Source organism: Streptosporangiales bacterium (genome assembly GCA_009379825.1).
Taxonomy (GTDB): Bacteria; Actinomycetota; Actinomycetes; order Streptosporangiales; family WHST01; genus WHST01.
Window position 1 is genome coordinate 1 of record WHTA01000025.1, and the last position, 54072, is coordinate 54072.

Consider the following 54072-nt stretch of genomic DNA (forward strand, 5'->3'; position numbering starts at 1 on the left):
CCGAGCCCGCGGCTCCGCCCGCCCGAACCGGCCCGCGACCCGCTCATGCAAGGTATCCAGCTCATCTATCACCAGATCGGTAACCACCCGACCATGATCAACTACCTGTCAAGCAAGTGCCGTTGCAGTACTAGCCGACGCCGGCGACAGCGCCGGCGGCAACCTTGCGGCAGCCGTCACCCTACTCGCGCGCGAACACAGCCGACCGGCCCTGGTGGCGTAGCTGCTCGTATACCCGAACACCGACTTTCGCGGCGAGACCGACTCAGTGCACGAGAACGACGACCCCGCGTTCTTCAACCCGCAGTCGGTGGCGTGGTACTGGGGTCACTACCTCACCGACCCCCAGCACGGCTACGACCCCCTCGCGTCACTGATCTTCGCCGAACACCTCGACGGCCTACCACCAGCACTAATCATCACCGCTGAGTACGACCCGCTCCGTGACGAGGGCGAACAGTACGCAGACCGGTTGCGCAACGCGGGCGTCGACGCACGAACCTCCCGCTACGAAGGCATGGTGCACGGATTCTTCACCATGTCCGGCCTACTCGATACCAGCGCCGGGCGATCTCCGAAGCATCGGCGCACCTGCGCGACCACCTCACGTGACAGTGGCACCATGCCGGGCCCGGCGCAACCAGAAGACGTCGACGTCGAGAACGACTCAGCAGGCCGCATGGACGACGCCGCTGGCTACCGGATCGCCACCGACGGGCGGGGGAGGTCGAGGGTGTCGGTCTGGGTCATGGCGTCGGCGACGATCTGGTCGTCGTTGGTGGTCCAGCGGCGCAGGATTCCCTGGTGGGGTTGCCGGCCCCGTCCGACCAGGTCGGCGACGGTCACTCCTTCGGGCGTGATCAGGCTCTGGGGTAGCAGCCCGAGCACCTTGGCGACCTCGCGGGTCGGTCGCGAGCTGATGATCTGGCCGTCGAGCAGCACGGCGCCGGCCTGCGGCCGCAGCAGGCGTGCCATGCCGCGCAGCAGGGTCGACTTGCCGCAGGCGTTGGCGCCGACGATCGCGGTGATCTTCCCGTCCGCGATGTCGGTGGTGAGGCCCTCGACGACGGTGGGTCCGCCCCGTGTGCCGTACGACAAGGTGATGTCGTTGACCTCCAGGCGGGACATCAGGTTCTCCTCGCGGAGCTGAGTGTGGCCAACAGCCATAGCAGGATGGGGGCGCCGAATGCGCCGGTGACGACGCCGACGGGGAAGTTGACGTCCTCGATCAGGTAGGCGCCGAGGTGGTCGGCGACGAGGACGATGACAGACCCGACGAGTCCGGCAGCGAGCAGCGTGGTGCGTCCGGCGTTGAGGGCGCGGGCGATCGGCCCGGACAGGAACGCGACGAAGGCGATCGGCCCGGCGGCGGCGACGGCCACGGCGACCAAGAGCGCGCCGACCGCCATCAGCAGGTCGGTGTGTCGTTCCGGGATGCCGAGCCCGGCGGCGGTGTCCGGGCCGAGTTCGGTGCTGCGCAGCGACCCGGCGAGCAGCGCCGTGAGCACCAGCAGCACGACCAGAGTGAGGGCGAGGATGCGGATGGTGGGCCAGTCGGCTTCGTTGAGGCTTCCGGTGAGCCAGCGCAAGGCGGCCTGGGCGTCGTAGATGTCGGCGCGGGTGAACAGGTACTGGATGGTCGACTGCAGGGCGGCGGCGATGGCGATGCCCATGACGACGAGCCGCATGCCGCGGGCGCTGCCGCCGATCAGGCGGATCAGCCCGGCGACCAGCAGCGCGCCAGCGACTGCGATGACGGAGAGTTCGGCGCCTTGCGTGTCGAGGACGAGGATCCCGAAGACACCTGCGGCGCTGGCTCCGTAGCTGACGCCGATGATGTCGGGGCTAGCCAGTGGGTTGCGCAGCGTTGCCTGGAAGATGGCGCCGCCGACGCCGAACGCGAATCCGACGAACGTTCCGAGCACCGCTCGGGGCAGCTTGCTCTCCATCAGGATGAAGGTCGCGCCGGGGATCTGCTCGCCGCCGATGATGCGGATCGCGTCCGGGATCGTGATCGTGTAGTCGCCCAGCAGAGTACGGGCCAGGAACGCACCGACCACCGCGACCACGAGCCCACACACGACCAGGCAGTAGCGGCGGGCCGGGCGGCGGCGAGCCGCCCGCACCACGTCCGCGGAGTCGAGCACGACGTCGTGGGTCATCACATCCGCCTGCCGCGCAGCAGCAGGAGCACCAGAACCGGGCAACAGAGGACGCCGGTCATGACGCCGACCTGGATCTCGGTGGGCGGCCAGATCACCCGACCGACCACGTCCGCGGCCAAGGTGAGCACAGCACCGAAACCGAAGCACAACGGCAGCAAGGTGGCATGCCGGGCCGGTATGATCCGCCGCACCATGTGCGGCACCGCGAGCCCGACGAACGCGATCGGCCCAGCCAGCGCAGTAGCCGTCGCCGCGAGCAGCACCGCACCCGCCGCGATCACCGTGCGGTCCAGCCACACCTTGCGACCGAGACCGGCGGCCAGATCCTCCCCCAGCGCATAGGCGTCGAGTGCTCGCACCGACAGCAGCGCGAGCACGATCCCGGCGATGAAGAACGGCATGCAGATCGCCACGGCGTCGTAGCCACGGCCGCCGATGGTGCCGACCTGCCAGACCCGGAACGTCTCGAAGGTCCGACGGTCCTGCAGCAACATGGCCCGTGATGGTCGCGCCGTGCTCATCGAGAGCTGGTCGAGCATGGCGGTCCAGCCAGGTCAGTGCTCTGCAGACGGTCTCATCGACGTCGATGAGCGGGTACGAGGTCAGCTAGCAGACGGTTCGCCGATCCTCGCAACGGGATCGCTGACCTGCTCGATGTTGCCTCCTCGACCAGCGCATCGACGACGTCGACCGCGCTATGACCGACCTACGCCACCTCCGTCACGTATGATTGAACGGTCAACGACAGGCGCCTGCGTGGACAAGGAGTCGACGATGACCGTTCCGGCAACTGGAGCAGACCTGACCGGCGACTACGACCTGGACGTGGCACATACTCGGCTGGGCTTCGTCGCTCGGCATGCGATGGTGACGAAGGTGCGCGGCTCGTTCCGCGAGTTCGAGGGCCACCTGCACATCGACACCGCCGATCCCACGAAGTCCACCGGCACGTTGCGGATCGTTACTGCCAGCATCGACACCGGCGTCGAGCAGCGGGACGAACACCTGCGCAGCAACGATTTCTTCGACATGCCCAGCTATCCCGAGATCACGTTCGTCAGCACCGGGATCGAACACGTCGAGGCGGACACGTACCAGGTGACGGGCGACCTGACGATCAAGGACACCACCAAAGCGGTGGTCTTCGACGTCGAGTTCACCGGATCCGCCGTGGACCCGATGGGTAACCATCGGCTCGGCTTCGAGGCGACCGCGACCGTGAACCGCAAGGATTGGGGCATCACCTGGAACGCGCCGCTGGAGGCAGGCGGGGTGTTGGTGAGCGACAAGATCACCCTCGACATCGACATCTCGGCGATCCAACGCCTGCCGGCCGGTTGACGCTTCCTATTTCACCGATCGGACATCCCGCGCGACGGTCGATCTCGAGTTGCTCGTCGGGATGACGTCGCCCGCGGAGCGTCAGCAACGCGACCTTTGCCGCGGGCGCGGCGCTCGTGGTCGCTGCCCTGCGGCTACGCAAGTGTCCGCGGAGATCGTTAGTGGGTAGCCAGCCGATGCGCTTCGTTACAGGTCAGCGAGCCTCAGCAGTCAGGGTCTAACGATCTCCTTGGTAGCTCGTGGCTTGGGGGCCGCGTGGGTGGTTCAGGCCGGTCTCGTAGGCGAAGATCACTGCTTGGACGCGGTCGCGGAGGTCGAGCTTCATCAGGATCCGCTTGACATGGGTTCTGATCGTCGACTCTTCGACGAGGAGCGCGGCGGCGATCTCTTTGTTCGACAAGCCTCGGGCGATGAGCTGGAGGACCTCTCGCTCTCGCGGGGTCAACTCGTCGAGTCCGGTCTGGTCGGTGAGCTCGGGTGTGGGTTGCTGGGCCATGCGGTCGATCACGCGTCGGGTGACCGACGGGGACAGCAGCGAGTCGCCTGCGGCGATGATGTGGACCGCGGCGATCAGCTCCTCGGGTCGGGTGCGTTTGAGCAGGAACCCGGAGGCGCCGGCCCGTAGGGCGCCGAAGACGTAGTCGTCTTGTTCGAAGGTGGTGAGGATCAGGACTCTGGTGGCTGGGGCGGTCTGCGACAGCTCGCGGGTGGCAGCGATCCCGTCGAGGTCGGGCATGCGCACGTCCATCAGTACGACATCGGGCGCGAGCCGGCGGGTTCGTTCGACGGCCTCTCGCCCGGTCGAGGCCTCGCCGACGATGTCGATGGTGGGGTCGTTGGAGAGCAACTCGGCGAGTCCGGCACGCATCAGGTCGTCGTCGACGACGATCAGGACCCGCGTCACGAGCGGAGACTTCCGTCCGGAATCCGGGCGTGAATGCGGAACGCTCCGTCGATGCGCTCGGCGTTCAGGGTGCCGTTGAGCAGCGTGGCGCGTTCACGCATGCCGATCAGCCCCTGCCCGCCGCCGGCGCGCGGCGCATTACCGGCGCGCACCGGGTTGGTGATGGTGAGCCCGACCGCTGCGTCGTCGAACGCGAGCTGGATTCGAGCGGGACCCACTCCGTGGCGGGCCGCGTTGGTGAGCGCCTCTTGGAGGATCCGGTAGGCGGCCTGGTCGGCGGTGGCGCTCAGCGGTCGCGGTGTGCCTGAGACGTCGAGGTTGACCTTGAGGCCCGCGGACGCGTGGCGTGCTATCAGGGTGTCCAGTGAGGCGAGGCCGGCCGGAGCCTCGACGGCGTCGGTCGCCGTGCCCTGGCGGAGGGTGCCGACGATCTGGTCGATTTCCTCGGCCGTTTGCCGGGCCAGGTCCTCGACCGCCTCCAGCGTGACGAGCGAGCGATCGGGGTTCTGGTGGTGGCGCAGCCGGGCTGCGCCGGCGCGGACGGCGATCACGTTGATCGCGTGGCCGGCGGAGTCGTGTAGATCGCGGGCGATCCGGGCGCGTTCCTCGGCGATGGCGAGCAGCCGCTCGCGCTCGGCGTCCCGCTCGTTGCGCTCGGCTCGTTTCCTGAGGTCTGCGATCCGCTCGCGGCGCAGGCGGGTGCGCTCGCCCGCGAACCAGGCGACGGCCCAGGCCAGACCGGTGTGGGACAGCTCGTACATCGGGAACGCCGCGCGTGCGACGGCAGCGGCGCCCAGATAGACCACGAACAGGCCGACGACAGTGACGGTGGTCCGCCGCGCCCACGGAACGTCCGGCGCGCGGCTCGCAGCAAGCAGGTAGAGGGCGACCGCGGGCCCGGGTAGCAGGTCGGCCGGGTAGCCAAGGCCCGCCAGCAGCACTCCGGCCGCCGCGGTCACCGCCAGCACGCCGAGCGGGAAACGCCGCCCGACGGTGAGCGGCACCGCTGTGCACACCACCAGCACGACGCCAGTCAGGTCGAACTGGTCCAGATCGGGGCGGGTGGGGTCGACGCCGCCGTGTCGAAGCAGGGCAAGCGAGCCGGCGAGCACGACGACCGCGATCGCGACGTCGATGAGTGTTCCCGAATTGGGCCGGGTCGCGAAGAGTCGTTGTGCGGTGTGGCCGTCGATGACCTCACCCCCAGAGCGTATCTCCGGGCAGGCCACGGGGAGTCCCCCAGGCGGATGATCCGTATCCACGGGATGGGGACACGCAAGGTCCCCCCGCAGGGCGTTTCACCTTGATCGGTGCCGCCGTAGCTTTGGCGGCGCAGGTTCATCGAAAGGGAGATCGGATGCTGATCGCAGGGGCCAGGGTGGCGACCGACCGCTCCAGCCGGTACCTCGTCCAACTCTGCCGGCACATCGACCAGGTGGCGCGAACGAATCCCCAGATGCGGGCACACGCCCGATGGTCCGATGACCACGGCCTGCTCGACTTCGGCTGGGCTCGATGCTCGTTGCGCGCTGACCAGGATGCCCTGGTCCTGCGCGCTGAGGCTGACGACGAGGAAGGCCCTGCGCGAGCTGGAACGGCGTATCGCTGAACGTGTCGAGCAGATCGGGAGACGGGACGGGTTGACGGTGACCTGGACGCCGCTTCAAGGGGCCACGGGGCATACACCGCGACAACCGCACAACGCGCCACCACCACCGGGAGCCATGCATGAATGACCGGTACGACCGCGAGTCGTCACCCGGTATTCCACGCTGGGTGAAGATCGCCGGCATCGTAGCCCTCCTGGTGGCCGTACTTGTCATCGTCGCGATGCTGATTTTCGGCGGTGATCATGGTCCGCGCCGCCACAGCGGCGAGCCGTCTTTCCCGATTCCGTCTGTGGAGGTATGACACCGTGGAGCACGCGATCCAGGTCAGCGACGTCGTCAAGGCCTACCGGGTCGCCGATGGCGACGTGGTCGCGGTCGACCATCTCAGCCTCGCCGTCGCGGCCGGGGAGTTCGTCGCGATCGTCGGCCGGTCCGGCAGCGGCAAGACGACATTGCTGAACATGCTGGCCGGGATCGACCGGCCCACCTCAGGGAAAGTGCTCGCGGCCGGCGCGGACCTCGGGTCGTTGTCGGAGTCCGGGCTGGCCGCCTGGCGGGGTGACAACGTGGGGCTGGTGTTTCAGTTCTTCCAGCTGCTGCCCACGCTGACCGTGGCAGAGAACGTGATGCTGCCGATGGACTTCACCAAGAAGATCCCGTCCGGCGAGCGCCGCGAACGAGCCGAGCGGTTGCTGGACCGCGTCGGTATCGGGGACCAGGCCGGCAAGCTGCCCGCCACCTTGTCCGGGGGGCAGCAACAACGGGCGGCGATCGCCCGCGCGCTGGCGAATGATCCGCCGCTGTTACTGGCGGACGAGCCGACCGGCAACCTCGACTCGCATACGGCCGAGGCGGTGCTGGAGCTGTTCGCCGACCTGAACGCGGACGGGCGGACCATCGTGGTCGTCACCCACGAACGTGATGTCCGTGCGGTCGCCGGTCGGCAGGTGACCCTGATGGACGGCAAGGTCGTCGAGGACGACGGCGTTGCGGCGGGGGTGCGCTCGTGATGAGCCTGCTCGCTGTCAAGCTGTGTCGGTACCTGCGGGCGACCTGGTCGCGGCTGCTGCTGATGGTGATCGCGATCGCGGTCAGCCTGACCGTGTTCGGCGCGGTGCTGCTGGCCTGGAGCGCCATCGACCGGGAGACCGAGCGGGCGTACCTGACCACCGAGCCGGCGTCGGCGACTATCCGGTTCGGCCGGGGTGTCGACGCCGAGGAGATGGCGGAGATCGCGGCCGACGCGGGCAGCCGGCCGGGCGTCCTCCGCGCCGCCGGGCGCACCCAGTTCAGCAGCGAGGTCCAGGTCAACGGCCAGCAGCGGAACATCCCCATGCAGGTGTTCGTCGCTGCGCCGGGCGACTAACTGAGTATGGCGAAGTTCTTCCCGCGGCAACGCGCCTGGCCGCCGGCGGCCGGGGAAGTCTTCATCCGCGCCGACTCGCGCGCGCTCCTGGACGTGGCGGTCGGTGACACTGTGACCGTCGAGTCGCCGGATGGAGAACCGGTCCGGCTGCGGGTGACCGACACCGTCTACGACCCCAGCCTCGCGCCCGCAGGCCAGCAGCAGACCGCACAGGCCTACCTGTCGAGTGCGTCGTTGGCCGCGCTGGGAGAGCCGGATGTGCTGGACCAGTTGAAGATCCAGGTCGCCGACCCGGGGCAGACGTCGCCGAGCCGAGACCGGGACGCCATCGTCGCGGTCGCCAGCGATGTCGGCGAGTGGCTGCAGCGCGAGTACGGCCTGGCGATCCGCGAGATCCAGGTGCCCGAGCCGTACGCGCACCCCCACCAGGGGCAGGCCGACGCCCTACTCAGCGCGCTACTCATCGGGGCGGCGGCGGCCTTGCTGCTGTCCACGATCCTGGTCGCCACCATGCTCAACAATGTGTTCACCCAGCAGATCCCGCAGATCGGCATCATGAAGGCGATCGGCGCCGGTTCCGGCCGCATCGGGGGCCTGTACCTGGCGATGACGCTGGTGGTGGCCGCGGCGGCGACCCTGCTGGCGCTGCCGCTAGCCGTCCTGATCGGCCGCGCCTTCGCCCCCGGCGTCTTCGGATTCCTGGGCATTGAAGCCGCTAGCGTCGCGGCAGCCTGGTGGACCTACCTGATCGTGCTGGCCGATGGCCTCGTGCTGCCGGTGGCGATGGCGCTGGTCCCGCTGGTCAGGACCAGCCGCACCACGGTGCGGGCGGCGATCGACCACCATGGCGGTACCTCGAAGCCGAGCGCGGCCGCCGGTGTGCTGACCCGGCTGAGCCGGATCCGCCGCCTGGACCGCGGCCTGCTCATGGCGCTGCGCAACACCGTCCGGCGGCCCGCCCGCTTCCTGCTCTCGGTGAGCCTGCTGGCCGGAGCCGGCATGATGTTCGTCGCGGGCATGTCCGCCCGCGACGGCACCGCGGCGGTCGCCGAGGAAGCCAGCCAGGCGCTGCGATGGGACGTCGTGGTGCAACTCGGCACCGCGACCTCGACGGAGGCGCTCGCCCCGCTCATCGAACGGGTGCCCGGCGTCGACCGGGTCGAGGGTTGGACCATGGCGTCGGCCGGAGTCTCCGGGCCGGGGCGGCTGCCGCTGTCCCGTACCTATCCCGACCAGGGCCACGGCGGCGTCTTCGTGACCGCCATCCCCGCTGACACCACCATGCAAGCGCCCCCACGCTACGCGATGGCCGCTGGCTGAAACCCGGCGAGACCACGGCGATCGTGCTCAGCCAGGTGACCCTGAAGAACACCGATTTCGACGTCCAGGCCGGCGACAGGGTCGAGCTGTTCCTCGACGGGGAGTCCACCACCTGGCGGGTCGTGGGCATTACCGAAGAACGGGGCGAGGCCGGCGGGGCCTATGTGACCACCAAGGGCCTCGCCAAAGCCCTGGTCCAGCCGCAGTGGTCGAACACGCTGCGCATCGCCACCGACCGCCACGACGAGCCGACTCGCGAAGCCGTCGCCACAGCGGTCAACAAGACCCTCACCGACGCCGGTGTCGAGGTGAAGTCGGCGGAATCGGTCGGCAAGCAGGAAGCCGCCACCGGGGGGCACCTTGATCCCATCCTGGTGATCCTGCTAGCGACCGCCCTGCCCCTGGGGGTCATCGGCCTCATCGGCCTGGCCTCCACGATGGGCGCCAACATCCTGGACCGCACCAGAGAGTTCGGTGTCATGCACGCCATCGGGGCCCGCCCCAAAGCCGTGCGCCGCATCGCCGTCGCCGAAGGCGTGTTCATCGCCGTCGCCAGTTGCCTGCTGGCGATCATCCCCGCACTCGCAGCGACCGCGGCCGTCGGCGCCCTACTCGGCGACCTCTTCTTCGCCGCGCCGCTGCCGTTCCGGATCTCCTGGCTCGCCATCGGCATCTGGACCGCGCTGGTCGTCCTTGGCGCCATCCTCGCCACCGACGCGGCGGCGACCCGCGCCTCCCGCCTCACCGTCCGCGAAGCCCTCGCGTACCTCTAGGAGATACACCCCCATGAAACGACGCAGGATGCTGACCCTGGCAGCCACGCTGGCAATCGTCACCACCGCGTGCACCGACGGCAACGGCCCGACTGCCCGCTACCCCGCAGCCCCCGACGATGAGGCGAACCGCGAGCCCACCCTCACGGTCTACTCACGCGAACGGGACGTCGCCGAGCCGCTATTCGACCAGTTCGAACGGCAGACCGGGATCAAGGTCCGGACCCGGTGGGGAGACCCGGTCGACCTCGCCGAGCAGATCATCGAAGACGGCACCGACTCGCCCGCCGACGTCTTCTACGCACCGATGTCCGACGCCCTCGGGGCGCTGAGCGCCGCCGGACGACTGGCCAAGCTCTCCGACCAGCAGCTCAGCCGCGTACCCCAGGCATACCGGTCACCCGACGGCACCTGGGTCGGGACCACCAGCCGAGCACACGTCGTGTTCTACAACACCGACAAGCTCAGCGAGGACGACCTGCCCGACTCGATCCTCGGATTCGCCGACCCCGCCTGGCGTGGCCGCATCGCCTGGGACCCCACCAGCCGCTCACTGCAAGACGCCGTCACCGGACTACACCAGATCAACGGTGAAGACACGGCCCGCACGTGGCTCGACGGCATCCAAGCCAACGAACCCGCCGCGTTCCGCGGCGCCCGCCCGGTCGTCGACGCCGTCGCGGCAGGCGAGATCGCCGACGTCGGCTTCGGCAGCCACTACTACCTCTACGACATGCAAGCCGACGGCGACGCGACCAACGTCGCCGCCAAATTCTACCCCGGCAACCCCGCCGGGCTACTCAACGTCGCCGGCATCGGCATCCTCAACGACACCGACAACAAGCCCGCCGCCAGCGCCCTCGTCGACTTCATGCTCTCCAAGACAGCCCAACGCGTCTACACCTACGAGATCCCCCTCGTCAAGGGAACAACGCCGCCCAAAGGCATCCCGACGGCCGACGAGTTGACCATTCCCGGACTCGACCAACGGATGCTCGAGGAACTGGGCGACGCCCGCCGGCTGCTCACCGACGCCGGAGTCCTCGAATGACACCCCCACTCGCCTCATCGCGCCCGCACCGGTCGCTGCTCACTTCCGGCGGGGCCCATGGCCAGGCTCAACGGCGACGAGCCACGCCCGGATGCCATTCGGGTCGGTGGTGACGTCGATCGTCGACGGTTCGATCGAGTCGACCACCCGGTGCCAGCGGTGCGATCGCGGACATCGAAGACATGGAAGAGCCCGCAGTCCAGGACGGTGTCGAACGTCACGGGCGCCACGACACCGAGCTCGCCGCGTTCCTCCACCGAGACGAGCACCTCACCTCGGCGCGGCAGCGGCTCAAGGAGCTGATCCGCCCTGCTGGTCGAGTGCGCCCGGACTGGCGACGTACGAGACGACATCCCGCCCGACGAGCTCGCGAGCTATTGCCTCCATGCCCTCGCTGCGGCGTCTGACGTGCGATCCAAGGCGGCGGTGCACCGGCTCGTCGCGGTCACGCTTGCGGGGTTGCGCTCGACGCGCTCCTCGGACACCCACGCCGTGACGTGAAGGCGGGAGCAGGTGACGTGAACCTCCGACCCGCCGTTTACGTACTAACGCGTATAGGAGTGGTGAGTCGAGGGGGCGGTGGTTGCGGGTGCCGACGAACGGCGATGCCGCGGGTGATCGCTACGTCCACTTCGATGCCGCGTACGTTCTCGGTACCCTCTCCGGCGCGGATCGCCGCGACTACGAGCGGCACCTCGCAACCTGCAGGCGATGTCGCGACGCCGTGCGTGAGCTCGCCGGCCTACCGGGATTGCTGGCGAAGACTCCCCTCGAAGGCGTGCCGCCGAACGCACCCCATCCGCCAGAGCCACTGTTGCCACGCCTCCTCGACCGGGTCAACCTGGACCGCCGTCGACGTCGTCGAGTCACTGCGGCTGCCTGGGTGACCGCGGCTGTCGCCGCGTGCCTCGCGGTCGTCATGGCGGTGACCATGCGTCCGGACACGAGCCGCCCGGCCGCGGCGCCAACAGTGACCATGAGCGCATCGCGTGGTGCGCCCATCGAGGGCACGGTGCGTCTGGAGAACGTGCCGTGGGGCACTCGCATCACCGTGTGGTGCAGCTATGCAGCAGGTCCCGATTCGATCTCGTACGCAATCGTCGCCGTCGACCGTGACGGTAAGGCGTCGCAGGTAGGGACCTGGCGAGCGCGACCGGGACGTACCTACGAGATCGTCGGGGCAACGGCGCTGGAGCGTTCCGAGGTGGCTGCGGTCGAGGTGCGAACGAGCAACGGCGTCACCGTCCTTACCTGGACACGGTAGGTGCAGGTCCGAAGACACCGTGAAACGGCTCGACTACCGGCCGCACACGTCTGCGCAATTTCTAAGCTCCTTCGGAGGTTGACGTGACCTTGCCGTGACCCTCGTCTAGGGTGGTGGACGCCCTATGAGACGCCCCGAACGCCCTCTTCGCCTGTTCGCCGCCGCCGTGGCGGTGGTCGCGAGCCTGCTTGCGAGCAGCTCCGCCTTCGCTGCGCCGTCAGCGAACGGGCGTGTGGTGTCCGATGCCAATACCGGGACGGCGGTAGCCAAGGGTGCCCGGGCCGGGGACAAGGGTCAGGACCCGGACGAGCTTCGGGAACGACTTGCTGAGGTCGTCGATGCCTACAAGAAGAGCGAGGACCGGCTCGGTCTACTGCAGAAGCGCACCACGAAGGTGACCAAGGAGGTCGCCGCGACGAAGAGCCGGCTGTCGCGGGTGCGGGCGCGACTCGCTGAAATAGCACGGATGACATATATCAACGGTGGTGTCGACAACACTGTGCTCGCGCTGCTCCAGGAGGGCGGGCCGGTCGAGGTAGCCCAGCGGATGACGACCATGGCAGTCCTCAGCAGCGCCGACGATGTCACACTGAAGGACGCCGCACGCGAGCGGCGGCAGCTGCGTCGCCAACTTGCCGACCTGAACACTGTCAAGAAGCGGGCGGTGACGGAGAAGGCACGACTGAAAGCCAAGCGCGCGAAGCTGAACGCCGCCTTGCGGGAGGCGGCCAGGCGCGCCGAAGAGCAGGCGACTCGGTCCCGCGTCAGCGGACAATTTGCCTGTCCGGTGGGCAGCCCGTACACGATGATGAACACGTTCGGCGCTCCCCGCGGTGGTGGCCGCAGCCACGAGGGTACCGACATCGCGGCGCCCAAGAGCACCCCGATCTATGCGGTGGAGGGCGGCACCATCGACCGGGCCTACTCCAACACCCTTGGTGGTATCGCGCTCATCCTTGCCGGCGACAGCGGCGACTCGTACTACTACGCGCACCAGGAGGTCAACACCGTTCGCACCGGTCAGCGGGTCGAGGCGGGGCAACTGGTCGCGCGGGTCGGTATGACCGGTGACGCCCAGGGGACGATCTACCACCTGCACTTCGAACGATGGCCGAACGGTGGGACCGCGGTCGACCCCTGGCCGTTCCTCTACCCGTTGTGCGGCGAGAAGGGCTAAGGGGCCGAGCACGACGCTCGGTCACTCATCGGGCGCGAACGTGTAGGTAGGAAGTCTCACCTCGGCGTCGGCGGCGCCGTAGACCAAGACGATCTGCCGACGAGGCTTCAGCTCGATCGCCGCCGGGTTCCCCTTGACCTGCTTGCCGTTGACGTAGGCGCGGAGCGTCTTGTCACCGCTCACCTCGAGCCCGCCGATGCCGCCGTCGTCGAGTCGGACCTCCCAGGTGCGGAACAGCTGACCGAGGATGTATCGCTTGCCCACTGTCGGTGCCTCGATGTGGATGAGCCCACCGGCGTCGTGGGTATGCAGCTCCGACATCGCGGTTGAGCTGACGCCGATGTTCCCCGGCACCTGCAATGGTTCGCCATCGACGAGGATGTCCAGGTGGGCATGGAAGTGCTTGGCCAGGCCCTCCATCTCCGAGACGTCCAGCCCGGCGGCACGTGCGGCGGAGAGCGGGTCCGGGGGAAGCGGCCACGGTGGCTGGCCGGTGCCGACGCTGGCCATCGGGGTGGGCAACCCGTCGGCGACGGCGGCCTCGTCGTCGCGGAAAACAGTCGCCCAGGTGACGACGGCGACGAGCAACACGACGACCAGGCCGGCTGCGCCGAAGAGCGCGACCCGGGCGCGGCGCCGTTTGCGTGCCCGTTCAGCGAGCTGGGCCGCGAGCTGCTCCCGTGCCTGTCGCTTCTGGTTCTTCTTCGAGGCCACGGCTCCCCTTTCACGTTCGCCGACCCGCAAAACCTAACCTACTTAGGAGCGAGCACGTGTGGTGCCCGGGGTGAGCACGAAAGGATGCACACGCACTCGCCGATCACGTTCCGTTCAACAAGAAGTTACTTACAGTGATGTAGAGTACGGCTCGTGGCCGAAGGCACCCCTTCCCGTCTGACGCGACCCCGCGCCCTCGTGGTGGTCGTGCTGGGCGTGCTGGGCCTGGTTCTCTCGGCCCACCTGGTCTCGTGCCCGAACCACACCCATCTCGTGGGGTCCGACCCCGGCGACGCGACGCATACTCACCTGGCACTCGCTGAGGCCCACGAAACGGACGGCCAAGGCCTCGACCTCGAGCATGTGGCCGACTGCGTCGACGACACCGGGCACGACCTGTTCGGCGCAGTTCGCATCCAGCAGGCACTGACCGGGGCATCGACTATCGGCCTGTCAGCCGACGAGCTCGCCCCCGCATACGCGGATCCGGGCAGGGGACGTCCTCGGCCTGTCGACCCATTACTCGAGCCGGGACGCCGGCATCTGTTCGGCGTCCGCCTGTTGACCGCGTTCTGCGTGTTTCGTATCTGATCAGCACAACCGCGGGCCCGCGCTGGCCGCCGCCATGCCGCCTGCGCGGTCTCGCCTGCTCGACGTCCGTCGTCTCGCTGTGCTGTCAGAAAGGACACGATGAACAGGACCGCCCTGCGCGATCCCGCCGAAGCACGACCGATCTCCCCCAGCCGACTCGCTGCCGCGGCGACCTGCCACTCGTTGGCGAGTGTCGTCGGCAACACACCCGTCCTCTGGGTACCCGACATTCATGCGCCGAACGAGCACGGGTTCTGGGCCAAGCTCGAAGGGTTCAACCCCGGCGGGATCAAGGACCGTGCCGCATTGCACATGGTCGACAAGGCACGACAACGCGGACAGTTGCGGCCCGGCGCGGCGATCGTCGAGTCCACCAGCGGCACACTCGGCCTAGGCCTCACCCTCGCCGGGACCGTCTACGACCACCCGGTGACACTGGTGACCGATCCCGGCATGGAACCGCTGATGCACCAACTGTTGCGGGCCTACGGCGCGCGTGTCGAAATGGTGACCACCCCGCACCCGACGGGCGGTTGGCAGGAGGCCCGCCGCCAACGCGTGCACGAGGTACTGGCCGAGCTGCCCGACGCGTACTGTCCCGACCAGTACCACAACCCGGACAACGTCGCGGCATACGAGGGGCTGGCGCTGGAGTTGGCGAGCCAGCTCGGGCCGATCGACGTGCTGGTGTGCAGTGTCGGTACCGGCGGACACAGCGCGGGTGTCTCGAGGGTGCTCCGTGCGCTGTACCCCGATATGCGGCTGGTCGGCGTCGACACCGTTGGTTCGACGATCTTCGGGCAGCCGGCGCGGCCGCGTCTGATGCGCGGGCTGGGCAGCAGTATCCATCCGCGCAACGTGGCGTATGCCGCGTTCGACGAGGTGCACTGGGTGGCTACAAGTGAGGCTGTGTGGGCGTGTCGAACGATGGCTGCCGCGCGGTATGCCACCGGCGGGTGGAGTGTCGGCGCGGTCGCGCTGGTCGCGTCCTGGCTGGCTCGTACGGCGGCCAAGGACGTGCGCATCGCGGCGATCTTCCCCGACGGTCCGCAGCGGTACTTCGACACTGTCTACAGCGACGCCTACTGCGCCGAGCAAGGGTTGCTCGGCGCGGTCCCCGCACCCGAGCCCGAGGAGATCGGGCGCTCGGACGAGCGTGAGGTGACCCGCTGGACCCGGTGTACGACGATCGTCGATCCCGTCACAGCCGAGGAGCACGTTCGGGACGGGCGGACGCCGGCGTGCGGGCGACCTTGAGGCAGGCGCGGTCGTTCGACCGCCCGATCCAGCTGTTGTTCGCCAACCAGCTCACCATCAACACCGGCTTCTACATGCTGATGCCCTACCTGGCCAACCACCTCTCCGGCGGGCTGGGACTCGCGGCATGGACGGTAGGACTGATCCTGGGGGTGCGCAACTTCAGCCAGCAGGGCATGTTCCTCATCGGCGGCACGCTGGCTGACCGGCTGGGGTACAAGCCGATGATCCTCGCTGGTCTCGCCTTGCGCAGCGCGGGGTTCGCGCTGCTCGGCTTCAGTAGCTCGCTGCCGGTGCTGCTCGTCGCGTCGGCGATGACCGGACTCGCGGGGGCATTGTTCAACCCGGCGGTCCGTGCGTACGTCGCCTGCGACGCCGGCGACCGGAAGGTGGAGGCGTTCTCGGTCTTCAACGTCTTCTACCAGCTCGGCATCGTGCTCGGCCCATTGGTCGGGCTCGTACTGACCGGAATCTCGTTCCAACTTATGTGCGCTGTCGCGGCCGGGTTGTTCACGATCCTCGGCATCCTGCAGGCGCGTGCGCTGCCCGCGCGGCACGGGGAACGTGCGAACCCGGAAAGCTCCGTGCTCAGAGACTGGCGACAGATCCTCGCCAACAAGGCGTTCCTGCTCTTCTCGTTGGTGATGGTCGGCTCGTATGTCCTGAACTTCCAGGTCTACCTCGGTCTGCCGCTGGAGGTCCGCCGCGTCACCGGCGGGGAGCTCGGCGTCACCGCGCTCTTCGTCGTCTCCGCTGCGATCACTGTCGCCGGGCAGGTGCGCGTGACGAGCTGGGTGAAGAACCGGTGGACACCGAGTCAGGCGATCGCCCGTGGGCTCGCGCTGATGGCCGTGGCGTTCGTTCCTCTTGCAGTGGCCGGAGATCTCGTGCCGCAATACACGAGCACCCAGTCGGCGTGGTACCTCCACGCCTGGTGGTACGCCGTGGCGATGACACCCGTACTCGCGTCGACGGTGCTGCTGGCGTTCGGCGTGATGGTCGTCTACCCGTTCGAGATGGCCACCATCGTGCGGCTGGCAGGTGACCAGACGGTCGGCACGTACTACGGCTTCTACAGCACCCTGTCCGGCATCGGGATCGCCGTCGGGAACCTGCTCGCGGGCGCTGCCTTCGACGCCGGCCGCGAGTTGGGTGTCCCCGGCCTGCCCTGGCTGCTGCTCATCGGCGTCGGTGCAGCGTGCGCCCTGACCTTGTACGTCCTCGACCGATCAGGGCGGCTGGCAGAGCCAGCTGTCCACAACCGGGAGACGCCGGCACTGACCCGATCGTGAACACGACCCCACTCTTGACGTATGCCGCCACCGCTGATACCCCTAGGGGGTATTGATTTTGGGAGGTGTGTCATGCCTGGCTCACGAATACACGCGGCGACGTTCCCCTCCTCGGATGAGGATCCCCCCGCCGCTACCACCGCCGAGAACGCGGTGGCAGCTGTGCTGGGGCTATGGGTGGTGGCGGCGGTGTACGCCGATGGCTGGGCGCATCTGAACCGGCCGGACCTGGAGAGCTTCTTCACGCCGTGGCACGGCGCGCTGTACGCCGGCTTCACCCTGCTGGCCGGATGGGTCGGCTGGCTCGACTGGCGACGCCGGCACGAAACTCGGTCGTGGCAGCGGGCACTCCCCGCCGGCTACGGGTTCGCGGCGCTGGGTGTGCTGATCTTCATCGTCGGCGGGGTCGCAGACATGCTCTGGCACGTCGTGTTCGGCGTCGAGGCCGGGTTGGACGCGTTGGTGAGTCCGACGCACCTGATGCTGCTGGTCGGCGGCATGCTCCTCCTCGCCAGTCCCGTACGAGCCGTGCTCCTGTCGGGGTCGGCGCGGATGTGGCCCGCCGTTGTAGCGCTCGCTTCCACCGCGGCACTGGCCGGGTTCTTCCTCAGCTATGTGTCGGTGTTCGTCGAACCGTTAGCGACCGAGCCGTTGACCACGATCCCGGAAGGGACGCCCGGCCACCGGCAGGCCGAGTCGCCGGCGATTGTGGGGCTTGCCGGCTATCTCGTGACCACTGCCGTCCTCGTGATCCCACTGCTCGTCATGGCGCGGCGCCGTCGGCTCCCGGCAGGCACGGTCACCGTGGTGGTCGCTGTCGTCGCCGTCACCGGTGCGGCCCTCGCGGAGTTCCGCTACGGTTTGGCGGCACTGGCGGCCGTGGTCGGAGCAGCCGTGGTCGACCTCGTCCGAGCGCGCATGCAGCGCCTCGACCTGCGGGGGCTGGCAGTGCTCGTGCCGGCGTTCGTCTGGCCCGCTCAACTCGCGGGACTTGCGATCACCGAGGGGGTACGGTGGCCGGTCGAGCTCTGGTTTGGCGTCGTCGGCCTGACTGCGCTCGCCGCGTCCGTCCTCGGCGGCCTCGCCCGCCAGTCACCGACCATTACGGGGTAGGGGTATCAGGGCGACATCTAGTGGCGGACACGTACTTCATCGAAGTGCCGAGGATCGAGGAGGGAGTTATCGGATGGCTGTGGCGACATCTGAGGTCGAGGGCATGACCTGCGGGCACTGTCCCCGCTTTGGTCCGGCCTTGCCGTGCCCGCTACCGTTGGCTCTCGCTGAATGAAGGGGGCCACTGGCATGGACAGCTATGGCCCCGCGGTCGCCGTGCTCGTGTTGACGGTTGGCGTGGTGGCGTTGGTGTACGCCGTGAGCTTGCTGGTCACGGTGCATCGCCAGCCGTTGTCGGCCGACGAGTTCCTCAGTGGATCGGCGCCTGTGGTGCACGCGGTCTCTCGGTATCACGTGCGGTGGTACACCGTGACACTGATCTTCTTGGCCTTCGACATGGAGATGGTCTTCATGTACCCGTGGGCGGTGGTCTTCGCCGACGTCGGTCTCGTGGCGTTGGTGGAGATGTTCTGTCCCGCGTCAGACTTTGTGGCAGGACGGTTGAGTCAGTCCTGAAGGAGAGTCCGACACATGGGAAGACCAGACAGCCGGAGCCGGCACGCCAGGTTCTGGGAGACGCACAAGGGGGCGGGTGGCCGGACTCGGCCTGACGATGCGATCGACAACGACACGAGCCTCGCCGACTTCATCGCCGGATGGGGCGGGATCAACGACGTCGAGTGGGTCACGGTGACGTATGCGGTGATCGGGTTGACGAATTTCGGTGAGCGACCTGGGCCGAGCGCACGTTTGGCCGAGGTCTTGGGTCCGTCGGTGAGCGAGGCCGAGGCGCTGGCGAAGCAGTGGAGCTGGCCGGGAACACGGGTCGAAGACGGGCTCATCTCCGTTGACGCCGAACGTGCAAAATCGGCTACCAGGCGCCACGTGCAGGTCGGTGACCGTCGGTTCGGCGTGACCGGTTGCGCGCCCGACATCTTGCAGTACGCGCCTCTGGTCCGCCCGTCCCTGCATCTGGAGGATACCTGCGCGGCGACCGGAACACCCATCCTGATCGTGTTCACCCCAAGTCGTGTCGAGCGTGTCGACCCCAGTAGCACCGTGTTGGTGATGCCCCACCCGCGGGAGCTTGTCCCGGCCGAGGCGGACGGCGCCGTCGAGGAGGTCGACGCCAATCTATGCGTGCAGATGCCCCTCTTCTCCTCTGCCGCGGCGGCTGCAGGATGGTTGGCTGATCATCCCGGCGGCCGTGTCTTTCCCATCAGGGAGGCGTGGGACCTGAGCCTATTTCGAGACTGGCGGGACAGGATCTCGGCCCTCCTGAACCTCGACGACTGATCACAGACCCAGAGATCGTCAAGCGCGGATCGAGGCCGACTGGCCGGCGACCCCACACAGCTCCAACGGAGGTACACGTGTCAGCAAACACGGGGGCGAGGGCCGAGTTCGATCTCCCCCAGATCGACCGGCTCCTCACCACGACGCGCGCGGTGCGCCAGCGACTCGATCTCGCGCGTCCCGTTGAACCGGAGGTGATCCAGGAGTGCATCCGGATCGCCATCCAGGCGCCCACCGGGGGTGGGTACACCCAGCAGTGGCGCTGGCTGGTCGTCACCGACCCCGTCAAACGCGCCCGGCTGGCGGAACTCTATCGCGACACCATGCGGAAGAACGGACCGCCGTCCCGGCTCGAGGATGATCCTCGCGTGGCTCAGATCGCGAACGAGATGGGCACCACGCCCGAGCGAGTGGCGCGCAGCATCCACTCTGGGGTCCATTTCGCGGACCGGCTCCAGGACGTGCCCGTCCATGTGATTCCTTGCGTCCGCCGATCGCCATCGGACTCCGACACCTTCGAGGTGGCCACCATGTACGGTTCGATCCTTCCCGCCGTCTGGAGCTTCCAACTCGCGCTGCGTGCTCGGGGCCTGGGCACCGTGCTCACCACCATGCATCTGCCGCACGAACTAGAGGCTGCCGCGCTGCTCGACATTCCCGACGACGTCATCCAGGTCGGGCTGATCCCGGTGGCCTACTACACCGGCCGGGATTTCAGACCGGCGGTACGGCGCCCAGCCGAGGAGATCACCTACTGGAACACTTGGCAGGCCACCCGCAAAGATGGTTAGCAATACGTGGTGTGGTGCACGCCGGACGCCCTGGGGATCCCTCAGCGGACGGTCCCTGGTTGGGTTGACTCGGTACCTGGGTGCCGGGGAGGGTGTGGTTCATCAAGCGCGCACAGGAGCGTGACTTCACGCCTCGACGAAGTGGAATCTCTGTTCGAGCTGATGGCCGGTGGACCTGACGACTGCGACCAGGTCCGCCACCTCGCCCTCGGACGCATCGCTTGGCTGGACGCATGAATCGCCAACCTGCAAGCGATGCGGGACTCACCGGACCAGCTCGTTGGCACCTGCCACCGTCCCCGCGCGGCGCGCCAGACGCGGCCACCTCCGCCGGCAGGCTCGGTCGCCCGGTCGAACTGGGGAACAGATCCTCGAACAACGACGCCGGGAACCGCCCCGCGATGCTCGGCCAAGAATGCGAACACCGACCCCGCCGGAACCAGATGCCCGACCAGCGCGGCCGCGTCCATCGACTCACGATCAACCCGCGACGAACCCGGCCAACCAAGCTCAGCCCAGACCAACACGCTTCAGCAGAGTCCTAGCCGGCTTCCATGAGACGCCCGAAGAGGTGCTCGGCGGCCTCGACCGCCTCGGGCTGGGTGAGGGTTTCTCCGCCGGTGCCAGGGTGGGCGCGGAGGTAGCTGGCGGCGGTGTCGGGGCCGGTGTGGAAGTTGATGTGCGGGCAGCTACAGTCCGCGGCCGCGGCCTCCGGGCCGGTGATATCAGCGCGGGCCAGGCCGGCGGCGAGCACGACGGTGGTGGCGGGCCGCCAGGTCCAGCGCCCGTTGTCGCGGGTCACGGTGATCGCCTCGCCGGTGATCGGGTCGGTGGAGGCAATCACCGCGTCGGCGCCGAGCATGCCGGGGATACCAAGGGCGTCCAGCGCGCACATCGCGTACACGTCGACGCCGGTGGCCAGGCGCACCCGATGCCGGGTCGCGGCGGCGGAGAACGGATACGCCGCGGTGACGGTCCCGGTGACCGGGTCGGCGGCGACCAGGTCCATGACGGTGAGCGCCTCCAAGCCCACGGCCCGGTCGATGCCGGCCGCTGCGGCGTGCCCGGCCACCACCGCACGGTCCGGTGGTGCCCCGCGGGCCGCGAAGTCAGCCAGGATGCGCCGGTGCAGCTCCTGCACCGGCGCAGGGAGCACGGCGCGGCGTGCGGTGATCCCGCCTGCGGGTAGGCCCAGCCGGGCCAGCCGCTCGCCGATCGTAGGCACCGGCCGCGTGGTCATCCGCGGACTCCTTCCACGCCGGGTGCGCGGCTGTTCAACGGCGGGCAGATCTCGCGCCGCGCGGTCGCAGATGGTGGCCATGGTCGCCGGCCGCGCCTGGCGAGCGAGCCCGTGGTGTGCATGCCTGCAGTGTCAACCCCGTACGCAGTGCGGGGTCAAGTCACCGACGCCTGTCGGGACCTGTGGTGATGCCCGCACCTCGGGTGTCAGCAACATGGGGTTGGTGCAGCAGTGTCGAGCAGCCCGTCGATCAACGGCCGACCCAGCCGATACGCGTCGGCGACCGGGAGCACGGTCATCCCCGGATGCTTGGCCACCCAGTCCCCGGCCGCTGCTGCGGTGGCGAAGAAGTGCACCTGGTTGCAGAATGCGGCCCGCACCGAGTCGCACCGCTGCTCGGGGACGACGAGGGAGACCACCGCGGTGGCCGGGTCGAGGCGGGTGATCCCGGCTGTCGGGTCCACGGTGAGTCGGACGGGTGCGCCGGTGGCGTGACACGGCGACTCGATGTCGGCGGGCTGGTCGATGATCGCGGGGAAGATGAGGGTGTCCAGGGCGCACCAGGTGTAGAGCGGGTGACCGGCGACGGTGAACCGGTGTGGGGTGGGCGGCAGGGTGATGCCGTAGCCGATGATGCGGCCGGCGTGGTCGTACTCGGTGTCGGGCCAGCCTGCGACGGCCTGCCGCACCTCGGCGGGCGGTCGACCGGCGGCGGTGGCCAGGTCGTCGAGGGCGACGGGTGCGCCGCGGGCCAGCAGCCGTAGCAGCGGCCGGTAGAGCCCGGGTACCGTGCGGGCGCCGCTGACCTGTGCCACTGCGACCGCGATCTGCTCGGCCAACTGGTCGAGGTTCTCAGCCACGACGGGCCTCCTTTCAGGTAACGGGATGGGTGGTCAGGAGGCGCAGCAGGACAGTTTCGCGACGTCGCGGGTGAAGGTCTGCGCGGCGAGTTTGAGTCCTTCGGCCATGGTCAGGTACGGCGACCACAGCTCGGCGACCTGGCTGGTGGTCATCTGGTTGGCGATCACGTATACGCCGGCGGCGATCACCTCCCCGGCGGCCGCGGCGATCGCGGAGATGCCGACGATCCGGCCGGTGCCTTGTTCGGCGACGATCTTGATCAGGCCGCGGGTGTCGCGGTTGACCAGCGCGCGGGGCACGTATTCCAGTGGCAGTACCCGGAATTCACAGGCCAGGCTCTGCTCGATGGCTTGGGCGTCGGTCAGGCCGACCGCGGCGATGTTGGGGGTGGTGAAGGTGACCCGCGGCAGGTGGTGGTAGTCCAGGGTGCGGCCGGCGTGGTCGAAGGCGTTGTCGGCGACCAGGCTGCCGTGCGCGCCGGCGATGTAGACGAACTGCGGGTGGCCGGTGACGTCGCCGGCCGCCCAGATCCGCGGGTTATGCGTGCGCAGGTGCTCGTCGACGACCACCTCACCGCGCGGCCCGGTCTTCACCCCCACCGTGTCCAGGTCGAGCCCGGCAGTGACCGGGCGGCGCCCGGTGGCCACCAGCAGCTGCTCGGCCCGCGCCGTCACGGCACCGTCGTTGTCGGTGTCGGCGGTGGTGCCGGTGAGGGTGTAGCCGGACTCGTCGCGCTCGACCGCGGTGAGGTTCGTGGCAGTGTGCACGGTGATGCCCTCGTCGGCGAACACCCCGGCGATCACGTCGCTGATCTCGGGCTCCTCCAGGGGTGCCAGCCGGTCGAGCACCTCGACCACGGTGACCTGGGTGCCGAGCCGGGCGAACAGCTGCGCCATCTCCAATCCGATGTAGTTCCCGCCCACGACGACCAGGGATGCCGGCAGCGCGTCGAGTTCCAGTGCGGTGGTGGAGGTCAGGTAACCGGCATCGGCCAGCCCCGGGATGGGTGGCGCGGTCGGGGTGGAGCCGGTGGCGATCAGGTAGTGCTCAGCCTCCAGCCGCTGCGTCGACCCGTCGTCGAGGCTGATCTCGAGCGCGGGGCCGTCGGTGAACCGGGCCCGGCCGGTCAGGATCGGCCAGTCGTACTCGGCGGCCAGGTCGACGTACTTGTCCGCGCGCAGTTGCTCGACCAGGCCGGCCTTACCGGCGATCAGCGTCGCCATGTCCACCGGACCTGCCTCGGTGCGGATCCCGGGGAACGCCTGCCGATCGGCGACGTGGCGGGCCTCGGCGGCGGCCAGCAGTGCCTTGGACGGCACACAGCCGGTGTTCACACACGTCCCGCCGACGGTGCCCTGTTCGATCATCACCACCGTCTTGTCCTTGCGGCGGGCGGCGATCGCCGCGGCGAACGCGGCGCCGCCGGAGCCGATGACCGCGAGGTCGGCGTGGACCGTCTCGTGCTGCTGAACCACTTCGCCCCCAGATTCGTGTGTACGGATACGCGCACACTACACTAGTATTCGTTCATCCGGATACATCTCTAATCCGGCGGGGAGGTCGTACACATGGCACCGTCACGGGCACGCTCGGCTGGGCTCCTGCCGGTTGAGGCGAACGGGGTGGAGGTGGTCGCGAAGTTCTTCCGCGCCCTCGGCGACCCCGCCCGACTGCGGCTGCTGGAGTTCCTCGCCGACGACGAGCACACCGTCAGCGACTGCGTCGCCCACATCGGCCTGTCCCAGGGCCGAGTGTCGACCCACCTGGCCTGTCTGGCGGACTGCGGCTATGTGCAGGTCCGCCGCGAGGGCCGCTACGCGCACTACCGGGTCGCCGACCCGCGTGTGGCCGAGCTGGTGCTGTTGGCCCGGTCGCTGGCCGCGGACAACGCCGCCGCGCTGGCCGACTGCATGCGCATCGACACCCCCCAGGCAACGACCCGGAAGGGAGCACGCCGATGAGCAAGTCCTCGGGCGGGCCCGGCTGGCTCGGGGGTATCGGGCTGGCCGCGGCGATGGTGCTCTGCTGCGCCGTCCCGCTGCTCATCGCCGGCGGCGCGCTCGGCGTCCTCGGCGGACTGCTGCGCAGCTGGTGGCTGATCGGGCTCGCGGCCGTGCTCGTCGTCGGCGTCATCGCGTGGCGGGTGCGTCGGAGTACCACACGCGGACAGGCCGGAGATGACTGTTGCCCACCGCAGCGGTCTGATCCCCGAACCGACGTCGACGCTTCGCAGTTCCCCACCGGCTACCGCAAGGAGAACTGACGTGTCCCCACGCTCGACCCACACCCCGCACGCGACCCGCAGCTCGACCGTGCCGTGGCTGCGGCGCTGGTGGCTACCGCTGTCCCTGGCCGTCGTCGGCGTGCTCGCCCTGGGCGCGATCGTCTACGCCGCCACCGCACCAGCAGATACGCCTGTCACCAGCGCACGCACGTCAGGCAAGGACGCTGCGACGCAGTCGGTACGGGCCGCCACGCTCGACGGCAAACAGGCCACGATCCCGGCTGCCGGTAAGCCCACCGTCGCGTACTTCTACGCGGTCGGCTGTCCCAGCTGTGCGGAGGCGCTGGACAACATCGCCGCCAGTCGCGAGAGCGCCCCGGCGGGCACCGTGTATCAGGTGGTGAACATCAGCCCCACCGACAGCCCCCGCGTGATCCGTAGCTTCCTCGCCGGCACGAACACCACAGGGGTCACCTTGTTGCGGGACAGCGGCGACCAGCAGCTGTCCGCGACCTTCGACGTCAAGGTGCTGGGAACTACGGTGGTGTTCGACTCCGCCGGCCGGGAGGTCTGGCGTGGCGTCGACCCGTCGGCCGCCGCGTTGAAGGCGGCGTTGGCCAAGGCCGACCGCCAGTGACCGGGCTGCTCGCGCTGGCGTTCGGCGCCGGGCTGCTCGCCCCGATCAACCCGTGCGGGTTCGGGCTGTTGCCCGCGGTGTTGACCGCCACCACCAGCCGCGCCAGCACCATCCACGGCACCCGGCCCGGCACCGCGCCCGGCCTGGCCGGCCGGCTGGCCGCCGGGTTGCGTGCCGGCTCGCCCTGACGATCGGGTTCACCGGACCTTCACCACCATCGGCCTGCTGCTGGCGGTGGGTATCCGTGCCCTGGTCACCGTCATCCCCTGGTTGGCCGCCATGCTCGGCGGGGTTCTGGTCGTGGTCGGGGTAGCGTTGCTGGCTGGCGGACATCTGCCGGTGCGGCTGCCCAGTCCCCACCCCAACACCATCCGCCGCGGTAGCACCCGGCGGATGGTCGCGTTCGGCGCCGGCTACGCCATCGCCTCCGCGTCCTGCACCCTTGCCGTGCTGCTCGCCGTGGTCAGCCAAGCCACCGCCACCACCGGCGTCGGGATGCTCGCCGTGTTCGCCGCCTACGCCGCCGGGTCCGCGGTCTTGCTACTCGCCCTTGCGGTGCTCGCCGCCGCGGCCGCGACCGCGCTCACCCGCCTGCTGCGCCGCCTGGCCCGCTACGCCTCCCGCCTCGCCGGTGGGCTGCTCGCCGTCAGCGGCGGCTACCTCCTCTACTACTGGCTGCCGCCGCTGCTCGGCGGCACCCGCCCCTCCGGCGGCAGCCGTCTCGCGGTCCTCGCCGGCCGGGCCGCGACCTGGATCACCACCCACCAGGCCATCGTCCTGCTCATCGCCACCGGTCTCATCCTCACCAGCACCGCGATCGCCGTCGCCTCCCGCCGCCGGACGGGCGCGCCCACGACCACGCTCGAGACGAGGCCCGAGACCGGGTCGGACGCCGACTGCTGTCCACCTTCGGCGTCCCCACACATCCGCGAGGACGCCGACAACAGCGCCCATGGTGCCCGTGGTCCCCACGACAGCATCCACTGACATCGGCGGCGGCCGGCTCCGGCTTGACCCGGTACCTAGATACCGGGTTTAGCGTGATGGACATGCGTACCGGAGAGGTCGCCGCCGCAGCGAACGTGAACATCCAGACCCTGCGCTACTACGAGCGCCGCGGACTCCTCCTGGAGCCACCGCGGCGCACCTCCGGATACCGGACCTACGGGCCAGACGCGGTAGGGATCGTGCGATTCATCAAACGCGCCCAGGAACTCGGGTTCAGCCTCGACGACATCGAGTCCCTGTTCGACCTGATGGCCGGCGGACCCGACGACTGCGACCAGGTCCGCCACCTCGCCCTCGACCGCATCACGCAACTGGACACGCGCATCGCCGACCTGCAGGCCATGCGCGACTCACTGGACCGGCTCGTCGCCACCTGCCACCTGCCCCGCGCCGAGCGGCACTGCCCCCTGCTCCGCGCGCTGGGCTGCGACCCCAACCACTGCGAAGCCACCGCGACGACCGCGACGGCCACCGACGCCTGAACAGCCTCCGCACTGCGCCACTACCCCGCTCGGCCAGCAGCACCCGGGCATCCGGGAGGCGAGTCACCCCCCTGCGGCACCGCCAGACGTGACACGAAGTGGCCGGTAGCCGTCGGTGTCGAGCTTGGGGCGAGCTCGCCGTCGATGTCGACGGCGTGGGTGCCGTAGAAGTGGACGTTCTCGTGATGGATTGGCCAGATGTGCGCGAGCACCTCGTCGTCGATGGGTCGGCCGGTGCGGCGGAGCGCGGCGACGGCGAGGCCGTGGTACTCGGTGGTCCAAGTGACGATCGCGTTCGTTGCCAGTGTCAGGCACCACATCTGCTCGCTCTGCTGCTCCAGGTGCCGGCGGCGGATGGCGCCCTCGCCGGCGTAGGCGAGCGACCGGCGCAGGGCGTGGAGGTTCTCGCCCTTGTTCAGCTGCCGGGCGATCCGCCGGCGATCGGTTTCGTCGGCGAGGTAGCGAGCGGCGCCACACCCAAGGCTCCAGCGGCGGCTGCCGGGGTCGTGGTCGGACTTGGGCTTGCCCTCGCGGGTATCGCCTACATCGCCTCCGGTGCCGCGCAGGACGCCATTGGGCTGGTGCCGACCATGGCCGGCACCTTCACGCTACTCCTCCCGGCTGCGCTCATCGCCCGCCGTGCGCTGCGAGCCTATTGACCGGCGTTACCACATGCCGTGCCCTCCTGGGTTACGGTGCAGGTGCCGAGATCCTTCGTGGGCTACCGTTCTCATGGTTCTCTCAGGGTTCCTTCATGCTCGGCTCACAGTCGTGCGGTTGGATCGACGCGTGCGACCGTGAGGAGGGCGGTGTGCCGGCACGGGTGGTCGTGGTCGACGACGACGAGGCGCTGCGCAATGCGGTCCGCCGAGTGCTGCGGTTGGAGGGTTACGACGTCGAGGTTGCCGGTGATGGTGCGGAGGCGCTCGGTCAGCTTGCCGGTCTTCGGGCGGATCTGGTGGTGCTGGACGTGCTCATGCCGGTTCTCGACGATGTCACCGTGTGTCGCCGGCTGCGAGCGAGCGGGGATCGGACGCCGATTCTCCTGCTGACAGCCCGCGATGCGGTCTCCGACCGGGTGGCTGGCTTGGACGCTGGAGCCGACGACTACCTGACCAAACCGTTCGCGTTGGAGGAGTTGCTGGCTCGAGTTCGAGCACTGTTGCGGCGCAGCTCTCCCGAGATCGACGGTTGGCTACGGGTCGATGATCTCGAACTGAATCCTCGGACTCGTCAGGTGAGGCGCGGCGAGCGCGTGGTGGACTTGACTCCTACCGAGTTCGCGTTGCTGGAGCTGCTGATGCGCAACGCCGGGGTGGTCCTGACCCGAGACGCGATCCGGGAGCGGGTCTGGGGTGTCGACGATTCGGATGGTTCGAACACACTTGACGTGTACATCGGCTACCTGCGCCGCAAGACGGAGGCGGGAGGTGAAGCACGGATGATCCACACGGTGCGCGGCGTCGGGTTCGTGGTGCGCCGCCGATGACGTTGCGTACCCGCGTCACGCTTGCCGCTGGTCTTGCTGTGCTGCTCGCGGTGGTGGCGGTGTCGATCACCGTTTTCGTCGTGATGCGGGGCAATCTGTATGACCAGATCGACAAGTCGCTGAGCCACGACGGTCGGGCGGCAGAGGCGGCGAAGCAGCATCGGTCCGCGCGCGACACCTCGACCGTGCCGCGGGGCCTGCCGCTGGCGCACGACGTGTTCCGGCAGGTGGTCGACCGCGATGGCGACGTCGTCACGATGTACGGCGACCGGCAGCTGCCGGTGACGCCCGAGGTGCTGGCGGTGGCGCGAGGCAAACGTGTCGAGTCTTTCTTCGATACCGAGGTCGACGGCACACCGGTGCGGGTGCACGTCACCGCGGCAGGACAGGGCACGGCGTTGCAGATCGGCCGGTCGCTGTCCGAAGTGGAGCAGGCGTTGCGTCGGCTGCTGGTGGTCCTCATCGCCATCTCGGTCGTCGCGGTCGGGCTGGCGGCGGTGATCGGCCGGCTCGTCGCCGCCGCCGCGACCGCGCCGGTGCACCGCGTGGCCGAGGCCGCCGACGCGGTGGCGCAGACCGGCGAGCTGTCGCATCACATCGCGGTCCCCAGCGGCGACGACCTTGGCCGTCTCGCGGCCAGTTTCAACACGATGCTCGACGCGTTAAGTGAGTCACTGGCTCAGCAGCGCCAGCTCGTGGCCGACGCCTCCCACGAGTTGCGCACACCGCTGGCAACCGTGCGCGCCAATGTCGAGCTCCTCACCCGGGCGGACGAGTTGCCGCCCGACGAGAAGGCAATGCTCATCGGCGACACGGTCGTGCAGATCGGCGAGTTGACCAGACTGGTCGGCGACCTCGTGGAGCTAGCCCGCGGCGACGGTCAACAAGAGCCGTTCACCATCGTCGACCTCGACGACCTCACCCGCCAGCTCGTCGACCTCGCCAGAGACCACCACCCGTCGATCGCGTTCCGAGTCGACGGCGCCCAAACCCTCGTCCGAGGTGCCCCCACCAGGGTCTCCAGAGCAGTCTCGAACCTCATCGACAACGCCGCGAAATGGAGCCCACCGGAAGCCACGGTCGAGATCGCCGTCCACGACGGCACGGTGACCGTCACAGACCACGGACCAGGCATCGATCTCCCGCACATCTTCGACCGGTTCTACCGCTCGCCCGGAGCCCGCACCCTGCCCGGCTCCGGCCTCGGTCTCGCGATCGTCAAGCAGGTCGCAGACAGCCACGACGGAACCGTCGAAGCGACGACCGCCGCCGACGGAGGTGCTGTGTTCACCCTGCACCTCCCAACCGCGGCTGGCGATGCCGACGCCACCGACCGCGACGGCCGGCACGGCCTCTCATCCACTTCTTAGCCTCGCCCCACGTACTTCTTAAGGCCGCCTCACGACGAGCTCATACCAGCGGCCGATCATTGCGTGTGTGACAGTGCGCGACCGGAGAGGACACGCGGATGGCTCAGCGGGGATCGACGGCCGGCATCCCGATCTGGGTGCGGGTGCCCGGGATCATCGCCCTCGTCCTCGTCGCGGTGGTCGTCAGCGCGATGCTCGTCGGCACGCTGGGCGTCGGTGGCGGCTCCGGTCCTGGGCGGCACGGGCCGTCAGGTGGCGACACACCGGCCACCAGTGTCACCGACCCAGCTGACGGTGATGGTGGCCACAGGCCACCGGGTGGTGGCCACTGATGACCACGCCACATCGCCCGCGCGGGTACGCGCCAATGGAGCGCATCGCTGTCCCGGTCAGCCGAGCAAGCGTCACGTCAGGCAAGCGAGGTCAACGATGAGTGTGCAACCTACCGGCCCCTCGCCGAATCTGCGTGGCCGCACGCTGGGCAGTGGCCGCGATTGGCGTCGTCGCGTTGTCCTCCACCATGTGCCACTCGCCGTGGTGAGTGCCGCGCTGTTCGCCTTGTTCATGGACCTCGTACTCGCCAGCCCCCAGCCGCAGCTGGATATGACCGGTGCGAGTGTGTTTCCCCAAGAGGCCACGCCGATGAACGGTCGTGGCGACGGCGGTACCGCGTTCATGTCGAGGGGGTTCATGGCGAGGTCTACCGCGGCCACCGGTTACGTCGCCACCGGACTGCTAGCGTTGACGCTGCTGATCGGGCCAGCCAACCTCCTGTTCCGCAAGCGGAATCCCGTCTCGAGCTACTTGCGCCGGGACGTGGGAGCCTGGACGGCCATCGTCAGCGTCGTTCACGTAGTCCTTGGGCTTCAGGTGCACGGCCGCGGTGGGGACGTCGTCAGCTTTCTCACGTACTTCATCGCCGACGGTCTGCCGAGGACCAACAGCTTCGGCCTGGGGAACTGGACCGGGCTGGTCGCGACGGTGATAGCGGTGGGGTTGCTCGCGATCTCCACCGACCGCTCCATGCGGGAGCTCAAATCCAGGCGGTGGAAGAGTTTCCAGCGGCTGAACTACGGCTTGTTCGCTCTGGTCGTCTTGCATGCGTTCTTCTACGGTGCGCTGTTGCAGATGACGTCCCCCTTCGCGCTCGGGCTCATCGGCACGGTCATGGCGGTGTTGGTTATCCAGTTGGTGGGGATCTGGTTGTGGCGGCGCAGGCATGCTCGCGCAGCGGCCATCCATCGCGAGCGGCAGCCCACCGATGCCACACAGTGACGGAATCAGGGAAGCCCTCAACAGGGAATCGGGGCATGAGCGGCACCGCGAGGGACACTGGCACTTCCAGCAATATCGACGAGAACTCAGCAAGGCCAGCGGACGACTCACGCCCTGAGCAACCCTCGTCTCCTGTGCTGGCGATGATGGATCGGGCTGTTGCTCGAACGCTCCGCTTAAAGCCGCAGCAGACCGCCGACGTGAACAGGCGGCGGCCGTTGGAGACGCCGCTGCTGCTGATCGGGGTGCGCTGCATTGCACGCTACATCGTGCTGCCATTTGCGCTACCCCTGCTTGGAGCGGCCACAGGCCCTGCGCTCGATGCCGTCACGGGCGCTGCGCTTGGCATCCTAGTGATCCTGGACACCATCGCGGTCATCTCCACCGTCGCCACCGTGCGCGGGCTGTGGCGGCACCAGCATCCCCGCCGCTGGCAGTACCTACCGCTGGCGCTAGCACTGACTGCGCTGATCGTCTTCTTCCTCGTGCGTGACACTCAGGTGTTGTACGGCTAGCGGCATGGCTGCGGTGATCGGACCCAACGACGAGGTGGTCACGCCGACGGCGATCGCGCTGGTGCAAGTCGTGGCGATCGCCAGTGGGCACATCGGCGGCGTGATCGCCGCGCAAGATCGCGCGGTGCGCGTATTGCCGGGTCTACGAGCGGTCGCGGGTCAGGTGCCGTTGCTGGTTCTCATGGTCGGCTAGACGATCGGCGGCCTGGCACTCCTGCTCCGGTGATCACCCGTAGCGGGCCGAAGTGCTAGCCGGGCAATTCCACACCTTCTGTATCACCTATCCTCCTTAGGACTTGAGGAGGTCGGGGTGGACGAGGAACGGCGAGGCGCGGCCGCCGGGCACCCCGGGGCGATCCTCGCCGGGATCGGGTGGCGGTTATGTCTTGCCGTGGTGATGGCGTCGCTGTGGCTGGTGGTGACCGCTGCGCCGGCGTCGGCACATCCCACCCTGCTCGCGACAGTGCCCACCGCGGGGTATGCGACCCGGGAACCGCCGCGGGAGGTCGCCGTGGTCTTCGACGAGCCGGTCAGCGTCGGCTCGGCCGGGCTGGTGCTGCGCGGCCAGGCCCGCGGACCGGTCCGCACCGGCGGGCCGACCACGAGCGAGGGCGGCCGGAAGGTCGTGATCCGGCCGCTGGCGTCGCTGCCCGAAGGCTGGTACACCCTCCGGTGGCGGGTCACCGCGCAAGACGGCGACGTGGTGGAGGGGACCTTCGTTTTCGGTGTCGGGACCGGCCTCTCCGCCCGGCCGGACGCCGAGACGACGACCGAGACCAGCGGACTGCCCGTCGTGGTGCTGGCGCGTTGGCTGATCTTCGCCGGACTCGCGCTGGCGCTGGGTGGAGTGGCAGGCGCGCGCCTGGTCCGTAGGCGGGTGCGCTGGCCCGTGCATCAGGGCGACGTGCCGCGACCGATGGTGCTCCTCGGTACCCTGGCCGGGTTGGCCGGTTCCACGGGGCTCGTCGGATACCTGCTCAGCGGTGACCACGGGTCACTGTTGGACTCTCGGCCCGGTCTGCTCGCGATGATCGAGATGACCGCCTTCGGCGCCGCGGTGACCGCGGCGTTGGTTCGAGCGGCCGGCCTGGCGGCGTCGGTCCTCACCGCGGTGATCGTGGCCGAGGGAGTCCGCGGCCACCTGTCTGCCGAGGCCTCGTCGTTGGGCGTGCTTGTCGGGGCCGTCCACCTGGCCGCCGCTGCGATCTGGGTCGGGGCACTGGTGCACGTGCTCCGCGCCGTGCTGCGGCTACGCGGGGACCCGGCGCAGGCGCGTGCACTGTTCACCGGCTACGCGCGGCTGGCCCTCGCGCTGTGGCTGGTGGTCACCGCAACGGGTGTCGTCGCTGCTGTCCTGGTCATCGAGTCGGCGTCCGCGCTCACCGGCACCGGGTACGGGCGCGCGCTGCTCGTCAAGATCGGCCTCGTCACCGTGGCGACGGCGCTCGCCCTGACCGCCCGGCTCCGGTTACGCCGCCCCACCGGGTCGGTGGTGACCGGCGTTGCCCCGTTCGCGCGCGTGGAGAGCGCCGCGCTGGCGACCGTGCTCGCCGCGGCCGCCGCGTTGACCGCGCTCTCACCGCCACCCGACCCGGCCCGGCAGGTCGCGCCACCGCCGCTGGTGGCCGGCCCGTCGGGCTCGGCGCCCTGGCCGGATGGGTACTGAACTGGCGTCACCGACGGGAGGTGAGTGTCATGCCGGATTGGATAAGCGGCATGATGTGGATGATGCTGTTCTGGGCAGTGCTCGGCTTGGCCCTACTTGTGGCGATCGTTCTTGCGATCGTCTGGCTGGCGCGGAGGCTGACCACTGGCGCAGCTCGCCGGCAGGTTGACCCGGCCGAGGAGGTCTTGCGTCGCCGCTACGCGACCGGAGAGATCGACCGGGACGAATACGAGCGTCGGCTCGTCGACCTGAGGAACCAGTGACCTCCCAGGCGATCGTCGCGCAACGCCTACGCCGTGCGGTAGGAGACGATGGTGGCCATGCCGGTGACCAGATGGTAGGCGTTGTGGCAGTGGACAAGCCATTGGCCGGGGTTGTCGGCGGTGAAGTCCACGCCGATGCGTTCACCGGGCGGCACCATGAGGGTGTCCTTGCGCGTTCCAGTCGGCAGCCGACGTGGCGCCGTCGCTCCAGTCGTCGAGCACCACGATGAACTCGACGTCGTAGTTGCCGGGCTCGTGCGGGTCCTCGATGATCAGCGGGGCGAACAGGCCACGTTCGCGCTGCAGCCGTATATGCGGGTGCAGCCAGTAGGTGCCGGGGTCGGGGGCGATGAACGAGTAGCGCATGCGGTCCCCGGGCGGGATCGCCTGTTGGGTGAGGTGGGGGACGCCGTCCATGTCGTTGCGCAGCCGCACGCCGTGCCAATGAACGGTCGTGGGTTCGGGTAACCGGTTGGCGACGTCGACCTGGAGCCGGTCGCCGGCCCGGCAGCGGATCACGCTGCCCGGCACCCGGTCGCCGTAGGCCCACGTGTGTGCCACGCGACCGCCGAGGTCGACCTCGGCGGGCTGCGCGACCAGCCGGGCCTGGACGGTGCGGCCGGTGCCGGCACGCAAACGGCGCTGCTCGCGTCGCCGTACCGCGTCCGACGTCGGCTGCACCCGAGCCGGCCGCTGCGGTTGGTTGCCGCCGCCGAAGGCGATCAGCGTCCAGCCGGTCGCGGCGGCCCCGCCCACGCCGACTGCGCCCAACAGCAGGTCGCGGCGGGTGACTTGAACCTTGGGCATGCCTGCCTGCCCTCACGTGGCTGTTGCTCTCCACCACGAGCGTAGAAGACTGCTCGAGACCCGGACCGCGTGCTCGCTGGCAAGGAATCATAGGTACTATTTGATTGTAGTAGATGGATGGGCGTTGATTCGGAGTTGTCGTCATGTGCGACGCCATGATGGGGTCGATGAGCATGTCGGGCGCTGGGTGGATCTTGCCTGCTGCCGTCATGCTGATCCTGCTCGTCGGCGCTGGCGGTCTTGCGGCGGTCGTTCTCGCCACGATGCGCCGGCTCGCCACACCCGCGGTCGCGCCGAGTGCCTCTGGCGCGCTCGCGATCGCCAGAGAGCGTTACGCGCGCGGGGAGATCGACCACGCCGAGCTCGACCGGATCCTCGACACACTGCTGCGCACGGAGGGCAGAGTCGACCCGGGGCGCGGTTGATGACGGCGCGGGGGGCGCGGGAGGCCGCAGTGCTGGAGGTGCTGTGGCGGGCCGAGGAGCCGATGGCCGTGCGCGAGGTCCTCGCCGAGCTCAACCGGGATCGTGACGACCCACTCGCCTACACGACCGTGATGACCGTTCTCGCCCGCCTCGCGGACAAGGGCACGCTGACCCGGCATCCGCGCGGACGTGGCTACGCCTATCAGCCCGCCGGCCCCGACCCGGCGGCAATCGCGGTGCGCAGCGTCCTGGCCGAGCACGGCGATGCGGCGCTGGCGCACTTCGTCGACCAGGTTCGGGCCGACCCGAACGTGCGGCGTCGACTGCAGCGGCTCATGCAGCGCTCGCCGGAGGAGAAGCCGTCGTGACCACGGCTGTCGCCACGCCGTCCGTCGCCGCGGAAACCGCGCGTTCTGGCTGCTGGTGAGCGTCGTCGTCGCCTTCTGCCGCCTGGTCACGGTGTTGGCCTGCTGCGTGTTGTGTGGTGGTGGCTCAGGTTCCTGGCGGTGGGGATTGCCGTGCTGTTGATCGGCACCGCGACGACCGCCGATCGCCATGTGATCGCGCGGTGCGGGCCGCGTCCCTGGTTGGGTGCGTTGCTGCGCACGCTTGGCCCACGCCCTGGGAAGCGACCACGCCCGCAGGGCCATGGCGTCGTCGGCCACCTTGGACGCGCGCCTCACCCAGCTCGAGATGGGCGCCGAACCACCTTCGGCGCCGGCACCCCGCAGGTTGTTGGTCGTCAGCGTGGGCGCGGCTGCCCTCGTTCTCGCCACGTCGACACCGCGGGCTCGTTCAGCAGCTGCGCATGCGTACCAATTGACCGGGTGCATCGTCTACGATGCTGCTTAGAAGTAGCTGTCGGTTGGGGAGGGCGCGTGCGGTCGTTTGGTGACCTGGAGGCGGCGATCATGGACCGGATCTGGTCCGCGGATCGTCCGTTGCGGGTGCGTGAGGTGTTGGAGCAGTTGCAGCCGCAGCGGCCGCTTGCCTACACCACGGTGTTGACGGTGACCGAGATCCTGTACCGGAAGGGGTGGCTGGAGCGGGAGAAGGACGGGCGGGCCTACCGGTACTGGGCGACGGCGACGCGGGCGGAGTATGCCGCGGGGCTGATGGATGAGGCGTTGGCCGAGGGTGCGGACAGGGCGGCGACGCTGCTGCGGTTCACCGAGCGGTTGGAGCCCAGTGAGCTCGACGAGCTGCGCCGCGCGTTGCGCGCGGCGGGCCGCAGGAGGCGCGCCGGGTGAGCATCGCGCTGATTCTCGTCGGTTACGCGGTGTTGCTGGGCGCTCTTGGCATTGGTGTGTTGCGGCGGGCGGGCTGGGTCGATCGGGCGCCGCGGCTGGGCATCCTCGCGTGGCTGGCGGTGGTTGCCTCCATGCTGGCAGCGATCGTCTTGGCCGGGTTCAGTCTGGCGGTTCCCATCCGGTGGGTCAGCGGTGATCTGGCCGAGCTGCTGCGTGCCTGTGTGATGGCGTTGCGTGCCCAGTACGCGACGCCCGGTGGCACCGTGGTGGGTGTCGTCGGTGCCGTGCTCGCGGTAACGGTGCTCACCCGTATCGCGTTCTGCTTGGTCGCCACCGTCGCCGAGGCGGGCGCGCTGCGGCGTCGCCATCGGCGGGTGTTGGCGATGATCGGACGCCATGACCGCGGCCTGGACGCCATTGTGGTGGACCACGACGTTCCCGCCGCCTACTGCCTGCCGGGCCGGCCGGCGCAGGTGGTGGTGACCAGCACAGCGCTCGCCGATCTGGCTGCGGACGAGATCGACGCTGTCCTCGCGCACGAGCGCGCGCACCTGCGCGGCCGGCACCATCTCCTGACCGTCGCGGTCGTCGGGTTGGCGCGCGCGTTTCCGTTCGTCCCGACGTTCTTGGTCGCCCGGGCCGAGGTGGATCGGCTGGTCGAGCTGATCGCCGATGACGCGGCGACCCGGTGCTGCTCGCGGCTCGCGGTCGCGGACGCGCTGCTCACGGTGGCCGCGCCGGCGCCCGCCGGTGCGCTGGGGGCGGGCGGTTCGTCCACCGCCGACCGGATCCGCCGACTGATCGGCCCCGGTGGTCGGTTGAGCTGGCGGCAGCGGCTGGTCGGCGTGTTCGCGGTAGCGGTGCTGTTCGCCGTGCCGGTGCTCATCGCCGTCGGTCCCGCTGTCGCCGCCACGCAGCTGACCTACTGCCCCGTGGCCTGACCCACATCGCCGTCCCACCCGCGCGGACCACACGTGCTACTTTGCAACTAAGATCCTTAGTTCGATAGTCGACTGGCTGGGCACCTGGCTGAGGAGTCGTCTGTATGCACGAGGTGGTATTCGGCACGACGCTGCTGGCGTCCTTCGTCGGGGGCGTGGTGGCGTTGCTCGCTCCCTGCTGTGTGTCGGTGATGGTTCCGGCGTATCTCGCAGCCGGGTTCAGTCGCCGGCGGGGTGTCCTCGCGGCGACGTTGGTGTTCGCGGCGGGTGTGGGAACTGTGATCGTGCCCATCGGGCTGGGCGCGAGCGCGATCAGCAGGTTGCTTACCGGGTATCACCTGCTGGTGTTCTCCATCGGTGGCGTGGTGATGGCGGCAGCGGGTGTGGCGATGCTGCTCGGGTGGCGGCCGCGGCTGCCGATGCCGTCCGCGCGACCCGCCGGGCGGGGCTACAGCTCTGCGTATGCGCTGGGCGTGTTCTCCGGCGCGGCGAGCGCCTGCTGCGCGCCGGTGCTGGTCGGGGTCGCGGTGTTGTCGGGGGCGACTGCCTCGTTCGCCGCGGCGCTGGGGGTCGGTCTCACCTACGTGGCGGGCATGGTGGCACCGCTGGCCGCGCTGGCGTTGGTGTGGGACCGCCGGGACTGGTCGTCCAGCCGGTGGCTGCACGGCCGGCAGGTCACCATGCGACTGGGGCCGTTGCGGCGGCGGATGGCGCTCGGCCACGCGCTGGCCGGCGGCCTGCTGGTGGTGATGGGTGCGCTGACGGTGGTGCTGGCGTTCACCGGTCCGTCGATGCCGAACACCGGGTGGCGGGTCCGCTTCGCCGCCGACCTCCAGCACGCCGCGGCGGTGGTCACCGAGGTCCTGGGATGGATCCCGGGCTGGGTGTTCGGGCTGGTGCTGCTTGCCGCGGCGGTGTTGCTGGTGCGGGCTGCTTTCCGCCGTACCCGGCCACCCGAAGCCGATGACGCTACAGCGGCCGACCCAGACCCCGTGACCACCACATCGACGCTGGAGGAGTCCATGCATGAGCGGTAGCACCAAGAACGCCACCAAGGCCCAACGGCGTCGTGAACGCGCCGCAGCGTTGCGGGCCGCGCAGCAGCGGCGGCGGCGGCGCAACCGTGTGCGGGTGACCGTGGCGGCGGTCGTCGCCGGTGTGCTGGTGGTCATTGGTGGCCTGTACGGGATCTACCGGGCCAGCAATGACACGGACGCCGACGCTGGCAGCCGGAGCGCGAAGGTGTCCTACGAGGTCGGTGAGCCGGGGCCGGGCGAACGTGCACCCGGCTTCACCCTCGCCGCATCCACGGGCAAGCGGGTCAGCCTGGCGGACTTCCGCGGTAAGACCGTGCTGTTGTACTTCCAGGAGGGTTTGACCTGCCAGCCGTGCTGGGACCAGATCACCGACCTGGAGAAGCGGGCCAAGGATGTGCGGGCGGCCGGTGTCGACGCGGTCGTCTCGATCACTACCGATCCGGTCGACCTGATCACCCGCAAGGTCACGGACATGGGCCTGGCCACCCCGGTGCTGTCCGACCCCGATCTGGCGGTCTCCAAGGCCTACAGCGCCAACGAGTACGGGATGATGGGCACCAGCCGCGACGGACACAGCTTCGTGCTAGTCGACCCGGACGGGACGATCCAGTGGCGCGCCGACTACGGCGGCGCCCCCAAGTACACGATGTACGTCAAGGTCAACACGCTGCTCGCCGACCTACGCGCCGGACGGCGGCAGCCATGACCGCGGTCACGCTGCTCACCCAGGCCGACTGCGCCCTGTGCGACCACGCCAAGACCGTACTCGCCCGACTGGGCCGCGACTTCACCCTGAAGGTCACCGAGATCGACATGGCCACCAATCCCGGCCGCCGGATCGCGCTGGCGGCCGGCGTGCTGTTCCCGCCAGGGTTGCTGCTCGACGGCGAACCGTTCGGCTACGGACGGCTATCGGAGCGAGCCCTCCGCAAAGCCTTGCGCCACCGCACCGACACCGGTGACACAATCATCAACTATGATGTTTAGTAGAAACGAGTGAAGGGAGACCGTCGTGTCCGAGGCCCTGGTGACCCTTGCCGTCCTCGCCTGCCCCATCGGCATGGGGGCGATGATGTTCATGATGATGCGCGGAAAGGGCAAACCCCCCGAGGGCGACAAGAACCCGGACGCGGTGAGCGACGCCGAGCTCACCCGGCTGCGGGCAGAGGTCGACCAACTCCGGGCCGCCCACGCCGAGGCCCAACGCCGAGAGGGTGACCGACAGTGAGCATCTGGTTCGGCGCGCTACTCCTGGTCGCCGCAGCGGCGGCCACCTATCTGTTCTGCATCCGCCCGATGCGCCGCGGTGAATGCGGCATGGCCGGCCCGTCGACACAGGCAAGCGCCAAGCAACGGGAGCTCCTCGAGCTGCGCCAGGAGGTAGCTCGCCTGCGCGCGGAGCTGACGGGTGACGCGACGGTTGACCAGCCGCGCGGTTCGCGGCCAGGCGAGCACGCCGACTGACGCTCCCTGACCCTGATCCCCGTAATGCCCCGGATCGCGCGAACTCGTGTCACCACCCTCAGGCGGTCGACGATTCCCGGACGACCGCGCACGCTCGTCATCGCACTGGTCAGTGTGCTCCTCGCTACCACGGGGTGTGCCAGCGCGGGTGGAGCGACCGCCTCGGACGGCGAGAACCAGCGCTACATCGCCGGCACCGGCCGCGTTGATGCCGTCTCGCGGGGACAGCGCCAGCAGGCGCCGGTGCTGCGCGGCGAGACGTTGGACGGCGACCGGCTCAGCACCGCGGACTTTCGCGGCAAGGTCGGCGTCGTGAACTGGTGGGCGTCGTGGTGTCCGCCGTGTCGCGCCGAGGCACCGGCACTGCAGGCGGTCTATGCGAAGACGAAGGCCGACGGTGTGCAGTTCGTCGGCGTCAACTTCAAGGACAACCGCACCAACGCCAAGCTCTTCGAACGCGAGTTCAAGATCACCTACCCGAGCATCTACGACCAGCCCGGCGCGATGGCGCTCGCCTTCCGCGGCCAGCTGCCACCCGCCGCCGTACCGAGCACCATCGTCATCGACCGAAAAGGACGGGTGGCGGCGCGGATCATCGGCCAGACGAACTACACCAGCCTGCTCGGAGTGGTGCGGAAAGTTGCCAATGAATGAGGGAGCGGCGGACAGCGGTCAGGTGACGACGGCGTCGCTGGACTCGGTGGTCGAACCAGGAGCCGACCTGGGCACGACACCAGCCGAGCCGCCACCGACCAGACCCCGTGGTGGTCGATTGGGTGGCACCCTGCGGTGGGGTTGGCGGCAACTCACCTCGATGCGCACGGCGCTGGTCCTGCTGTTCCTGCTCGCGCTGGCCGCGATCCCCGGGTCCCTCGTCCCGCAGCGCACGGTCAGCCCGAGCCAGGTCGCACAGTACTTCGCCGACCACCCAGACCTCGCGCCGGTCCTCGACAAGCTGTCGGCGTTCGACGTGTTCAGCGCGCCGTGGTTCGCCGCGATCTACCTGTTGCTGTTCGTCTCGCTGGTCGGGTGCATCGTGCCACGCAGTCGCGCGCATCTGCGGCAGATGCGGGCACGTCCGCCGGCGGCGCCGCGCAACCTCGGCCGGCTGCCGCACGCCGACCGCGTCGAGACCGACGCGACGCCGGCCGAGGCGACAGCCGTCGCGCGGGCGGTGTTGCGGGCGCGGCGGTTCCGCGTCGATGTCTGCGTGGGTGAGCGGCCGTCGGTCGCGGCGGAGAAGGGCTATCTGCGGGAGACGGGCAACCTGCTGTTCCACCTCGCGTTGCTGCTGGTGCTGGTCGCGATCGCGGTCGGCGCGCTGTTCGGTTACCGCGGCAACGTGCTCGTCACCGAAGGCGACGGGTTCGCCAACGCCACCATCGCCTACGACGACATGCAGAAGGGCAAGCTCTTCCAGGACAACAGGATGACACCGTTCACCCTGACGCTGGAGAAGTTCCGCGCGTCCTACGTGGCCCGCGGCGAGGACCGCGGCACACCGGAACGGTTCGACGCCTACGTGAAGTACCGGGAGCGCCCGGACGGCCCGGCCAGCCGGTACGACCTGCGGGTCAACGCGCCACTGGAGATCGACGACACGAAGGTCTACCTGCTCGGCCACGGCTACTCCCCGCAGTTCACCGTCCGCGACGACAACGGCAGGGTCGTGTTCACCGGCGCGGTGCCGTTCGTCCCGCAAGACAACCAGACGTTCGTGTCCGAGGGCGTGGTCAAGGCGGTCTCCGCCAGCCCGCAGCTGGGTCTTCAGATGTTCTTCCTGCCGACGTTCACGGTGACCAAGCAGGGGCCGACCTCGGCGTTCCCCGCGCCGCTGGACCCGGTCGTGCTGATGATCGCCTACGAGGGCGACCTCGGCATCGACGACGGCACACCACAATCCATCTTCGCGCTCGACACCAGCAACATGACCCAGGTGCGGCTGCCGCAGCGCAGCCAACTCATGCGGCCCGGACAGACCGCGAAGTTGCCCGGCGGCCGCGGCAGTGTCGAGTTCACTGGCCTGAAGGAGTACGCGGCGCTGCAGGTCAACCACGACCCGGGCAAGGGCCTCGCGCTGGCCAGCACGAGCGTCGCGATCGGCGCGTTGCTGCTGTCGCTGTTCATCCGGCGCCGCCGGGTCTGGGTACGGGCGACCGCCAACGAGGCGGGCGGCAGCGTCGTCGAAGTCGGTGGCCTGACTCGCAGCGAGGGTGCCGGGGGCTTCGCCGCCGAGTTCACCGACCTGGTCGACGCGCTGCGCGCAGAGCTGCCACCCCGGGACGCGACCACAGACGAGGGAGCTGACACATGACGCCGAACGAGTACGGCAACCTGTCCGACCTGCTGATGGACGCGGCCATCGTCGGCTACTCGCTCGCGATGCTCGCATTCGCGATGGCGATGCTCACCGCCCGGGTCCGACCCGTCGAACACCGACCGGTGACCACACCCGTCCTGGCGGGCACAGTAAGTGGTCCGGCCGATATGGGCGCCTCGGCTGAGCACGGGACGGCTGGCGCCGACGGCGCCCCTGGTGGGCAGGGATCGTTCATCGGTTGGGTAGCCGTTCTCGTCACGGTGGCCGCGTGGCTGGCGCACCTCGCCCAGATCGTGACGCGCGGCTTGGCTACCGACCGGTGGCCGTGGGGCAACATGTACGAGTTCACCTCGGCGATCTGCCTCGCCGCTGTCACGGCGTTCCTCGTGCTGCTGCTCAGACTCAGCGTCCGGTACCTCGGCCTCTACCTGCTCGCCGTCGTAGTTCTCGGGCTCGCCCTCAACGCCACGTTGCTGTACAAGAGCGCCGGGCCGGTCGTGCCGGCGCTGGACTCGTACTGGATCGCGATCCATGTCACCGCCGCGATCGCGGCGATCGGCCTGTTCACCGTGGGGACGGTCCTGTCCACGCTCTACCTCCTCGCGGAGCGCTACCACAAGCGGCTCGCCCGCGGCGCCTCGACCGGGTCGTCGGGTCTCATCCGGCGACTGCCCGTCCCCGACGTGCTCGACAAGCTCGCCTACCGGATGATCGCCGTCGCCTTCCCGATCTGGACGTTCGCCGTCGTCGCCGGCGCGATCTGGGCCGAGGCGGCCTGGGGCCGTTACTGGGGCTGGGACCCCAAAGAGACCTGGTCATTCATCATCTGGACCAGCTACGCCGCCTACCTGCACGCACGCGTCACTGCAGGCTGGCGCGGCCGCAGGGCCGCGATCATCGCACTCGCCGCCTACGCCGCGATCCTGGTCAACTACTTCGTCGTCAACATCTGGATCGTCGGCTTCCACTCCTACGCCTGACCACCTGCGCTGGGTTCACAGTGGCGGCTGCCAGCCCGCCACCCAGGGCTGCATCCAGGCGATGAACGCCGCCCACACCCCACTGACCAGCAACACACCCACCGCGACAAGGAGAAGACCGCCGGCCCGCATCACGGCGCGGGCGTGGCGGCGGACGACCGCGAACACGGCGAAGGCGCGGTTCGCGCCCACCGCGGCGAGCAGGAACGGGATCCCGAGGCCGAGGCTGTAGGCGAACGAGAGCGCCGCACCGCGACCCGCGCCGCCGGTGCTGGTCGACAGCATCAACACCGCGGCAAGCGTCGGACCGATACACGGCGTCCAGCCCACCCCGAACAACACGCCGAGCAGCGGCGCACCCGCGACGCCCAGCCTGGGCCGGTAACCGAACCGGACCGTCCGCCCGGCCAGCGGGAGCCGGTCGAAGACTCCAGCGAACATCAGGCCCAACGCGATGGTCAGCACGCCGAGCACACGGTAGACGGCGGCCTGATGCACGAGCAGCACCGTTCCGATCGCGCCGAACGCCGCACCGTAGCTGGTGAACACCGCGGCGAACCCGAGGACGAACAAGGCCGTACCGGCAACCGTCCGCCCCGGCCGAAGCATCCGGGTGCGCGTTGTTGTCGCCTGGGACGCCACCGACCCTGCTTGGCCAGGCGGCGTCGACGTCTCGCGGTGAGCCTCCGCACCCGCACTGCCGGTCACGTAGGCGAGGTAACCCGGCACCAACGGCAGGCAACAGGGGCTGAGGAACGACACCAGCCCGGCGGCGATCGCGACCGGGACCGCGAGCAGCAACGGACCGAACGCGACCAGGTCACCTGGCCCTCCTGCCACGGTCATCCGGCACCTTTCCGCGTAGGCCTGGACGGACGACTACCGCGTTCGGCGGCGACATCGTCGACCAGCCCGCGAAGCTGCCGATAGGTGATCTGTCCCACCACCCGCGCCGCCACCCGGCCGTCCCGGTCGAGCACCAGCGTGCTGGGCACGGCGCTGACCGGGATGATGCCGTCGAAGGCCAGCAGAACCTTACCGTCCGGGTCGGCGATGCTCGGGTACGGGATGGCAAACCGCCGGACGAACGCCCGCGCCGAGGCACGATCGTCTTTGACGTCGATGCCGACGAACCGCACCCCGTCATCGTGGGTCTCCCGTGCCACCCGAGCCAGCTGCGGCGCCTCCTCCTGGCACGGCACGCACCACGACCCCCACACGTTGACCACGACCACATGACCGCGGAGCTCGGCCAGCGCCAGCCGGCCGCCATCAAGGGTATCGCCGGCCACGGCGGGCGCCACCGGTCGATTCCCCACCTCGAACACGGTGACCCCCGTCACGACATCGGACTCGGACACGTCAGGAACTGCACTGTCGCCGGGCTTCCCCGTCCAGTCCCGCTCAACGGCCCACACCACCCCCACCGCAGCCATCGCGAGGACGACCACGGCCACCAGCGCCAGCCGCCAACGGGCGGACCGAGGCGGGCTCACCGAACGCGCCCGCAACGCCGAGAGGCGGTCACCGTTTCTCCCTGCACACGAACCACCATAGAACCACAAAGCCTAAACTACTAAGTATCATAGTGGTAAGTCTCTACCAGGATATGCCTAGCCGCCTGAGACGCCGGACTCGAATGCCCCGTCGGAGGAAACGTGTCAGCACGGCAGAGCAAGTCGCAGAACGCCAGGTCCGCCCGCCGCGCACCCGGACATGGTGAGGGGGAGAAGGCAGTGACGCAGACAAGAACCGAGTCCGGTGCCAGCACCTCCCGATCGGCTGCCTCCGGTGACCCTGGTGGTGTCGCGAGCGCACGGGGCTTCGGTGCCTTCCTGGACAGCGCGGCGCAGGAAATCGTGGCCGCGACGTACTGGTTCGACCCCGCTCCCCAACCCAAACCGTATCGAGTGACAATCCGGTTCACCGGACACCGCATCGGCAGCGGAAACAACACCCGGCCGGAAGACCAGTTCGCCCGCGACGAGACCGTCGAGGTCATCCCCGGTAGTGGCCCCGTGTCGGTGACGGCTCGTGTGAGCGGCGTCAGTCCGGGCGAATGGGCAGTGCGTGCCAAGGCGGTGAACCCGAGCCACGAGCACCGCCGCTCGCAGAAACTCACGAGCATACGTCCAATCACTGGACCGCTGTATCCCGCGGCATGGTCATGGCGGACATGGTCGCTGTCCCCGGGGCCGGCCGCGCCGGTGCGCACACGCCTGCGGCCGTTCGTGCGCGTACCCGGGCTGATCCCAGGTGGCTGGGCCGTGCTGTCCGTCCTCGGCATAGCCATCGCACTGGCGACCCAAGCCCTCCTCGTCACACGCGACAGTCTCCGCGTCGACCACGCGTTCACGATCTCCCTGATCGCGATCGCGGCCGGAGCCGTCGGCGCGAAAACCTGGTACGCCGTCCTCCAGCGGCGCACGCGCCGCATGAATGGGTGGTGCATCCAAGGCCTTCTCGTCGGTGTGTTGCTCGCACTGGCCGCCAGTGTTCCGGTTGCTCACACGCCGCTCGGGGTATTTCTCGACGCGTCCGCTCCCGGGTTGCTGCTCGGCATGGCACTGGGACGAGTGGGCTGCCTGTTCGGTGGCTGCTGCTGCGGACGACCGACGCCGTCCCGGTGGGGAATCTGGTCGTCGGATCAACGAGTCGGTACGCGTCGTTACCCGACTCAGCTGCTCGAAGCCGGCCTGGCAGCCGCGCTCGGGGCGGCGGCGCTCGCAACAGTCCTGGTCGCCGGACCGGCCAACGGTGGCATCTTCGTCGCCGCCCTGGCCGCATACACCCTCGGCCGCCAGGGCGTCCTGCGATTACGCGCGGAACGCCGCAAGACGCTCATCGGCCCACGCCTCACCGCGATCACCGCCGCCGTCATCCTGACCGCGGCGGTCCTCCTCCCGCTCGTGGTCTGAGCCGGCGAAGCGCCCGTGGATACGAAGAAGACGTCGTGATCTCTGGACAGGAGGCCCGAAAGGATGGATGACATGGGCTCGATGATGGCCGGAATGGGGGCCTGGATGCTCGTCTGGGCGGTCCTCCTCCTCGCCCTCCTCGCTGGGGCGGTGGCTGGTGTCGTGGCGCTCGTGCGACGCCCGGACGCCCGATTGCTGCCGCCCGGACGTCGTGAACGGAGTGCGGTGGAGTCCCCAGAGGAGGTTCTCCGGCGCCGCTATGCGGCGGGCGAGATCGACGAAGACGAATACCTCAACCGCATGTCGGGCCTGTCACAGCGCTGAGCGTGCGGCTCACCTGGCAGGCCGCGTGACCTCGAGTGCCGCTGGGCCGGATCGCCGCGCCAACTCATCACGCACTTCGCAGGTCCGACCAGATCGCGGTGGTCAGCTTCCTGTCCTGGGGTCGTCGGTTGCGCAGCGGAAGCCGGTGTTGTCGGTGCAGCTGTCGGGGTGTTGTGGGTACTTGGCGCGGGGCCTGTCGACCGAGGAGCTGGGCTCCTCGAGGCAGCGCCAGGTCGCGCCCTGGACCGCGAGCCACCAGGGCGTTCGGGGGTGGTCGTGTCGAGCACGTGGCTGCCGCGGTCGGCTCCGACGAACGGGCCGAACACGAACGACCGGCCGAACCCTTCGGTTCCGTTCACCAACAACGGCTCTGAGCAAGACATCGGACCCACCAAGATCAGGATGAAGACCGCCGGATCGCCGCGCACCATGACCGGCGCCGGAGCATTCGCCGCCCTCGGCTCGGGACCGTCTGAATACGGTTTGCCCCGTGGGCAACCTCGGTGGTCAAGCCACCGGCACCTCGCGCGCGGTGTAGCCCGCGGTAGTGATCGCGGCGATCACATCCTCGGGCTGACACTTGACTGGGTCAGCTTCGACGATGCTGCGGCGGGTGCGCAGGCTGGTGCTGGCGCGTAGGACGCCGTTGAGGTCTTCGAGGGTTTCGTCGATGAGCATGCCGCAGCTACCGCAGTGCATGCCCTCGACGGTGAACATGTACGTGACCATCCGGTGTACTTCTTTCATGCCAAGATGTCTTATGAAGCGACGGTGAGCTGGCCGGAGTACATGCCCATGCCGCACCGGTAGGTGAGGCGTCCGGGCCGCAGTGTGCCGAGTTCGATGCGGGTGTCGCCGTTTTCGGGCAAGATGTATTGCTTGTCGCGGATGACGAAGGATCGGATGCAGCCGGTGGCGTCCTCGGCGCGGATGACCAGAGTGGTGGACAGTCCGGCTTTGACCTGGGTATTGGCTGGGCTGTAGGCGTCCGAGGTGGCGGTGACGGTGACGGTTTGCCGGCCCGCGGTGGTGGTGACGGTTTCCGTGGTCGCCGCCGACGGGGCCAGACCGAGGGTTTGCGACAGGTTGGCCGCGGCCAGTGGCGAGTCGAGCAGCGTGAGACCGCCGTTGAGGGTATACACGCCGAGGCCGACCACGAGCAGTCCGGTCGCTAGGGCGAGCCGGCCGCGCCAGGCGGTGACGACCTTACGGGCCAGGTAGCCGAGGGCGGCGAACAGCGGGCTGGTGCCGATGACGAAGACGGCCATGGTCGCCGCGCCGGCCCACCAGGATCCGGAGGCTAGCGCAAGCGCTTCCACCGACAGCGTCACCCCGCACGGGATGAGGACGGTGGCCAGGCCTAACAGGGCGGGAGCGAGCGCGGAGGCCGAGCGGCTGCGGCCGCGGACGAACCGGGCCAGCGCGGCCGGCGGCTGGACGGCGAGCCGGCGGAAACCGGGTATGCCGAGCTGGGCCAAGCCAAACGCAATGACCAGCCCGCCGGCGGCCAGCTGAAGCAGGGCGCGCGCGGTTGGCGAGAGCTGGACGACGCTTCCGATCGTGCCCAGCAGCGCGCCGAGGATCGTGTGGGAAAGCAGCTTGCCGGCCAGAAAGCCGCCGATCGGGGCCATGTCGTCGGCCAGCCGCGCGGTCCACCGTCTCGGTGCCGGCACCGCGCGAGTGCGCCGGTCGCTCTTGACGCCGGACGTCCGGCTGGTACGGGCAGGTCTCGGGGCTTTCGGTTTGCCGGCCCGATGGCCGGGTTTGCGGTAATTGCCGGCTGGCGTATGCGGGTCGTCACCGCGTTGGCGGGCGATGAGGCCAGCGAGGAGGCCGCCCTGGACGGCGGCGCACGACACGCCGCCGGCGAACAGGCCGGTGGCCAGGACCGCGATGAGGTTCACCATTCTCCTGAGGGTGGGCGTGGTCGTGGGTCAGATGCCGACCTGACCGGGCCGGCGGTGGCATACAGCCAGTTGATGAATTCAGTCCGCCTCATGCGGCCAGCGCGAGGTGGCCGGTGAGCAGCAGGAGACCGCCGAGGTCGGATCCGTCCAGCGGGCCATCGGACAGAATGCCGCTCAATGTGCGATCGTCGGCTGTGAACACCTGCGCGGCGCCAGAGCCGATAGTCGCCGCGTTGGCGCCGGGCGCGCCTGCGCCCCCGCAACCGGCTAGGCCGGTCATGGCGCGAAGCCGGCGACGATGCCCTCGCGACTAGATATCACCCGGTCCTCCATTCGTCGGGCTCGGTGGGGGGTGCTGAACGACGCACACCATACCAACTAAGCTCCTATGGGTCTTAGGAGGTAGTAGTGGTGTCGGAGACAGTGGTCGAGCCCGGACTCACGCTGGCGTTCGCGGTGCGCGGCATGACGTGCGGGTCGTGTGCGGCGCGAGTGCAGCGGGTGCTGGGAAAGCAGGCCGGGGTGCTGGAGGCCGAGGTCAACTACGCGACCGGCACAGCGCAGCTGACTGTGGGTATCGAGGCAGTGAAGCCGGAGCTTCTTTCGGCGGCGGTGGCCAAGATCGGGTACGATCTGGTGCCGCTCCAGCCGGACACCACTGACGCCGACCGGTTCACGGACGAGGACGCCGAGGAGGTGGCCGCGCAACGGTCCTGGCTGCGCCGGGTCCTCGTCGCGTGGCCGCTGGGACTGGCGACGATGGGTATCGCCTTCGCACCGGAGATGATGGACGCGCGGTGGGCGCCGTGGGCACAGTTGGCGTTGGCGACGCCGGTGCAGTTCTTCGTGGGTTGGCCGTTCCTGCGGGAAGCGGCCCGCCGCGCTGGCCGGCTAGGCGCGAACATGGACACTCTGATCGCGCTGGGCACGCTGGCCGCCTACGCGTTCTCGGTAGCTCAACTGGCGCGCGGACAGTCGGAGTTGTACTTCGAGACCGCGGCGTTGTTGATCGCGTTCCTGGTGCTCGGCCGATACTTCGAGGTCCGCGCCCGGCGGCGGGCCGGCCGGGCGATCCGGGCGCTGCTGGAGTTGGGGGCGAAGGAGGCCCGGCTGATCCGTGACGGCGTGGAGGTGATGGTCCCAGTCGAGCGGGTCCGGGTCGGGGATCTGATGCGAGTACGACCGGGCGAGAAGGTCCCCACCGACGGCGAGGTCGTCGACGGAGCCAGCGCGGTCGACGAGTCGATGCTGACCGGCGAATCAGTCCCGGTCGACAAGACCGTCGGGCAACAGGTTGCCGGTGCGAGCATGAACACCAGCGGCGTGCTTACCGTCCGCGCTAGTGCGGTCGGCGCCGACACCGCGCTCGCGCAGATCGTCGCCCTGGTCCAGGCCGCGCAATCCGGGAAGGGGCAGGCGCAACGGCTGGCAGACCAGATCTCGGCGATCTTCGTCCCGACCGTCCTGGCGGTCGCCCTGGTCACGTTCGCGCTCTGGTGGCTGCTGGCCAGCGACCCGGCCGCTGGGTTGATCGCCGCGGTCGCGGTCCTGATCGTGGCTTGCCCTTGCGCACTCGGACTGGCTACGCCGGTCGCGATCATGGTTGGCACCGGCCGCGGCGCCGCCTTGGGCATCTTGATCAAGGGCGTGGAGGTACTCGAGCGTACGCGCACGATCACGACCGTGATCTTCGACAAGACCGGCACGCTGACAACCGGACAGATGGCGGTGACCGACACAGCGGTCGACCCGACAACTACAGCTGGCGAGTTACTGCGCCGAGCCGGGGCAGTCGAGGCCGACAGCGAACACCCGATCGGCGCGGCGATCGCCGCCACCGCAACCAAGACACTCGGTCGGCTACCTGCAGTCACCGATTTCGAGTCCGTGGCCGGACACGGTGTCCGTGCCCGGCTCGAAGGGGAGCCTGTGTGGGTGGGGCGCCGTAAGCTCGTCGCCGAGGCCGGTCTCGTACTCTCGGACGAGCTGGCCAGGGCGGCGGATCGGATGGAGGCCGAGGGCAGGACGGCGGTGTTCGCGGGCTGGGAAGGCGTCGTCCGCGGTGTGGTCGCAGTGGCGGACAGGCTGAAGCCGGATGCTGCCGCGGTGGTCGGCGAGCTGCACCGCATGGGGCTGCGCGTTGCGATGATCACCGGCGACAACGCGCGTACCGCGGACGCGATCGCCACCGAGGTCGGCATCGACACCGTGCTGGCCGAGGTACTCCCTGCGGACAAGCAGTCCGAGGTGGCCCTGCTGCAGGCCCGCGGCGAACGAGTCGCGATGGTCGGCGACGGCGTCAACGACGCGCCAGCGCTGGTCGCCGCCGACCTGGGCATCGCGATCGGCACCGGCACCGACGTCGCGATCGAGTCCAGCGACCTGACGTTGATGCGTGGCGACCTGCCCGGCGTGCCCACCGCGATCCGGCTTTCACGGCGAACGTACCGCACCATCTGGCAGAACCTCGGCTGGGCGTTCGCCTACAACACCGCACTGATCCCGCTGGCCGCAATCGGCCTGCTCAACCCGATCCTGGCCGGCGCCGCGATGGGGTTCTCCTCGGTCAGTGTTGTCACCAACTCCCTGCGACTGCTTCGCTTCCGCGACAACCGAAGACTGCACCGGCCCGCCGCCCCGACCGCACCCACCAGCACCGCCGACGGGATGACCCTGCAACCCAGCGACATCTCCGGCGCGACCTTCCGCCGCAAATGGCGCGGCTACCGGCCAGCGGACATCGACGCATTCGCACGTCGTGTCGCGGTCGCATACGCCGCCGCCCTTGACCGGATCACCGTCCTCGAACAGGCACTGTCCCGCCGAGACGTCGAGCAAGACGCCATCCGAGCCCGGGCCGAGAGGACCGCCGCCACCATCCTTGTGCGCGCCCAGGAAGCCGCGGACGCGGTCACCCGGCAGGCCTACCAGTTCCATGCCGCCGCTGAACACTACGCCGACACCGCCGGCCAACGGGTCGCCGACGCCGAACGCCACGCCGACCAACTCCAGGCCACCGCCCGACAGCGCAGCGCCGCGATCCTGGCCGACGCCCAACGTCAGCGTGAGCAGGTACGCGCCCTGCGGCGCCAGCTGCTTGAGCGCCTAAACGACACCGAACGCGCGATCACCACCCTCCGTCAGGACTGGACCGACGCACAGCCCGAACTCGAAACCTCAGCAGATCAGGACGGCGCCGACGCGACCGTAACCGGCACGGTCGCGTTAGGCGCCGACGCCGCGCACGACCAGTAGCAGCTCACCCGGGCGAAGGACGTGTCGATGATGATCGCAGTCGACTTCGCGCGCTGGGCTGGCCACAGCGATACCGTTCGCGTCTTCTCGCCCCGAGGCGGCCTGTGCAATCGCTGCGACCACGTCGGCAACCACGGTGTTGTTCAACCCGCCACCGACGCGATCTTGCCCGACCTGGTCGACAAACAGCCGGTTGGTCGCGGCGGACAGCGGCATCGGGACCACCCGGTAGCGTTCCTCGACGTCCAGCTTCGAGTGTTTGGGCCACCGGGGTCCGTGGGCACGATCCAAGACAGGTCGAATCTGCATGCCTTCTCGACGGTCACCGCCAGCGGGTAGATGGCGTCCCACCGATGATCGGGGTTGGCGGCGTGGTCGAGTCGTTGTACCCGACACTGAACTCGCCGCGCACGTGTTCGCCGGCCGGCCATTTGCCGCCGGCCGCTCCTCACCGTCGGTGACCGTGGCGCCGGGACCAAGCAGTGAGCAACCACCGAGCCTCATCACAAAGCATCTAGCAGGCGCGCTATCATCAGAGAATGCCGATCAAAAGTAAGGCGCACGGCGGGTTGACCGCTGCTGTGTCCTTGTTCCATTCGCTGGCGGATCCGACGAGGCTGTCGATCGTGCGGCAGCTTGGGGACGGAGAGGCTCGAGTGGTGGATCTCACCGATGCGTTGGGGCTGCCGCAGTCGACGGTGTCGACGCACCTGGCCTGCCTGCGCGATTGCGGACTCGTGGCCGGCCGGCCGGAGGGGCGGCAAGTGTTCTACGCGTTGGCGGTGCCGGAGCTGCTCGACCTGCTCCTCGCCGCTGAGCGACTCCTCGCTGCCACCGGCGAGGCGGTGGCGCTGTGCCCGGTCTACGGCATGCCGGCCACCGACGTGAAGGGACGTGCACGGTGAGCGGCGCCTGCTGCGGCGAGCCGAGCAACGCGGCCGACCCGAGCGCCGATGCGCACGAGCCCGACCGGTTGTGGCAGGTGAGCGAGCTGCGCTTCGCGGCGGTGTCCGGCGTGATCCTGCTCGCCGGATACGTGACCGGCTGGGCTAGCGGTGCGCAGTGGGTGGTGCTCGGCCTGAAGGCGGTGGCGCTGCTGGTTGGGGCGTGGACGTTCGTGCCCGGCACTCTCGAGCGACTGGTGAGGGGCAAGATCGGCGTCGGCACGCTGATGACGATCGCCACTGTGGGCGCCGTCTTCCTCGGCGAGGTCGGCGAGACCGCCATGTTGGCGTTCCTGTTCTCCATCAGCGAGGGGTTGGAGGAGTATTCGCTGGCCCGCACCCGCCGCGGGCTGCGCGCGTTGCTGTCGCTGGTGCCAGAGCAGGCCACGGTACTGCGGGGCGGCACCGAGCACGTGGTGGTACTTGCCGAGTTGCGCGTCGGCGACGTCATGGTGGTGAAGCCCGGTGAGCGGCTCGCCACCGACGGCGTCGTCCGGGCCGGGCGGACCGCGCTGGACGTGTCGGCGATCACAGGTGAGTCGGTACCCGTTGGCCAGGACGATGCGGTGTTCGCCGGAGCTATCAACGGATCTGGCGCACTCGAGGTCGAGGTCACCGCCGGCGCGGCGGACAACTCGTTGGCCAGGATCGTCCGGATCATCGAAGCAGAGCAGGCGCGCAAGGGAACCAGCCAACGGCTCGCGGACCGGATCGCCAGGCCGCTGGTTCCCGGCATCATGATCGCGGGCGTGCTGATCGCGGGACTTGGGAGCTTGTTCGGCGACCCGTTGACCTGGATCGAACGAGCCCTCGTGGTGCTGGTGGCCGCGTCGCCGTGCGCTCTCGCGATCGCCGTACCGGTGACCGTCGTCGCCGCAGTCGGGGCCGCCAGCCGGCTCGGCGCGCTGGTCAAGGGCGGCGCCGCGCTGGAGGCGCTGGGCCAAGTTCGACAGATCGCATTGGACAAGACGGGCACGCTGACGCGCAACCAGCCCGCCGTCGTGGACGTCGCCACCGGTGCCGGTGTCACCCGCGGCGACGTGCTCCGCGTGGCCGCCGCCCTGGAGGCGCGCAGCGAGCATCCGCTCGCACGCCGTACGGCACCGCGGTGGAGGCCGTCGCCGGTGCCGGCCTCACCGGTCGCATGGACGGTCAACTCGTTCGGCTCGGCCGGCCGGGCTGGATCGACGCGGGTGAGCTAGCCGGTGCCGCGAAACGGATGCAGACCGCCGGTGCCACAGCTGTGGTGATCGAACGGGACGGACGACCGATAGGCGTGGTCGGCGTCCGCGACGAACTGCGGCCGGAGGCCGTCGAGGTCATCACCTCATTGCGTGACCAGGGCTACCGGATCACCATGCTCACCGGCGACAACCGGCGGACTGCGACCGCGCTCGCGACCGAGGCCGGGATCGAGTCGGTGCACGCCGAACTGCTGCCCGAGGACAAATCCAGGCTCGTCACGGAGCTACGCGGCATCAGCCCGACCGCCATGGTCGGCGACGGCGTCAACGACGCGCCCGCATTGGCGACCGCAGACCTCGGCATCGCGATGGGTGCCATGGGCACCGACGTGGCGATCGAGACCGCCGATGTCGCCCTGATGGGCGAGGACCTCCGGCACCTGCCCCAGGTCCTCGACCACGCCCGCCGCTCCCGGGCGATCATGCTGCAGAACGTCGGTCTCTCCCTTGCGATCATCACGATCCTGATGCCACTTGCGCTGTTCGGCGTCCTCGGCCTGGCCGCGGTCGTCGCGGTGCACGAGGTCGCCGAGGTCGTCGTCATCGCCAACGGCGTGCGTGCTGGCCGCGCTCCACGATTGCCTGTCGTCCCCACAAAGAGCAGCAACCGGGAACTCGCGGCTACCGCTGCGCGCCCATGACGACGGCGGCATTCGCGGCACCGGTTCGCTGATAGTTGATGGGGGTCAGGTCCGGCACCGATGAGTCGCACGTAACCTTTGACCAGGATGCGCACGTTCCTTCCGTACGTCGCCGCTCGGTTCGTACTGTTTGTTCCTCGCCTGCTGGGGTGTCCTGTGGCTGTTCGGCGTACGGGACCTGCTGGGCGTGCTGCTCGCCTTCCTGGCCAGCAGCGTGCTCGGGTACCTGGTGCTGAAGCGCCTTCGTCCCCGCGTGTCGGCTGCTGTCGTCGATCGATGGACCAAGGTGCACCACCGCCTCGGTTCCAGGCCGGTTCCTACCCGCAGAGAGGGCGCACGAAGGGATAGGGGTTGACCGCGCCGCCGCCGTTCGGCCAGCGCTCGAAGTGCGACGCGCTGGTGTCGGCGCGAAGCGAGGCCCTGGTGACTTTCTGTGACAACTCCGTTAGCCCAGGCGGAGGTTCCAGCGGCCCGCCCGGCCGGTGAGGCGGACGGACGCCAGCGGGGGGATGTCGATGCGCCAGAACCCCTGCGGAGGTGCGCCGAGGGCATGCACGACG

The 54072-nt window shown here is 69.2% G+C and carries 63 protein-coding genes and 7 pseudogenes (1 of these 70 only partly in view); 51 read left to right on the forward strand and 19 right to left on the reverse strand.

Going from position 1 to position 54072, the window contains the following annotated elements; translation table 11 throughout:
* Positions 1 to 124 precede the first annotated feature (124 nt).
* Positions 125 to 223: pseudogene (locus tag GEV07_14265) on the forward strand (alpha/beta hydrolase fold domain-containing protein).
* Positions 224 to 535: pseudogene (locus tag GEV07_14270) on the forward strand (alpha/beta hydrolase fold domain-containing protein).
* On the opposite strand, the pseudogene GEV07_14275 reads toward GEV07_14270, so the two are convergent.
* The 3 genes and pseudogenes from GEV07_14275 to GEV07_14285 all read right to left on the reverse strand — a co-directional run bounded on the left by GEV07_14275 (position 534) and on the right by GEV07_14285 (position 2704).
* Positions 534 to 1128: pseudogene (locus tag GEV07_14275) on the reverse strand (ATP-binding cassette domain-containing protein). The pseudogenes GEV07_14270 and GEV07_14275 sit on opposite strands and share 2 nt — an antisense overlap.
* Positions 1128 to 2162, reverse strand: coding sequence for an iron chelate uptake ABC transporter family permease subunit (locus GEV07_14280; GenBank protein MQA03830.1), 1035 nt, complete (start codon positions 2160 to 2162; stop codon positions 1128 to 1130). The pseudogene GEV07_14275 and the gene GEV07_14280 overlap by 1 nt, the downstream one beginning before the upstream one ends.
* Entirely contained in the window at positions 2162 to 2704 is a 543-nt protein-coding gene (locus tag GEV07_14285; protein MQA03831.1) for an iron chelate uptake ABC transporter family permease subunit, read from the reverse strand. Before GEV07_14285 ends, GEV07_14280 begins: the two co-directional genes overlap by 1 nt.
* A gap of 235 nt (positions 2705 to 2939) precedes the next feature.
* Here GEV07_14285 and GEV07_14290 point away from each other — a divergent pair, with 235 nt between their 5' ends.
* Entirely contained in the window at positions 2940 to 3506 is a 567-nt protein-coding gene (locus GEV07_14290; protein ID MQA03832.1) for a polyisoprenoid-binding protein, read from the forward strand.
* 217 nt (positions 3507 to 3723) lie between these two features.
* On the opposite strand, the gene GEV07_14295 is transcribed toward GEV07_14290, so the two are convergent.
* Both GEV07_14295 and GEV07_14300 read right to left on the reverse strand, forming a co-directional pair.
* A complete protein-coding gene (locus GEV07_14295) occupies positions 3724 to 4410 on the reverse strand; it encodes a response regulator (GenBank protein ID MQA03833.1) in 687 nt (228 codons plus the stop codon).
* Positions 4407 to 5639 (reverse strand): histidine kinase, encoded by a 1233-nt coding sequence (locus GEV07_14300; GenBank protein MQA03834.1) that lies wholly within the window; start codon positions 5637 to 5639, stop codon positions 4407 to 4409. Before GEV07_14300 ends, GEV07_14295 begins: the two co-directional genes overlap by 4 nt.
* A gap of 128 nt (positions 5640 to 5767) precedes the next feature.
* Between GEV07_14300 and GEV07_14305 the strand changes: the two genes are divergently transcribed.
* The 9 genes from GEV07_14305 to GEV07_14345 all read left to right on the forward strand — a co-directional run bounded on the left by GEV07_14305 (position 5768) and on the right by GEV07_14345 (position 12971).
* Positions 5768 to 6019 carry a DUF2218 domain-containing protein gene (locus GEV07_14305; GenBank protein ID MQA03835.1) on the forward strand — a complete coding sequence of 84 codons (252 nt, stop codon included), beginning with the start codon at positions 5768 to 5770 and terminating at the stop codon, positions 6017 to 6019.
* A 119-nt stretch (positions 6020 to 6138) separates the two neighbouring features.
* Positions 6139 to 6321 carry a hypothetical protein gene (locus GEV07_14310; protein ID MQA03836.1) on the forward strand — a complete coding sequence of 61 codons (183 nt, stop codon included), beginning with the start codon at positions 6139 to 6141 and terminating at the stop codon, positions 6319 to 6321.
* Positions 6263 to 7030 (forward strand): ATP-binding cassette domain-containing protein, encoded by a 768-nt coding sequence (locus GEV07_14315; protein ID MQA03837.1) that lies wholly within the window; start codon positions 6263 to 6265, stop codon positions 7028 to 7030. Before GEV07_14310 ends, GEV07_14315 begins: the two co-directional genes overlap by 59 nt.
* Positions 7030 to 7386, forward strand: coding sequence for a hypothetical protein (locus tag GEV07_14320; GenBank protein MQA03838.1), 357 nt, complete (start codon positions 7030 to 7032; stop codon positions 7384 to 7386). Before GEV07_14315 ends, GEV07_14320 begins: the two co-directional genes overlap by 1 nt.
* Positions 7387 to 7392: 6 nt before the next feature.
* Entirely contained in the window at positions 7393 to 8706 is a 1314-nt protein-coding gene (locus tag GEV07_14325; GenBank protein MQA03839.1) for an FtsX-like permease family protein, read from the forward strand.
* Between the two features lie 35 nt (positions 8707 to 8741).
* A complete protein-coding gene (locus GEV07_14330) occupies positions 8742 to 9479 on the forward strand; it encodes an FtsX-like permease family protein (protein MQA03840.1) in 738 nt (245 codons plus the stop codon).
* A 13-nt stretch (positions 9480 to 9492) separates the two neighbouring features.
* Positions 9493 to 10530, forward strand: a complete 1038-nt coding sequence (locus tag GEV07_14335; protein MQA03841.1) for an extracellular solute-binding protein — start codon at positions 9493 to 9495, stop codon at positions 10528 to 10530.
* A gap of 583 nt (positions 10531 to 11113) precedes the next feature.
* Positions 11114 to 11794 (forward strand): anti-sigma factor, encoded by a 681-nt coding sequence (locus GEV07_14340; protein MQA03842.1) that lies wholly within the window; start codon positions 11114 to 11116, stop codon positions 11792 to 11794.
* 124 nt (positions 11795 to 11918) lie between these two features.
* Positions 11919 to 12971 (forward strand): peptidoglycan DD-metalloendopeptidase family protein, encoded by a 1053-nt coding sequence (locus GEV07_14345; protein ID MQA03843.1) that lies wholly within the window; start codon positions 11919 to 11921, stop codon positions 12969 to 12971.
* Positions 12972 to 12992: 21 nt separating this feature from the next.
* On the opposite strand, the gene GEV07_14350 is transcribed toward GEV07_14345, so the two are convergent.
* On the reverse strand, positions 12993 to 13685 hold the full coding sequence (locus tag GEV07_14350) for a hypothetical protein (protein MQA03844.1): 693 nt from the start codon (positions 13683 to 13685) through the stop codon (positions 12993 to 12995).
* Between the two features lie 153 nt (positions 13686 to 13838).
* Here GEV07_14350 and GEV07_14355 point away from each other — a divergent pair, with 153 nt between their 5' ends.
* From GEV07_14355 to GEV07_14385, 7 genes are all read left to right on the forward strand, one after another.
* Positions 13839 to 14276 carry a hypothetical protein gene (locus GEV07_14355; GenBank protein MQA03845.1) on the forward strand — a complete coding sequence of 146 codons (438 nt, stop codon included), beginning with the start codon at positions 13839 to 13841 and terminating at the stop codon, positions 14274 to 14276.
* A 99-nt stretch (positions 14277 to 14375) separates the two neighbouring features.
* Positions 14376 to 15533: a pyridoxal-phosphate dependent enzyme gene (locus tag GEV07_14360; GenBank protein MQA03846.1), complete on the forward strand. Its 1158-nt coding sequence runs from the start codon at positions 14376 to 14378 to the stop codon at positions 15531 to 15533.
* Positions 15518 to 16825 carry an MFS transporter gene (locus GEV07_14365; GenBank protein ID MQA03847.1) on the forward strand — a complete coding sequence of 436 codons (1308 nt, stop codon included), beginning with the start codon at positions 15518 to 15520 and terminating at the stop codon, positions 16823 to 16825. Before GEV07_14360 ends, GEV07_14365 begins: the two co-directional genes overlap by 16 nt.
* Positions 16826 to 16978: 153 nt before the next feature.
* Positions 16979 to 17938 carry a hypothetical protein gene (locus GEV07_14370; protein ID MQA03848.1) on the forward strand — a complete coding sequence of 320 codons (960 nt, stop codon included), beginning with the start codon at positions 16979 to 16981 and terminating at the stop codon, positions 17936 to 17938.
* Positions 17939 to 18127: 189 nt separating this feature from the next.
* Positions 18128 to 18454 carry an NADH-quinone oxidoreductase subunit A gene (locus GEV07_14375; GenBank protein ID MQA03849.1) on the forward strand — a complete coding sequence of 109 codons (327 nt, stop codon included), beginning with the start codon at positions 18128 to 18130 and terminating at the stop codon, positions 18452 to 18454.
* A 15-nt stretch (positions 18455 to 18469) separates the two neighbouring features.
* Entirely contained in the window at positions 18470 to 19234 is a 765-nt protein-coding gene (locus GEV07_14380; GenBank protein ID MQA03850.1) for a hypothetical protein, read from the forward strand.
* A gap of 122 nt (positions 19235 to 19356) precedes the next feature.
* On the forward strand, positions 19357 to 20025 hold the full coding sequence (locus GEV07_14385; GenBank protein MQA03851.1) for a nitroreductase: 669 nt from the start codon (positions 19357 to 19359) through the stop codon (positions 20023 to 20025).
* 541 nt (positions 20026 to 20566) lie between these two features.
* Here GEV07_14385 and GEV07_14390 read toward each other — a convergent pair.
* The 3 genes from GEV07_14390 to merA form a co-directional block, all read right to left on the reverse strand.
* Complete coding sequence (locus GEV07_14390; GenBank protein MQA03852.1) at positions 20567 to 21346, reverse strand: alkylmercury lyase; 780 nt, start codon at positions 21344 to 21346, stop codon at positions 20567 to 20569.
* A gap of 125 nt (positions 21347 to 21471) precedes the next feature.
* Positions 21472 to 22125: an organomercurial lyase MerB gene (gene merB, locus GEV07_14395; protein ID MQA03853.1), complete on the reverse strand. Its 654-nt coding sequence runs from the start codon at positions 22123 to 22125 to the stop codon at positions 21472 to 21474.
* Between the two features lie 33 nt (positions 22126 to 22158).
* Positions 22159 to 23601 (reverse strand): mercury(II) reductase, encoded by a 1443-nt coding sequence (gene merA, locus GEV07_14400; protein MQA03854.1) that lies wholly within the window; start codon positions 23599 to 23601, stop codon positions 22159 to 22161.
* Between the two features lie 93 nt (positions 23602 to 23694).
* On the opposite strand from merA, the gene GEV07_14405 reads away from it, so the two are divergent.
* From GEV07_14405 to GEV07_14430, 6 genes and pseudogenes are all read left to right on the forward strand, one after another.
* A complete protein-coding gene (locus tag GEV07_14405; protein ID MQA03855.1) occupies positions 23695 to 24087 on the forward strand; it encodes a metalloregulator ArsR/SmtB family transcription factor in 393 nt (130 codons plus the stop codon).
* Positions 24088 to 24140: 53 nt separating this feature from the next.
* Positions 24141 to 24389, forward strand: coding sequence for a hypothetical protein (locus GEV07_14410; protein ID MQA03856.1), 249 nt, complete (start codon positions 24141 to 24143; stop codon positions 24387 to 24389).
* Position 24390: 1 nt separating this feature from the next.
* Complete coding sequence (locus GEV07_14415; protein MQA03857.1) at positions 24391 to 24987, forward strand: hypothetical protein; 597 nt, start codon at positions 24391 to 24393, stop codon at positions 24985 to 24987.
* Positions 24984 to 25079: pseudogene (locus GEV07_14420) on the forward strand (cytochrome c biogenesis protein CcdA). The gene GEV07_14415 and the pseudogene GEV07_14420 overlap by 4 nt, the downstream one beginning before the upstream one ends.
* A gap of 142 nt (positions 25080 to 25221) precedes the next feature.
* The gene (locus GEV07_14425; protein MQA03858.1) at positions 25222 to 25974 is read left to right on the forward strand and encodes a cytochrome C biogenesis protein; all 753 of its coding nucleotides are present in this window, start codon (positions 25222 to 25224) and stop codon (positions 25972 to 25974) included.
* A gap of 62 nt (positions 25975 to 26036) precedes the next feature.
* Complete coding sequence (locus tag GEV07_14430) at positions 26037 to 26477, forward strand: MerR family DNA-binding protein (protein MQA03859.1); 441 nt, start codon at positions 26037 to 26039, stop codon at positions 26475 to 26477.
* Positions 26478 to 26540: 63 nt separating this feature from the next.
* Here the strand turns inward: GEV07_14430 and GEV07_14435 are convergent.
* Positions 26541 to 26947, reverse strand: a pseudogene (locus GEV07_14435) (Tn3 family transposase).
* 284 nt (positions 26948 to 27231) lie between these two features.
* Here GEV07_14435 and GEV07_14440 point away from each other — a divergent pair.
* The 8 genes from GEV07_14440 (at position 27232) to GEV07_14475 (ending at position 33055) form a co-directional block, all read left to right on the forward strand.
* Positions 27232 to 27966, forward strand: coding sequence for a response regulator (locus GEV07_14440; GenBank protein MQA03860.1), 735 nt, complete (start codon positions 27232 to 27234; stop codon positions 27964 to 27966).
* On the forward strand, positions 27963 to 29336 hold the full coding sequence (locus GEV07_14445; protein ID MQA03861.1) for a HAMP domain-containing protein: 1374 nt from the start codon (positions 27963 to 27965) through the stop codon (positions 29334 to 29336). The genes GEV07_14440 and GEV07_14445 overlap by 4 nt, the downstream gene beginning before the upstream one ends.
* Before the next feature lie 98 nt (positions 29337 to 29434).
* Complete coding sequence (locus tag GEV07_14450) at positions 29435 to 29668, forward strand: hypothetical protein (GenBank protein ID MQA03862.1); 234 nt, start codon at positions 29435 to 29437, stop codon at positions 29666 to 29668.
* On the forward strand, positions 29631 to 30611 hold the full coding sequence (locus tag GEV07_14455) for a hypothetical protein (protein MQA03863.1): 981 nt from the start codon (positions 29631 to 29633) through the stop codon (positions 30609 to 30611). Before GEV07_14450 ends, GEV07_14455 begins: the two co-directional genes overlap by 38 nt.
* 35 nt (positions 30612 to 30646) lie before the next feature.
* Positions 30647 to 31126, forward strand: coding sequence for a hypothetical protein (locus GEV07_14460; GenBank protein ID MQA03864.1), 480 nt, complete (start codon positions 30647 to 30649; stop codon positions 31124 to 31126).
* Between the two features lie 4 nt (positions 31127 to 31130).
* Positions 31131 to 31319, forward strand: coding sequence for a hypothetical protein (locus GEV07_14465; GenBank protein ID MQA03865.1), 189 nt, complete (start codon positions 31131 to 31133; stop codon positions 31317 to 31319).
* A 117-nt stretch (positions 31320 to 31436) separates the two neighbouring features.
* On the forward strand, positions 31437 to 32792 hold the full coding sequence (locus GEV07_14470; protein ID MQA03866.1) for a hypothetical protein: 1356 nt from the start codon (positions 31437 to 31439) through the stop codon (positions 32790 to 32792).
* Between the two features lie 29 nt (positions 32793 to 32821).
* Positions 32822 to 33055: an SHOCT domain-containing protein gene (locus tag GEV07_14475; protein ID MQA03867.1), complete on the forward strand. Its 234-nt coding sequence runs from the start codon at positions 32822 to 32824 to the stop codon at positions 33053 to 33055.
* A 26-nt stretch (positions 33056 to 33081) separates the two neighbouring features.
* On the opposite strand, the gene GEV07_14480 is transcribed toward GEV07_14475, so the two are convergent.
* Together GEV07_14480 and GEV07_14485 are read right to left on the reverse strand one after the other, a co-directional pair.
* Positions 33082 to 33213, reverse strand: coding sequence for a multicopper oxidase domain-containing protein (locus tag GEV07_14480; protein ID MQA03868.1), 132 nt, complete (start codon positions 33211 to 33213; stop codon positions 33082 to 33084).
* A complete protein-coding gene (locus GEV07_14485; protein ID MQA03869.1) occupies positions 33197 to 33862 on the reverse strand; it encodes a multicopper oxidase domain-containing protein in 666 nt (221 codons plus the stop codon). The genes GEV07_14480 and GEV07_14485 overlap by 17 nt, the downstream gene beginning before the upstream one ends.
* A 167-nt stretch (positions 33863 to 34029) precedes the next feature.
* Between GEV07_14485 and GEV07_14490 the strand changes: the two genes are divergently transcribed.
* From GEV07_14490 to ccsB, 12 genes are all read left to right on the forward strand, one after another.
* Positions 34030 to 34287 carry an SHOCT domain-containing protein gene (locus GEV07_14490; GenBank protein ID MQA03870.1) on the forward strand — a complete coding sequence of 86 codons (258 nt, stop codon included), beginning with the start codon at positions 34030 to 34032 and terminating at the stop codon, positions 34285 to 34287.
* On the forward strand, positions 34287 to 34655 hold the full coding sequence (locus tag GEV07_14495; GenBank protein MQA03871.1) for a BlaI/MecI/CopY family transcriptional regulator: 369 nt from the start codon (positions 34287 to 34289) through the stop codon (positions 34653 to 34655). The genes GEV07_14490 and GEV07_14495 overlap by 1 nt, the downstream gene beginning before the upstream one ends.
* A gap of 543 nt (positions 34656 to 35198) precedes the next feature.
* Positions 35199 to 35537 carry a BlaI/MecI/CopY family transcriptional regulator gene (locus GEV07_14500; protein ID MQA03872.1) on the forward strand — a complete coding sequence of 113 codons (339 nt, stop codon included), beginning with the start codon at positions 35199 to 35201 and terminating at the stop codon, positions 35535 to 35537.
* A complete protein-coding gene (locus GEV07_14505) occupies positions 35534 to 36478 on the forward strand; it encodes a M48 family metalloprotease (protein MQA03873.1) in 945 nt (314 codons plus the stop codon). The genes GEV07_14500 and GEV07_14505 overlap by 4 nt, the downstream gene beginning before the upstream one ends.
* A 104-nt stretch (positions 36479 to 36582) precedes the next feature.
* The gene (locus GEV07_14510; protein ID MQA03874.1) at positions 36583 to 37515 is read left to right on the forward strand and encodes a cytochrome c biogenesis protein CcdA; all 933 of its coding nucleotides are present in this window, start codon (positions 36583 to 36585) and stop codon (positions 37513 to 37515) included.
* Positions 37505 to 38221 carry a redoxin domain-containing protein gene (locus GEV07_14515; protein MQA03875.1) on the forward strand — a complete coding sequence of 239 codons (717 nt, stop codon included), beginning with the start codon at positions 37505 to 37507 and terminating at the stop codon, positions 38219 to 38221. Before GEV07_14510 ends, GEV07_14515 begins: the two co-directional genes overlap by 11 nt.
* The gene (locus GEV07_14520; GenBank protein ID MQA03876.1) at positions 38218 to 38502 is read left to right on the forward strand and encodes a thioredoxin family protein; all 285 of its coding nucleotides are present in this window, start codon (positions 38218 to 38220) and stop codon (positions 38500 to 38502) included. Before GEV07_14515 ends, GEV07_14520 begins: the two co-directional genes overlap by 4 nt.
* Positions 38503 to 38527: 25 nt before the next feature.
* On the forward strand, positions 38528 to 38743 hold the full coding sequence (locus tag GEV07_14525; protein ID MQA03877.1) for a hypothetical protein: 216 nt from the start codon (positions 38528 to 38530) through the stop codon (positions 38741 to 38743).
* Positions 38740 to 38979, forward strand: a complete 240-nt coding sequence (locus tag GEV07_14530) for a hypothetical protein (protein MQA03878.1) — start codon at positions 38740 to 38742, stop codon at positions 38977 to 38979. Before GEV07_14525 ends, GEV07_14530 begins: the two co-directional genes overlap by 4 nt.
* Positions 38980 to 39003: 24 nt before the next feature.
* Positions 39004 to 39633: a redoxin domain-containing protein gene (locus GEV07_14535; protein MQA03879.1), complete on the forward strand. Its 630-nt coding sequence runs from the start codon at positions 39004 to 39006 to the stop codon at positions 39631 to 39633.
* The gene (locus tag GEV07_14540) at positions 39626 to 41293 is read left to right on the forward strand and encodes a cytochrome c biogenesis protein ResB (GenBank protein MQA03880.1); all 1668 of its coding nucleotides are present in this window, start codon (positions 39626 to 39628) and stop codon (positions 41291 to 41293) included. The genes GEV07_14535 and GEV07_14540 overlap by 8 nt, the downstream gene beginning before the upstream one ends.
* Positions 41290 to 42279: a c-type cytochrome biogenesis protein CcsB gene (ccsB, locus tag GEV07_14545; protein MQA03881.1), complete on the forward strand. Its 990-nt coding sequence runs from the start codon at positions 41290 to 41292 to the stop codon at positions 42277 to 42279. Before GEV07_14540 ends, ccsB begins: the two co-directional genes overlap by 4 nt.
* Positions 42280 to 42294: 15 nt before the next feature.
* On the opposite strand, the gene GEV07_14550 is transcribed toward ccsB, so the two are convergent.
* Positions 42295 to 43125 (reverse strand): cytochrome c biogenesis protein CcdA, encoded by an 831-nt coding sequence (locus GEV07_14550; protein MQA03882.1) that lies wholly within the window; start codon positions 43123 to 43125, stop codon positions 42295 to 42297.
* Positions 43122 to 43715, reverse strand: a complete 594-nt coding sequence (locus GEV07_14555; protein ID MQA03883.1) for a redoxin domain-containing protein — start codon at positions 43713 to 43715, stop codon at positions 43122 to 43124. Before GEV07_14555 ends, GEV07_14550 begins: the two co-directional genes overlap by 4 nt.
* Positions 43716 to 43937: 222 nt before the next feature.
* Between GEV07_14555 and GEV07_14560 the strand changes: the two genes are divergently transcribed.
* Positions 43938 to 45197: a diacylglyceryl transferase gene (locus GEV07_14560; GenBank protein ID MQA03884.1), complete on the forward strand. Its 1260-nt coding sequence runs from the start codon at positions 43938 to 43940 to the stop codon at positions 45195 to 45197.
* A gap of 72 nt (positions 45198 to 45269) precedes the next feature.
* The gene (locus GEV07_14565; protein MQA03885.1) at positions 45270 to 45521 is read left to right on the forward strand and encodes an SHOCT domain-containing protein; all 252 of its coding nucleotides are present in this window, start codon (positions 45270 to 45272) and stop codon (positions 45519 to 45521) included.
* Positions 45522 to 46028: 507 nt separating this feature from the next.
* On the opposite strand, the gene GEV07_14570 is transcribed toward GEV07_14565, so the two are convergent.
* The 3 genes from GEV07_14570 to GEV07_14580 all read right to left on the reverse strand — a co-directional run bounded on the left by GEV07_14570 (position 46029) and on the right by GEV07_14580 (position 47708).
* Positions 46029 to 46250, reverse strand: coding sequence for a heavy metal transporter (locus tag GEV07_14570; protein MQA03886.1), 222 nt, complete (start codon positions 46248 to 46250; stop codon positions 46029 to 46031).
* A 29-nt stretch (positions 46251 to 46279) separates the two neighbouring features.
* Positions 46280 to 47428, reverse strand: coding sequence for a hypothetical protein (locus tag GEV07_14575; protein MQA03887.1), 1149 nt, complete (start codon positions 47426 to 47428; stop codon positions 46280 to 46282).
* A gap of 88 nt (positions 47429 to 47516) precedes the next feature.
* Complete coding sequence (locus GEV07_14580; GenBank protein ID MQA03888.1) at positions 47517 to 47708, reverse strand: hypothetical protein; 192 nt, start codon at positions 47706 to 47708, stop codon at positions 47517 to 47519.
* A 185-nt stretch (positions 47709 to 47893) separates the two neighbouring features.
* On the opposite strand from GEV07_14580, the pseudogene GEV07_14585 reads away from it, so the two are divergent.
* A pseudogene (locus GEV07_14585) lies at positions 47894 to 50032 on the forward strand (heavy metal translocating P-type ATPase).
* Between the two features lie 621 nt (positions 50033 to 50653).
* On the opposite strand, the gene GEV07_14590 reads toward GEV07_14585, so the two are convergent.
* Positions 50654 to 50899 (reverse strand): hypothetical protein, encoded by a 246-nt coding sequence (locus GEV07_14590; protein MQA03889.1) that lies wholly within the window; start codon positions 50897 to 50899, stop codon positions 50654 to 50656.
* A gap of 323 nt (positions 50900 to 51222) precedes the next feature.
* On the opposite strand from GEV07_14590, the gene GEV07_14595 reads away from it, so the two are divergent.
* The 3 genes and pseudogenes from GEV07_14595 (at position 51223) to GEV07_14605 (ending at position 53867) form a co-directional block, all read left to right on the forward strand.
* A complete protein-coding gene (locus GEV07_14595) occupies positions 51223 to 51588 on the forward strand; it encodes a metalloregulator ArsR/SmtB family transcription factor (GenBank protein ID MQA03890.1) in 366 nt (121 codons plus the stop codon).
* Positions 51585 to 53512: pseudogene (gene cadA / locus GEV07_14600) on the forward strand (cadmium-translocating P-type ATPase). Before GEV07_14595 ends, cadA begins: the two are co-directional and overlap by 4 nt.
* A 130-nt stretch (positions 53513 to 53642) precedes the next feature.
* Positions 53643 to 53867 carry a DUF4229 domain-containing protein gene (locus tag GEV07_14605; GenBank protein ID MQA03891.1) on the forward strand — a complete coding sequence of 75 codons (225 nt, stop codon included), beginning with the start codon at positions 53643 to 53645 and terminating at the stop codon, positions 53865 to 53867.
* A 90-nt stretch (positions 53868 to 53957) separates the two neighbouring features.
* Here GEV07_14605 and GEV07_14610 read toward each other — a convergent pair whose 3' ends face one another.
* Positions 53958 to 54072, reverse strand: partial view of a histidine phosphatase family protein gene (locus tag GEV07_14610; GenBank protein MQA03892.1) — the end only. Its footprint extends 449 nt past the window's final position; only the last 115 of its 564 coding nucleotides appear in the window; the start codon falls outside the window, past its right edge; it ends in the stop codon at positions 53958 to 53960.

What these genes read in the sequence shown, in the direction of transcription:
- GEV07_14280 (MQA03830.1), bottom strand. Translation starts at nt 2,162, where the DNA reads ATGACCCACGACGTCGTGCTCGACTCCGCGGACGTGGTGCGGGCGGCT.
- GEV07_14285 (MQA03831.1), bottom strand. Translation starts at nt 2,704, where the DNA reads ATGCTCGACCAGCTCTCGATGAGCACGGCGCGACCATCACGGGCCATG.
- GEV07_14290 (MQA03832.1), top strand. Translation starts at nt 2,940, where the DNA reads ATGACCGTTCCGGCAACTGGAGCAGACCTGACCGGCGACTACGACCTG.
- GEV07_14305 (MQA03835.1), top strand. Translation starts at nt 5,768, where the DNA reads ATGCTGATCGCAGGGGCCAGGGTGGCGACCGACCGCTCCAGCCGGTAC.
- GEV07_14310 (MQA03836.1), top strand. Translation starts at nt 6,139, where the DNA reads ATGAATGACCGGTACGACCGCGAGTCGTCACCCGGTATTCCACGCTGG.
- GEV07_14315 (MQA03837.1), top strand. Translation starts at nt 6,263, where the DNA reads ATGGTCCGCGCCGCCACAGCGGCGAGCCGTCTTTCCCGATTCCGTCTG.
- GEV07_14320 (MQA03838.1), top strand. Translation starts at nt 7,030, where the DNA reads ATGAGCCTGCTCGCTGTCAAGCTGTGTCGGTACCTGCGGGCGACCTGG.
- GEV07_14325 (MQA03839.1), top strand. Translation starts at nt 7,393, where the DNA reads ATGGCGAAGTTCTTCCCGCGGCAACGCGCCTGGCCGCCGGCGGCCGGG.
- GEV07_14335 (MQA03841.1), top strand. Translation starts at nt 9,493, where the DNA reads ATGAAACGACGCAGGATGCTGACCCTGGCAGCCACGCTGGCAATCGTC.
- GEV07_14345 (MQA03843.1), top strand. Translation starts at nt 11,919, where the DNA reads ATGAGACGCCCCGAACGCCCTCTTCGCCTGTTCGCCGCCGCCGTGGCG.
- GEV07_14360 (MQA03846.1), top strand. Translation starts at nt 14,376, where the DNA reads ATGAACAGGACCGCCCTGCGCGATCCCGCCGAAGCACGACCGATCTCC.
- GEV07_14375 (MQA03849.1), top strand. Translation starts at nt 18,128, where the DNA reads ATGGACAGCTATGGCCCCGCGGTCGCCGTGCTCGTGTTGACGGTTGGC.
- GEV07_14380 (MQA03850.1), top strand. Translation starts at nt 18,470, where the DNA reads ATGGGAAGACCAGACAGCCGGAGCCGGCACGCCAGGTTCTGGGAGACG.
- GEV07_14390 (MQA03852.1), bottom strand. Translation starts at nt 21,346, where the DNA reads ATGGCCACCATCTGCGACCGCGCGGCGCGAGATCTGCCCGCCGTTGAA.
- GEV07_14405 (MQA03855.1), top strand. Translation starts at nt 23,695, where the DNA reads ATGGCACCGTCACGGGCACGCTCGGCTGGGCTCCTGCCGGTTGAGGCG.
- GEV07_14410 (MQA03856.1), top strand. Translation starts at nt 24,141, where the DNA reads ATGGTGCTCTGCTGCGCCGTCCCGCTGCTCATCGCCGGCGGCGCGCTC.
- GEV07_14430 (MQA03859.1), top strand. Translation starts at nt 26,037, where the DNA reads ATGCGTACCGGAGAGGTCGCCGCCGCAGCGAACGTGAACATCCAGACC.
- GEV07_14440 (MQA03860.1), top strand. Translation starts at nt 27,232, where the DNA reads ATGCTCGGCTCACAGTCGTGCGGTTGGATCGACGCGTGCGACCGTGAG.
- GEV07_14445 (MQA03861.1), top strand. Translation starts at nt 27,963, where the DNA reads ATGACGTTGCGTACCCGCGTCACGCTTGCCGCTGGTCTTGCTGTGCTG.
- GEV07_14450 (MQA03862.1), top strand. Translation starts at nt 29,435, where the DNA reads ATGGCTCAGCGGGGATCGACGGCCGGCATCCCGATCTGGGTGCGGGTG.
- GEV07_14460 (MQA03864.1), top strand. Translation starts at nt 30,647, where the DNA reads ATGAGCGGCACCGCGAGGGACACTGGCACTTCCAGCAATATCGACGAG.
- GEV07_14465 (MQA03865.1), top strand. Translation starts at nt 31,131, where the DNA reads ATGGCTGCGGTGATCGGACCCAACGACGAGGTGGTCACGCCGACGGCG.
- GEV07_14475 (MQA03867.1), top strand. Translation starts at nt 32,822, where the DNA reads ATGCCGGATTGGATAAGCGGCATGATGTGGATGATGCTGTTCTGGGCA.
- GEV07_14480 (MQA03868.1), bottom strand. Translation starts at nt 33,213, where the DNA reads ATGGTGCCGCCCGGTGAACGCATCGGCGTGGACTTCACCGCCGACAAC.
- GEV07_14485 (MQA03869.1), bottom strand. Translation starts at nt 33,862, where the DNA reads ATGCCCAAGGTTCAAGTCACCCGCCGCGACCTGCTGTTGGGCGCAGTC.
- GEV07_14490 (MQA03870.1), top strand. Translation starts at nt 34,030, where the DNA reads ATGAGCATGTCGGGCGCTGGGTGGATCTTGCCTGCTGCCGTCATGCTG.
- GEV07_14495 (MQA03871.1), top strand. Translation starts at nt 34,287, where the DNA reads ATGACGGCGCGGGGGGCGCGGGAGGCCGCAGTGCTGGAGGTGCTGTGG.
- GEV07_14500 (MQA03872.1), top strand. Translation starts at nt 35,199, where the DNA reads ATGGACCGGATCTGGTCCGCGGATCGTCCGTTGCGGGTGCGTGAGGTG.
- GEV07_14510 (MQA03874.1), top strand. Translation starts at nt 36,583, where the DNA reads ATGCACGAGGTGGTATTCGGCACGACGCTGCTGGCGTCCTTCGTCGGG.
- GEV07_14515 (MQA03875.1), top strand. Translation starts at nt 37,505, where the DNA reads ATGAGCGGTAGCACCAAGAACGCCACCAAGGCCCAACGGCGTCGTGAA.
- GEV07_14520 (MQA03876.1), top strand. Translation starts at nt 38,218, where the DNA reads ATGACCGCGGTCACGCTGCTCACCCAGGCCGACTGCGCCCTGTGCGAC.
- GEV07_14535 (MQA03879.1), top strand. Translation starts at nt 39,004, where the DNA reads ATGCCCCGGATCGCGCGAACTCGTGTCACCACCCTCAGGCGGTCGACG.
- GEV07_14540 (MQA03880.1), top strand. Translation starts at nt 39,626, where the DNA reads ATGAATGAGGGAGCGGCGGACAGCGGTCAGGTGACGACGGCGTCGCTG.
- ccsB (MQA03881.1), top strand. Translation starts at nt 41,290, where the DNA reads ATGACGCCGAACGAGTACGGCAACCTGTCCGACCTGCTGATGGACGCG.
- GEV07_14550 (MQA03882.1), bottom strand. Translation starts at nt 43,125, where the DNA reads ATGACCGTGGCAGGAGGGCCAGGTGACCTGGTCGCGTTCGGTCCGTTG.
- GEV07_14555 (MQA03883.1), bottom strand. Translation starts at nt 43,715, where the DNA reads ATGGCTGCGGTGGGGGTGGTGTGGGCCGTTGAGCGGGACTGGACGGGG.
- GEV07_14565 (MQA03885.1), top strand. Translation starts at nt 45,270, where the DNA reads ATGGGCTCGATGATGGCCGGAATGGGGGCCTGGATGCTCGTCTGGGCG.
- GEV07_14570 (MQA03886.1), bottom strand. Translation starts at nt 46,250, where the DNA reads ATGGTCACGTACATGTTCACCGTCGAGGGCATGCACTGCGGTAGCTGC.
- GEV07_14575 (MQA03887.1), bottom strand. Translation starts at nt 47,428, where the DNA reads ATGGTGAACCTCATCGCGGTCCTGGCCACCGGCCTGTTCGCCGGCGGC.
- GEV07_14580 (MQA03888.1), bottom strand. Translation starts at nt 47,708, where the DNA reads ATGACCGGCCTAGCCGGTTGCGGGGGCGCAGGCGCGCCCGGCGCCAAC.
- GEV07_14590 (MQA03889.1), bottom strand. Translation starts at nt 50,899, where the DNA reads ATGCCGCTGTCCGCCGCGACCAACCGGCTGTTTGTCGACCAGGTCGGG.
- GEV07_14595 (MQA03890.1), top strand. Translation starts at nt 51,223, where the DNA reads ATGCCGATCAAAAGTAAGGCGCACGGCGGGTTGACCGCTGCTGTGTCC.